Source organism: Nocardioides panaciterrulae (genome assembly GCF_013409645.1).
Classification (GTDB): Bacteria; Actinomycetota; Actinomycetes; order Propionibacteriales; family Nocardioidaceae; genus Nocardioides; species Nocardioides panaciterrulae.
The window spans coordinates 2,173,193-2,227,500 of sequence record NZ_JACCBG010000001.1 but is presented as its reverse complement, the minus strand read 5'-3'; the positions used below and the strand labels follow the sequence as shown (position 1 = coordinate 2,227,500).

At 71.7% G+C, this 54,308-nt stretch carries 50 protein-coding genes, 1 tRNA gene, 2 rRNA genes and 2 pseudogenes (2 of these 55 running past the window's edge); 44 read left to right on the top strand and 11 right to left on the bottom strand.

The window, feature by feature from the left end; translation table 11 throughout:
- From BJZ21_RS10470 to BJZ21_RS10460, 3 genes are all read left to right on the top strand, one after another.
- Positions 1-2,511 (top strand): 23S ribosomal RNA (locus tag BJZ21_RS10470); it begins 618 nt to the left of the window's first position.
- Between the two features lie 176 nt (positions 2,512-2,687).
- Positions 2,688-2,804, top strand: a 5S ribosomal RNA gene (gene rrf, locus BJZ21_RS10465).
- 165 nt (positions 2,805-2,969) lie between these two features.
- A complete protein-coding gene (locus tag BJZ21_RS10460) occupies positions 2,970-3,341 on the top strand; it encodes a single-stranded DNA-binding protein (protein WP_179663692.1) in 372 nt (123 codons plus the stop codon).
- On the opposite strand, the gene BJZ21_RS10455 is transcribed toward BJZ21_RS10460, so the two are convergent.
- Complete coding sequence (locus tag BJZ21_RS10455) at positions 3,301-4,440, bottom strand: DUF1015 family protein (protein WP_179663690.1); 1,140 nt, start codon at positions 4,438-4,440, stop codon at positions 3,301-3,303. The genes BJZ21_RS10460 and BJZ21_RS10455 overlap by 41 nt on opposite strands.
- Before the next feature lie 24 nt (positions 4,441-4,464).
- Here BJZ21_RS10455 and BJZ21_RS10450 point away from each other — a divergent pair, with 24 nt between their 5' ends.
- From BJZ21_RS10450 to pyrG, 8 genes are all read left to right on the top strand, one after another.
- Positions 4,465-5,487, top strand: coding sequence for an HAD-IIA family hydrolase (locus tag BJZ21_RS10450; RefSeq protein ID WP_343052089.1), 1,023 nt, complete (start codon positions 4,465-4,467; stop codon positions 5,485-5,487).
- Positions 5,488-5,517: 30 nt separating this feature from the next.
- A complete protein-coding gene (locus BJZ21_RS10445; RefSeq protein ID WP_179663688.1) occupies positions 5,518-5,748 on the top strand; it encodes a hypothetical protein in 231 nt (76 codons plus the stop codon).
- 5 nt (positions 5,749-5,753) lie between these two features.
- Entirely contained in the window at positions 5,754-6,593 is an 840-nt protein-coding gene (locus tag BJZ21_RS10440) for a TlyA family rRNA (cytidine-2'-O)-methyltransferase (RefSeq protein WP_179663686.1), read from the top strand.
- A complete protein-coding gene (locus tag BJZ21_RS10435) occupies positions 6,590-7,582 on the top strand; it encodes an NAD kinase (protein WP_179663684.1) in 993 nt (330 codons plus the stop codon). The genes BJZ21_RS10440 and BJZ21_RS10435 overlap by 4 nt, the downstream gene beginning before the upstream one ends.
- A complete protein-coding gene (gene recN / locus BJZ21_RS10430; protein ID WP_179663682.1) occupies positions 7,575-9,323 on the top strand; it encodes a DNA repair protein RecN in 1,749 nt (582 codons plus the stop codon). The genes BJZ21_RS10435 and recN overlap by 8 nt, the downstream gene beginning before the upstream one ends.
- A gap of 94 nt (positions 9,324-9,417) precedes the next feature.
- Entirely contained in the window at positions 9,418-10,629 is a 1,212-nt protein-coding gene (gene steA / locus BJZ21_RS10425) for a putative cytokinetic ring protein SteA (RefSeq protein ID WP_179663680.1), read from the top strand.
- Complete coding sequence (locus tag BJZ21_RS10420) at positions 10,626-11,495, top strand: copper transporter (RefSeq protein WP_179663678.1); 870 nt, start codon at positions 10,626-10,628, stop codon at positions 11,493-11,495. Before steA ends, BJZ21_RS10420 begins: the two co-directional genes overlap by 4 nt.
- A gap of 11 nt (positions 11,496-11,506) precedes the next feature.
- Entirely contained in the window at positions 11,507-13,213 is a 1,707-nt protein-coding gene (pyrG, locus tag BJZ21_RS10415; RefSeq protein WP_179663676.1) for a CTP synthase, read from the top strand.
- A 77-nt stretch (positions 13,214-13,290) separates the two neighbouring features.
- Here pyrG and pepN read toward each other — a convergent pair whose 3' ends face one another.
- Positions 13,291-15,762: an aminopeptidase N gene (gene pepN / locus BJZ21_RS10410; protein ID WP_179663674.1), complete on the bottom strand. Its 2,472-nt coding sequence runs from the start codon at positions 15,760-15,762 to the stop codon at positions 13,291-13,293.
- A gap of 60 nt (positions 15,763-15,822) precedes the next feature.
- Between pepN and BJZ21_RS10405 the strand changes: the two genes are divergently transcribed.
- The 19 genes and pseudogenes from BJZ21_RS10405 to der all read left to right on the top strand — a co-directional run bounded on the left by BJZ21_RS10405 (position 15,823) and on the right by der (position 35,930).
- On the top strand, positions 15,823-16,419 hold the full coding sequence (locus tag BJZ21_RS10405) for an NUDIX domain-containing protein (RefSeq protein WP_179663672.1): 597 nt from the start codon (positions 15,823-15,825) through the stop codon (positions 16,417-16,419).
- Positions 16,420-16,427: 8 nt separating this feature from the next.
- The gene (locus BJZ21_RS10400) at positions 16,428-17,297 is read left to right on the top strand and encodes an MBL fold metallo-hydrolase (protein WP_179663670.1); all 870 of its coding nucleotides are present in this window, start codon (positions 16,428-16,430) and stop codon (positions 17,295-17,297) included.
- A gap of 71 nt (positions 17,298-17,368) precedes the next feature.
- Positions 17,369-17,530 (top strand): annotated as a pseudogene (locus BJZ21_RS21940) (double zinc ribbon domain-containing protein); the annotation flags it as partial.
- Entirely contained in the window at positions 17,531-19,288 is a 1,758-nt protein-coding gene (locus tag BJZ21_RS10395) for an adenylate/guanylate cyclase domain-containing protein (protein ID WP_246298487.1), read from the top strand. It begins immediately after the preceding pseudogene.
- 67 nt (positions 19,289-19,355) lie between these two features.
- Positions 19,356-20,714 (top strand): ISL3 family transposase, encoded by a 1,359-nt coding sequence (locus tag BJZ21_RS10390; RefSeq protein WP_218851431.1) that lies wholly within the window; start codon positions 19,356-19,358, stop codon positions 20,712-20,714.
- An 11-nt stretch (positions 20,715-20,725) separates the two neighbouring features.
- Complete coding sequence (locus BJZ21_RS10385; RefSeq protein ID WP_179663668.1) at positions 20,726-22,516, top strand: ATP-binding protein; 1,791 nt, start codon at positions 20,726-20,728, stop codon at positions 22,514-22,516.
- Between the two features lie 67 nt (positions 22,517-22,583).
- Positions 22,584-23,708 (top strand): alanine dehydrogenase, encoded by a 1,125-nt coding sequence (ald, locus tag BJZ21_RS10380; protein ID WP_179663666.1) that lies wholly within the window; start codon positions 22,584-22,586, stop codon positions 23,706-23,708.
- A gap of 70 nt (positions 23,709-23,778) precedes the next feature.
- Complete coding sequence (gene xerD / locus BJZ21_RS10375) at positions 23,779-24,723, top strand: site-specific tyrosine recombinase XerD (RefSeq protein ID WP_179663664.1); 945 nt, start codon at positions 23,779-23,781, stop codon at positions 24,721-24,723.
- Positions 24,720-27,362, top strand: coding sequence for a DEAD/DEAH box helicase (locus tag BJZ21_RS10370; RefSeq protein WP_179663663.1), 2,643 nt, complete (start codon positions 24,720-24,722; stop codon positions 27,360-27,362). The genes xerD and BJZ21_RS10370 overlap by 4 nt, the downstream gene beginning before the upstream one ends.
- Positions 27,363-27,371: 9 nt before the next feature.
- Positions 27,372-27,779 carry a GNAT family N-acetyltransferase gene (locus BJZ21_RS10365; RefSeq protein ID WP_343052264.1) on the top strand — a complete coding sequence of 136 codons (408 nt, stop codon included), beginning with the start codon at positions 27,372-27,374 and terminating at the stop codon, positions 27,777-27,779.
- Positions 27,780-28,148: 369 nt separating this feature from the next.
- Positions 28,149-29,051, top strand: a complete 903-nt coding sequence (locus BJZ21_RS10360) for a ParA family protein (protein WP_343052088.1) — start codon at positions 28,149-28,151, stop codon at positions 29,049-29,051.
- The gene (locus tag BJZ21_RS10355; RefSeq protein ID WP_179663659.1) at positions 29,036-29,464 is read left to right on the top strand and encodes a hypothetical protein; all 429 of its coding nucleotides are present in this window, start codon (positions 29,036-29,038) and stop codon (positions 29,462-29,464) included. Before BJZ21_RS10360 ends, BJZ21_RS10355 begins: the two co-directional genes overlap by 16 nt.
- Before the next feature lie 30 nt (positions 29,465-29,494).
- Positions 29,495-30,364: a segregation and condensation protein A gene (locus BJZ21_RS10350; RefSeq protein ID WP_179663658.1), complete on the top strand. Its 870-nt coding sequence runs from the start codon at positions 29,495-29,497 to the stop codon at positions 30,362-30,364.
- Entirely contained in the window at positions 30,361-31,032 is a 672-nt protein-coding gene (scpB, locus tag BJZ21_RS10345) for an SMC-Scp complex subunit ScpB (RefSeq protein WP_179663657.1), read from the top strand. Before BJZ21_RS10350 ends, scpB begins: the two co-directional genes overlap by 4 nt.
- A 65-nt stretch (positions 31,033-31,097) precedes the next feature.
- Complete coding sequence (locus BJZ21_RS10340) at positions 31,098-31,808, top strand: pseudouridine synthase (protein WP_246299164.1); 711 nt, start codon at positions 31,098-31,100, stop codon at positions 31,806-31,808.
- 91 nt (positions 31,809-31,899) lie between these two features.
- A complete protein-coding gene (locus tag BJZ21_RS10335) occupies positions 31,900-32,979 on the top strand; it encodes a prephenate dehydrogenase (RefSeq protein ID WP_343052086.1) in 1,080 nt (359 codons plus the stop codon).
- 67 nt (positions 32,980-33,046) lie between these two features.
- Entirely contained in the window at positions 33,047-33,775 is a 729-nt protein-coding gene (cmk, locus tag BJZ21_RS10330) for a (d)CMP kinase (RefSeq protein WP_179663656.1), read from the top strand.
- Positions 33,772-34,554, top strand: a complete 783-nt coding sequence (locus BJZ21_RS10325) for a lysophospholipid acyltransferase family protein (RefSeq protein WP_343052085.1) — start codon at positions 33,772-33,774, stop codon at positions 34,552-34,554. Before cmk ends, BJZ21_RS10325 begins: the two co-directional genes overlap by 4 nt.
- A complete protein-coding gene (gene der, locus BJZ21_RS10320) occupies positions 34,551-35,930 on the top strand; it encodes a ribosome biogenesis GTPase Der (protein ID WP_179663655.1) in 1,380 nt (459 codons plus the stop codon). Before BJZ21_RS10325 ends, der begins: the two co-directional genes overlap by 4 nt.
- Positions 35,931-35,942: 12 nt before the next feature.
- Here the strand turns inward: der and BJZ21_RS10315 are convergent, their stop codons facing one another.
- Entirely contained in the window at positions 35,943-36,725 is a 783-nt protein-coding gene (locus BJZ21_RS10315) for a fused MFS/spermidine synthase (RefSeq protein ID WP_179663653.1), read from the bottom strand.
- A 146-nt stretch (positions 36,726-36,871) separates the two neighbouring features.
- Between BJZ21_RS10315 and BJZ21_RS10310 the strand changes: the two genes are divergently transcribed.
- Positions 36,872-37,120, top strand: a complete 249-nt coding sequence (locus tag BJZ21_RS10310) for an SCO4226 family nickel-binding protein (RefSeq protein WP_179663652.1) — start codon at positions 36,872-36,874, stop codon at positions 37,118-37,120.
- A gap of 10 nt (positions 37,121-37,130) precedes the next feature.
- Here BJZ21_RS10310 and BJZ21_RS10305 read toward each other — a convergent pair whose 3' ends face one another.
- Positions 37,131-37,571 carry a hypothetical protein gene (locus BJZ21_RS10305; RefSeq protein WP_179663651.1) on the bottom strand — a complete coding sequence of 147 codons (441 nt, stop codon included), beginning with the start codon at positions 37,569-37,571 and terminating at the stop codon, positions 37,131-37,133.
- Positions 37,572-37,777: 206 nt separating this feature from the next.
- Between BJZ21_RS10305 and BJZ21_RS10300 the strand changes: the two genes are divergently transcribed.
- Positions 37,778-38,614, top strand: a complete 837-nt coding sequence (locus BJZ21_RS10300) for a patatin-like phospholipase family protein (protein WP_179663650.1) — start codon at positions 37,778-37,780, stop codon at positions 38,612-38,614.
- A 79-nt stretch (positions 38,615-38,693) separates the two neighbouring features.
- On the opposite strand, the gene BJZ21_RS10295 is transcribed toward BJZ21_RS10300, so the two are convergent.
- The gene (locus BJZ21_RS10295; protein WP_179663648.1) at positions 38,694-40,589 is read right to left on the bottom strand and encodes a bifunctional metallophosphatase/5'-nucleotidase; all 1,896 of its coding nucleotides are present in this window, start codon (positions 40,587-40,589) and stop codon (positions 38,694-38,696) included.
- A gap of 163 nt (positions 40,590-40,752) precedes the next feature.
- Between BJZ21_RS10295 and BJZ21_RS10290 the strand changes: the two genes are divergently transcribed.
- Positions 40,753-40,971: a hypothetical protein gene (locus BJZ21_RS10290; RefSeq protein ID WP_179663647.1), complete on the top strand. Its 219-nt coding sequence runs from the start codon at positions 40,753-40,755 to the stop codon at positions 40,969-40,971.
- A gap of 15 nt (positions 40,972-40,986) precedes the next feature.
- Here the strand turns inward: BJZ21_RS10290 and BJZ21_RS10285 are convergent, their stop codons facing one another.
- Positions 40,987-41,274 carry a hypothetical protein gene (locus BJZ21_RS10285; protein ID WP_179663646.1) on the bottom strand — a complete coding sequence of 96 codons (288 nt, stop codon included), beginning with the start codon at positions 41,272-41,274 and terminating at the stop codon, positions 40,987-40,989.
- A gap of 101 nt (positions 41,275-41,375) precedes the next feature.
- Here BJZ21_RS10285 and BJZ21_RS10280 point away from each other — a divergent pair, with 101 nt between their 5' ends.
- Entirely contained in the window at positions 41,376-41,942 is a 567-nt protein-coding gene (locus BJZ21_RS10280) for a TerD family protein (RefSeq protein ID WP_179663645.1), read from the top strand.
- A 36-nt stretch (positions 41,943-41,978) separates the two neighbouring features.
- On the opposite strand, the gene BJZ21_RS10275 is transcribed toward BJZ21_RS10280, so the two are convergent.
- Positions 41,979-42,578 (bottom strand): dihydrofolate reductase family protein, encoded by a 600-nt coding sequence (locus BJZ21_RS10275; RefSeq protein WP_179663644.1) that lies wholly within the window; start codon positions 42,576-42,578, stop codon positions 41,979-41,981.
- 192 nt (positions 42,579-42,770) lie between these two features.
- On the opposite strand from BJZ21_RS10275, the gene BJZ21_RS10270 reads away from it, so the two are divergent.
- The gene (locus BJZ21_RS10270; RefSeq protein ID WP_179663643.1) at positions 42,771-43,223 is read left to right on the top strand and encodes a hypothetical protein; all 453 of its coding nucleotides are present in this window, start codon (positions 42,771-42,773) and stop codon (positions 43,221-43,223) included.
- 54 nt (positions 43,224-43,277) lie between these two features.
- Here the strand turns inward: BJZ21_RS10270 and BJZ21_RS10265 are convergent, their stop codons facing one another.
- A complete protein-coding gene (locus BJZ21_RS10265; protein WP_179663642.1) occupies positions 43,278-44,180 on the bottom strand; it encodes a MerR family transcriptional regulator in 903 nt (300 codons plus the stop codon).
- Between the two features lie 124 nt (positions 44,181-44,304).
- On the opposite strand from BJZ21_RS10265, the gene BJZ21_RS10260 reads away from it, so the two are divergent.
- The 4 genes and pseudogenes from BJZ21_RS10260 to BJZ21_RS10245 all read left to right on the top strand — a co-directional run bounded on the left by BJZ21_RS10260 (position 44,305) and on the right by BJZ21_RS10245 (position 46,937).
- A complete protein-coding gene (locus BJZ21_RS10260) occupies positions 44,305-44,841 on the top strand; it encodes an RNA polymerase sigma factor (protein WP_179663641.1) in 537 nt (178 codons plus the stop codon).
- Between the two features lie 13 nt (positions 44,842-44,854).
- Positions 44,855-45,619: pseudogene (gene heR, locus BJZ21_RS10255) on the top strand (heliorhodopsin HeR).
- A gap of 49 nt (positions 45,620-45,668) precedes the next feature.
- Complete coding sequence (locus tag BJZ21_RS10250; protein WP_179663640.1) at positions 45,669-46,211, top strand: SOUL family heme-binding protein; 543 nt, start codon at positions 45,669-45,671, stop codon at positions 46,209-46,211.
- A 396-nt stretch (positions 46,212-46,607) separates the two neighbouring features.
- Entirely contained in the window at positions 46,608-46,937 is a 330-nt protein-coding gene (locus BJZ21_RS10245; protein WP_218851426.1) for a diacylglycerol kinase, read from the top strand.
- Positions 46,938-47,013: 76 nt separating this feature from the next.
- Here BJZ21_RS10245 and BJZ21_RS21740 read toward each other — a convergent pair whose 3' ends face one another.
- Positions 47,014-47,328, bottom strand: coding sequence for a MarR family transcriptional regulator (locus tag BJZ21_RS21740; RefSeq protein ID WP_218851425.1), 315 nt, complete (start codon positions 47,326-47,328; stop codon positions 47,014-47,016).
- A gap of 273 nt (positions 47,329-47,601) precedes the next feature.
- Between BJZ21_RS21740 and BJZ21_RS10235 the strand changes: the two genes are divergently transcribed.
- From BJZ21_RS10235 to BJZ21_RS10220, 4 genes are all read left to right on the top strand, one after another.
- Positions 47,602-48,543 (top strand): TerC/Alx family metal homeostasis membrane protein, encoded by a 942-nt coding sequence (locus tag BJZ21_RS10235; RefSeq protein ID WP_179663638.1) that lies wholly within the window; start codon positions 47,602-47,604, stop codon positions 48,541-48,543.
- A gap of 85 nt (positions 48,544-48,628) precedes the next feature.
- Positions 48,629-49,789: a baeRF3 domain-containing protein gene (locus BJZ21_RS10230; protein WP_179663637.1), complete on the top strand. Its 1,161-nt coding sequence runs from the start codon at positions 48,629-48,631 to the stop codon at positions 49,787-49,789.
- Positions 49,790-49,945: 156 nt separating this feature from the next.
- Positions 49,946-51,445: an arylsulfatase gene (locus BJZ21_RS10225; protein WP_179663636.1), complete on the top strand. Its 1,500-nt coding sequence runs from the start codon at positions 49,946-49,948 to the stop codon at positions 51,443-51,445.
- The gene (locus tag BJZ21_RS10220; RefSeq protein ID WP_179663635.1) at positions 51,442-52,395 is read left to right on the top strand and encodes a formylglycine-generating enzyme family protein; all 954 of its coding nucleotides are present in this window, start codon (positions 51,442-51,444) and stop codon (positions 52,393-52,395) included. Before BJZ21_RS10225 ends, BJZ21_RS10220 begins: the two co-directional genes overlap by 4 nt.
- Positions 52,396-52,678: 283 nt before the next feature.
- On the opposite strand, the gene BJZ21_RS10215 is transcribed toward BJZ21_RS10220, so the two are convergent.
- A tRNA-Pro gene (locus BJZ21_RS10215) sits at positions 52,679-52,752 on the bottom strand.
- 120 nt (positions 52,753-52,872) lie between these two features.
- On the opposite strand from BJZ21_RS10215, the gene BJZ21_RS10210 reads away from it, so the two are divergent.
- Entirely contained in the window at positions 52,873-54,279 is a 1,407-nt protein-coding gene (locus BJZ21_RS10210; RefSeq protein WP_179663634.1) for an MBL fold metallo-hydrolase, read from the top strand.
- Here BJZ21_RS10210 and BJZ21_RS10205 read toward each other — a convergent pair.
- Positions 54,248-54,308 carry the 3' end of a pyridoxamine 5'-phosphate oxidase family protein gene (locus BJZ21_RS10205; RefSeq protein ID WP_179663633.1) on the bottom strand. It continues 344 nt past the right edge of the window, so 61 of the gene's 405 nt are visible here — the last part of the coding sequence; its start codon lies beyond the right edge, outside the window — the gene reads right to left on this strand; it ends in the stop codon at positions 54,248-54,250. The two genes, BJZ21_RS10210 and BJZ21_RS10205, sit on opposite strands and share 32 nt — an antisense overlap.

Here is a 54,308-nt window from a genome sequence, read left to right as displayed (position 1 = left end):
CGGAGCGATCTCCTTGTGGGGTTGTGACGGCGTGCCTTTTGAAGAATGAGCCTGCGAGTTTGCGTTGTGTTGCGAGGTTAACCCGTGTGGGGAAGCCGTAGCGAAAGCGAGTCCGAATAGGGCGTTTGAGTAGCACGATCAAGACCCGAAGCGAAGTGATCTATCCATGGGCAGGTTGAAGCGTCGGTAAGACGACGTGGAGGACCGAACCCACTTAGGTTGAAAACTGAGGGGATGACCTGTGGATAGGGGTGAAAGGCCAATCAAACTTCGTGATAGCTGGTTCTCCCCGAAATGCATTTAGGTGCAGCGTTGCGTGTTTCTTGCCGGAGGTAGAGCACTGGATAGCCGATGGGCCCTACCAGGTTACTGACGTTAGCCAAACTCCGAATGCCGGTAAGTGAGAGCGCAGCAGTGAGACTGCGGGGGATAAGCTCCGTAGTCGAGAGGGAAACAGCCCAGACCATCAGCTAAGGCCCCTAAGCGGTGACTAAGTGGAAAAGGATGTGGAGTCGCAGTGACAACCAGGAGGTTGGCTTGGAAGCAGCCACCCTTGAAAGAGTGCGTAATAGCTCACTGGTCAAGTGATTCCGCGCCGACAATGTAGCGGGGCTCAAGTCATCCGCCGAAGCTATGGCATTCACGCGTTAGCCTAGCCGCCTTTGAGGTTGGTTCAGGTGTGTGGATGGGTAGGGGAGCGTCGTGCCGGCAGTGAAGCCTCGGGGTGACCCAGGGGTGGAGACGGCACGAGTGAGAATGCAGGCATGAGTAGCGAATCAAGTGTGAGAAACACTTGCGCCGAATGATCAAGGGTTCCAGGGTCAAGCTAATCTGCCCTGGGTAAGTCGGGACCTAAGGCGAGGCCGACAGGCGTAGTCGATGGACAACGGGTTGATATTCCCGTACCGGCAAAGTAGCGCCCATGACGAACCTGGTGATGCTAACCATCCGAAACTCATCGGACCGGACCCTTCGGGGCGAGGCTGGTGAGCGTAGCGTGGGACCCGAACTGGTAGTAGTCAAGCGATGGGGTGACGCAGGAAGGTAGTCCAACCGTACCGATGGTTGTGTACGGCTAAGCATGTAGGGCGGGATCCAGGTAAATCCGGTTCCCTGACTTTGATGTCGAGCTTGAGATGTGATGGGGACCCCGTTGGGGGGAAGTGGATGATCCTATGCTGTCGAGAAAAACCTCTAGCGAGCTACGCGCCGCCCGTACCCCAAACCGACTCAGGTGATCAGGTAGAGAATACCAAGGCGATCGAGCGAACCATGGTTAAGGAACTCGGCAAAATGCCCCCGTAACTTCGGGAGAAGGGGGGCCGGATCCGTGAACGCCCTAGCGGTGGGAGCGGTGATGGCCGCAGAGACCAGGCCCAAGCGACTGTTTACTAAAAACACAGGTCCGTGCGAAGTTGTAAGACGATGTATACGGACTGACTCCTGCCCGGTGCTGGAAGGTTAAGGGGACGGGTCAGCAGGTAACTGCGAAGCTCAGAACTTAAGCCCCAGTAAACGGCGGTGGTAACTATAACCATCCTAAGGTAGCGAAATTCCTTGTCGGGTAAGTTCCGACCTGCACGAATGGAGTAACGACTTGGGCGCTGTCTCAACCGTGGACTCGGCGAAATTGCACTACGAGTAAAGATGCTCGTTACGCGCGGCAGGACGGAAAGACCCCGGGACCTTTACTATAGTTTGGTATTGGTGTTTGGTTCGGCTTGTGTAGGATAGGTGGGAGACTGTGAAACCTCGACGCCAGTCGGGGTGGAGTCAACGTTGAAATACCACTCTGGTCGTACTAGATGTCTAACCTAGGTCCGTAATCCGGATCAGGGACAGTGCCTGATGGGTAGTTTAACTGGGGCGGTTGCCTCCTAAAATGTAACGGAGGCGCTCAAAGGTTCCCTCAGCCTGGTTGGCAATCAGGTGTTGAGTGTAAGTGCACAAGGGAGCTTGACTGTGAGACAGACATGTCGAGCAGGGACGAAAGTCGGAACTAGTGATCCGGCGTCGGCATGTGGAAGCGACGTCGCTCAACGGATAAAAGGTACCCCGGGGATAACAGGCTGATCTTCCCCAAGAGTCCATATCGACGGGATGGTTTGGCACCTCGATGTCGGCTCGTCGCATCCTGGGGCTGGAGTAGGTCCCAAGGGTTGGGCTGTTCGCCCATTAAAGCGGCACGCGAGCTGGGTTTAGAACGTCGTGAGACAGTTCGGTCCCTATCCGCCGCGCGCGCAGGAAACTTGAGAAAGGCTGTCCCTAGTACGAGAGGACCGGGATGGACGAACCTCTGGTGTGCCAGTTGTCCCGCCAGGGGCACGGCTGGTTAGCTACGTTCGGAAGTGATAACCGCTGAATGCATCTAAGCGGGAAGCACGTTTCAAGATGAGGTTTCCCACCCACTCGATGGGGTAAGGCCCCCAGCAGAACACTGGGTTGATAGGCCGGAGGTGTACAGCAGTAATGCCCAGCCGACCGGTACTAATAGGCCGAGGGCTTGTCCCACAACCACATCACCACAACACCACGAGACACCGCATGCGGTGTGTGCTACGCGTCCACTACGCAGTTCCCAACCAACAAGCCGTTGGTCATGAGAACTCAATATATGAGTCGAACACTCCAGCTTGGAGACACCCCCTGACACCGTGTGTGTGGGATGTGTGTGTCTCCGCCAGAGTTACGGCGGCCATAGCGAAAGGGAAACACCCGGTCCCATCCCGAACCCGGAAGTTAAGCCTTTCAGCGCCGATGGTACTGCAGTCGCGAGGCTGTGGGAGAGTAGGACGCCGCCGGACAAACATTCCAGGAGGGCCACCCCGCAACAGGGGTGGCCCTCCTGCACATTTGCGGCCCGGATCTCGTCCACAACGACCCGTCCCGCCGCCTTCTCCCCAGCGTGGGCCTGATGGGCCGCGTGCCGCCCGGACCGGCGGCAGGCTGGTGCCGGGAGGTGAGGGGCGATGAGCGCACCGAAGGGGAACCGGCGGGCGGCTGTCGGGACGGAGCCCTGCAACGAGGTCCGATTGGCGGGGCGGGTGTCGCGGGCGCCGGAGGAACGGGTCCTGCCCAGTGGTGACGTGGTGTGGACGTTCCGCCTCGTCGTGCCCCGCGCCGGCGGCCGCGGTGGTTCGCGGCAGAGCGTCGACGTCCTCGACTGCGCGGTCTGGGCCGGCCGGGTGCGCCGGTCGGTGGCCACCTGGTGCGAGGGCGACCAGGTCGAGGTGTCCGGCGCGCTGCGGCGGCGCTTCTTCCGGGCGGGGGGCGCGACCGCCTCGCGGTGCGAGGTCGAGGTCAGCGGCGGGCGACTGGTTCGTCGCGCAGGGACCGGATGAGCACCCCGAGGTGCGGCTTGGGCTGGAACGACGTGGCCTTCTCGGGCAGCAGCCGGCCGGCCGCGACGATCCTGAGCACGAGGTCGAAGTCCGGGGCCGGCAACAGCAGCGCCACGCCCGAGCCGGCGCGCACCTGGGCCAGGGCGTCCTCCACCGAGTGGTGCCGGCCGACCTCGTCCGGCCGAACGGGCAGCGCCGGGACCAGCTGTTCGTGCACGACCTCGACGGCGGCCCGGTTGCGGGGGACCTCGAGGTGCACCGAGGCCCAGGCGACACCGTCGGTGGCGGCCAGCGTGTCGGGGCCCAGGCGGGCCACCGCCTGTGCCTCGGTCGTGCGGTCGAAGGTCGCGCCCGAGCGCGCGGCCGCGGACTCCAGCTGGTCCAGGGTGGTGCCGGCGAGCACCCGGTGGATGGGGCCGAGGAAGAGCGGCGTGTCGTCCTGGTCCACGAGCATCGCGAGACCGAGGTCGCCGGGGCCGCCGGGCGCCTCCTCCTGCAGCCGCAGGTAGGCCGCATAGCGGTGGTGACCGTCGGCGATCAGCGCGCGGGAGCCCGCCAACGCGTCGTCCAGGGCCGCCAGCTGGTCGGTCCCGCGCACCGCCCAGACGCGGTGCCGCTGGCCGCCACGGTCGGTGAAGGCGTGGTCGGGCTCGGTCTCGAGCAGCTCCTCGACGATGCCCCGCACCGCGGCATGGCCGCGGTGCACGAGCAGGATCGGCGCCGGATTGACCTGCATCTCGAGCATCCGGTCCGCGAGGTCGGCCACCTGGAGCGGGTGGATGCCCTCGTGGGGGAACACCGCACGCTCACCACGCGTGACCGCCCGGTGGGAGAGGTCCAGCGCGCCCACCAGGCCCCGGACCGTGATGCCGCCGGCGGTGTACTCGTGCAGGTAGATCGCGGGCTCGGAGTCGTGGCGCACCTGTCCGGTCCGCTCCCAGCGGCGCAGCCGGTCGGCGACGTCGCGGTAGGGCCGGACGAAGGCGCGGGCGGACGACGGGTCGCCGATCCGGGCGGGGGAGAGCATCAGCGCCCGGAACGGCAGCAGGCGGAGCGGCCCGGCCAGGTACGGCGGGGTGACCACGCTGCTCTCGTCCATCGGAGCATCGTAGGGTGCTGACAGGTGCCCACCCCCGAGGAGGTCTGCATGCTCGGCGCGTCCGAGTCCCCCCTGCACGATGCCTACGACCTGGCGATGCTCGACCTCGACGGGGTCGTCTACATCGACGGTGAGGCGGTGCCGGGTGCGCCCGACCACCTGGCGTCGGCGGCCAAGGCCGGGCTGCGACTCGCCTACATCACCAACAACGCCTCGCGTCCCGCCGCGGTGGTGGCCGCGCACCTCGCCGACCTGGGCGTCCCGGCCGGCGAGCAGGACGTGGTGACCTCCTCGCAGGCGGCCGCCCGGGTGCTGCGCGACCGGTTCGGGGCGGGCGCGCGCATCGCCCTCCTCGGTGCCGCCGGTCTCGAGACCGCCCTGCGGGAGCAGGACCTGGAGCCGGTGCGGGTCGAGGCCGACGCCGAGGCCATCGTCACCGGCTACGACCCCGACGCCGTCTGGCGCGACGTCATGCGGGCGGCGGTGCGGATCCGCGACGGGCTGCCCTGGGTCGCCAGCAACACCGACATGACCTTTCCCACGGCGTACGGCGCGGCCCCGGGGCACGGTGTCCTGGTCGCGATGCTGCGTCGCTTCAGCGGCGTCGAACCCGACGTCGCCGGCAAGCCCGCGCGGCCGCTGCTCGACGAGACCGTCCGCCGGGTCGGTGGCACCCACCCGCTGATGGTCGGTGACCGGCTGGACACCGACATCGCCGGAGCCCGCAACGCCGGCGTGGACTCGCTGCTGGTGCTGACCGGGGTGACCGGGTTGCCGGAGCTGGTCGCCGCCAGGCCCGAGGAGCGGCCGACCTACCTCAGCCCCGACCTCGGAGGGCTCAACGAGCCGCAGCCGGCGCCCGAGCAGGACGGCGACGCCTGGCGGCTCGGCGGGTGGGCGGCGAGGGTGGCCGAGGGTCGGCTGGCGGTCTCCGGGGACGGCTCGGTGCCGGACTGGTGGCGGGTGGTCGCCGTCGCGGCGTGGGACCACCGCGACCGCACCGGCGAGCCGCCCCGGGTCGACGGGCTGCGCGCGCCCGCACCGTGAGCGGGAGGTCGCGGGGGATAGGCTCGAACCATGACTGAGGAGCTGCCGGCCGACGAGGCGGCCCAGAGCGCGGCCGCCGGCCCGGTCGAGGCCGAGCGGGTCCGCACGGGGGTGCCGCGGGTCGACGAGGTGATCGCGGCGGTCGAGGAGCTCGAGGAGCGTCCGATCGAGGAGCACGTCGGGGTCTTCGAGACCGCCCACGAGCAGCTGCGCCGCGCCCTCGACGCCGAGGCCGCCGCCGGCCAGCAGCCCACGCGCTGACCGACGTGCCGCCACGCCGTCTCCGCCTGGACGCCGAGCTGGTCCGCCGCGGGCTGGCCAGGTCGCGCGAGCACGCCAGTGAGCTGATCGCCGCCCGCCGGGTCAAGGTCCAGGGCGCGCTCGCCACCAAGCCGGCCACCGGCGTCACCACCGACGTCGCCCTCGTGGTGGCCGACGATCCCGACCGCCCCGACTACGTCTCCCGCGGTGGCCACAAGCTCGCCGGGGCGCTGGCCGCGTTCGAGCCCGCGGGCCTGGTCGTCCAGGGCCGGCGCTGCCTGGACGCCGGCGCGTCCACGGGCGGCTTCACCGACGTGCTGCTGCGCCACGGCGCCGGCCAGGTGGTCGCGGTGGACGTCGGTTACGGCCAGCTGGCCTGGAAGCTGCAGCAGGACGAGCGGGTGGTCGTCCACGACCGCACCAACGTGCGCGAGCTCACGACCGAGACCATCGGGGGACCGGTCGACCTCGTGGTCGGTGACCTGTCGTTCATCTCCCTCGGCTTGGTGCTGGACGCGTTGATCGGCGTGACCGCCCCCGACGGTGACCTCGCGCTCATGGTCAAGCCCCAGTTCGAGGTCGGCAAGGAGCGGCTCGGCAAGGGGGGCGTCGTGCGCGACCCGGTCCTGCGAGCCGAGGCGGTGACCGCCGTCGCCGAGGCGGCGGCGCAGCGCGGCTGGGGCGCGCAGGCGGTCACGACCAGTCCGCTGCCCGGCCCCTCCGGCAACGTCGAGTTCTTCCTGTGGCTGCGCCACGCGCCGCCGGCCATCGACGCCGACCACGTCCACGCGGTTGTCCGGGCCGCCGCCCCACCGGGGGCGGCGGGTGAGAAGGTGGAGCCGTGAACGAGCCCAGCACCCCGCCCGCCTCGCCGCCCACGCGCGGCGAGAGCACGCCGCGTCGCGTCCTGCTGCTCGCCCACACCGGCCGTGACGAGGCGCGCGAGGTGGCCCGGTCGTTCTGCAAGGCGCTGACCGGTCACGGCATCGCGGTGCGGCTGCTCGCCGGCGAGGCGCAGGATCTCCAGGTCACGCCCGACCAGTTCGACCCGCCGCTGGAGCTGGCCGAGGAGGACCCGAGCGCGTCCGTGGACTGCGAGCTGGTCCTGGTCATCGGCGGGGACGGGACCATCCTGCGCGCCGCCGAGCTGACCCACGTCACCGGCACCCCGGTCCTGGGGGTGAACCTCGGCCACGTCGGCTTCCTCGCCGAGGCCGAGCACGACGACGTCGAGTCCACCATCGACGCGATCGTCCACCGGCGCTACTCCGCGGAGGAGCGGATGACGCTCGACGTGCGGGTCTACCGTGACGGCGAGGTGGTGACCAGCACGTTCGCGCTGAACGAGGCCAGCGTCGAGAAGGCCGCCCGGGAGCGGATGCTCGAGGTGGTCGTGGAGATCGACGGCCGCCCGCTGTCGCGCTGGGGCTGCGACGGTGTCGTCTGTGCCACCCCCACCGGCTCCACGGCCTACAACTTCAGCGCCGGCGGGCCGGTGGTGTGGCCGGGCGTCGAGGCGCTGCTGATGGTGCCGATCAGCGCCCACGCGCTGTTCGCCCGGCCGATGGTGGTCGCTCCGACCTCCGTGCTCGCCGTGGAGCTGCTGGCGCGCACCGACGGGGCCGGCGTGCTGTGGTGCGACGGGCGGCGCGCGGTCGACCTGCCGCCCGGCGCCCGGATCGAGGTGCGGCGCGGCCACAGCCCGGTGCGACTGGTCCGCCTGCACGAGGCGCCCTTCACCGACCGCCTGGTCGCGAAGTTCGGGCTGCCCGTCGAGGGGTGGCGGGGCTCGAGCGAGCGCCGACGCCGGCTCGACGAGGGGCACGATGCTTGAGGAGATCCGGATCGGGTCGCTGGGCGTGATCGAGTCCTCGACCCTCGAGCTCGGTCCCGGGCTGACCGTGATCACCGGTGAGACCGGCGCCGGCAAGACCATGATCGTGACCGCGCTGGGCCTGCTGCTCGGCGGCCGCGCGGACAGTGGGGCCGTCCGCTCGGGGGCCAGGACCGCCCGCATCGAGGGCGTGGTCCGCGCCGGGAACCTCGCGTCGTTCGCCGCCGCGGTGGAGGACGCGGGTGGCGAGGTCGAGGACGGCCGGGTCGTCCTCGCGCGCAACGTCTCCGCCGAGGGCCGCTCGCGCGCCTTCGTCGGCGGTGCGGCCGTGCCGGTGTCGGTGCTGGCCGACGTGGCCGAGCCGCTGGTGGCGGTGCACGGGCAGTCCGACCAGCACCGGCTGCTGCGCCCGCGCGCCCAGCGTGAGGCGCTGGACCGGTTCGGCGGCGACCGGGTCGCCGCGCTGCTGGCGACGTGGCAGGACCTGCACGGGCGGCTGCTGCGGACCGAGCGCGAGCTCGACGAGGTCGTCGCCAGTGCCCGGGACCGGGTCCGGGAGGCCGACCTGCTGCGCTTCGGGCTCGGCGAGATCGAGGCCGTCGCCCCGGAGCCGGGCGAGGACACCACCCTGGCGGCCGAGGAGTCGCGCCTCGGGTTCGCCGACACGTTGCGCACCGCGGCCGAGCAGGCCCGGGAGGCCCTCTCCAGCGAGCAGGACCAGCCCGACGCGCTGGCCACCACCGCCGCCGCTCGCTCGCTCCTCGACGGCGTGCGCACGCACGACCCCGAGGCCGGCGAGCTCGCCGACCGGCTCACCGAGATCACCTACCTGCTCTCCGACCTGGCCGCCGACGTGGCGTCCTACGCCAGCCGGGTCGAGACCGACCCCGCCCGGCTCGCCGCGGTCTCGGAGCGGCGCGCCGCGCTCGGTGCTCTCACCCGCAAGTACGGCGAGACCATCGACGAGGTGCTCGCCTGGGCGCAGACCTCCTCCCAACGGCTCCTGGAGCTCGACGGCACCGACGAGCGGATCGAGCAGCTGCGCGCCGACCAGCGCGCGCTGCGGGCGCAGCTCGCCGAGACCGGCACCGCCCTGTCCGCCGCGCGCGCCGCCGCGGCCGTCCGGCTCGCGGGCGAGGTCACCGAGGAGCTGACGCTGCTCGCCATGCCCCACGCCCGGCTCGAGGTCGAGGTGCGCCAGGTCGATCAGGACCCCGGCGTCGACGGCCCCCAGCCGCTGCAGGTGGGCGACCGGTGGCTGCGCTTCGGGTCCTCCGGCCTCGACGAGGTCGAGCTGTTGCTCGCGGCCAACACCGGCAGTGAGCCGCGCCCGCTGAACAAGGGCGCCTCCGGCGGCGAGCTCTCGCGGGTGATGCTGGCGCTCGAGGTCGCGCTGGCCGGCACCAGTCCCGTGCCCACCTTCGTCTTCGACGAGGTCGACGCCGGGGTCGGCGGGGCCGCGGCGGTCGAGGTGGGGCGGCGCCTGGCCCGGTTGGCCCAGGACGCGCAGGTCCTGGTGGTGACCCACCTGCCCCAGGTCGCGGCGTACGCCGACCGGCACGTCGTCGTGGCCAAGTCCTCCGACGGCACCGTCACGAGCTCGGGGCTGAGCGTCCTCGGCGCCGAGGAGCGCGAGCGCGAGCTGTCCCGGATGCTGGCCGGCCTGACCGACTCCGACACCGCGCTCGCGCACGCCCGGGAGCTGCTCGAGGTCGCCCGGTCGACCCGCGCGCCCGGCTGACCCCGCCCTGGCCCGGGCGACGCGCTCGGGGCGACGCGCCCGGCGTACGGCATTGCCGGGGGCCGGTCTGGACCTTTGGCACCATGGATCGGTCATGAAGCTTCCCACTCGCCAACGCGGCGGCACCGTCCTCCCCGGGCTGGTCGGCACGGCCCGCGTGGAACGCCGCACCCGTGCGCTGCTGCCCCGGCTCCGGCCGGGCGACATCGCCGTCGTGGATCACACCGACATGGACCGGGGCACCGCCCAGTCCCTCCTCGACGCCGGCGTGGCCGCGGTCGTCAACGCGGCCCCGATGATCTCCGGGCGCTACCCCGCGCTCGGACCGGTGCTGCTCGCCGACGGCGGAGTGCTGCTCGTGGACGGCATCGGTCCCGAGGGCTTCGCGGCGCTGCGCGACGGCGCCCGGGTGCGCCTGCACGACGGCGTCGTCCACGTGGGCGAGCAGGCCGTGACCAGCGGCCGGGCGCTCGAGGCGGCCGACGTGCGCGCGGAGATGGACCAGGCGCGCAGCGGCCTCGCCAGCCAGCTGGAGACCCTGACCCACAACAGCACGGAGTTCCTCCGCCGCGAGGAGGACCTGCTGCTGCACGACCGTGGGCTGCCGCGGACCGCGACGCGGCTCGCCGGCCGGCCGGTCGTGATCGTCGCCGACGGTCCCGAGGCCGCCGCCGAGCTCCGGCTCGTCCGCGCGTTCCTGCGCGAACAGCAGCCCGTGCTCATCGGGGTCGAGCGGGGCGCCGAGCTGCTCCGGGCCGCCGGGCACCGGCCGCACGTCGTCGTGCTCGACGCCCGCACCGACGAGGGCGCCCGGCCCGCGGTGAAGACCCTCAAGGCCGCCCGCGACGTCGTGGTCCGGGTGGACCGGGGCGGCGAACGCACCGTCACCGAGCACCTGGACCGGATCGGGATCCGCCCGCTGCTGTTCGAGACCGGGGCGATGCCCGAGGACGCCGCGGTGCTGCTCGCCGACGCCGCCGAGGCCTCGGTCATCATCGGCGTCGGGCTCCGCGCCACGCTCGAGGAGTTCCTGGACCGGCAGCGACCCGGCCTGGCGAGCACCTACCTCACCCGGCTCAAGGCCGGCCCGCGGCTGGTCGACGCCCACGCCGTGCCGCACCTGTACTCCGGACGGGTCCGCCCCCGCCACCTCTACCTCGTGATGCTCGCCGGGCTCGTGGCGCTGGCCGCGGCCCTCGCCGTGACCCCGGTCGGCGGCGAGTGGGTCGACTCGTTGCGCACCGCCCTGACCGACCTCGTCCACACGCTCCTCGTGACCCTCCCCGTCCAAGGACCCCTGCCGTGATCTCCTACCGCCACCACGTCGTCTCGCTCGTCGCCGTCTTCCTCGCCCTCGCGATCGGGGTCGCCCTGGGCGGTGGCCCGCTCAGCGAGCTCGGGCGCGATGCCCGGGCCACCTCCGCCACCACGCGCTCCGAGCAGCAGCAGACCCGCAGGACCGTCGGCTTCGGCGAGGAGTTCGCGACCGCGGCGGCGCCGACGCTCTACGCCGGCCGGCTCAAGGACCACCCGGTGTCGATCCTGACCCTGCCCGGCGCCGACGGCGGCGAGGTGAGCGCGCTGGCGGCGCAGGTCCAGCAGGCCGGGGGCACGGTCACCGGCACCTGGAAGGCGCAGCGCAGCCTGGTCGCCGCGGGGGAGAAGTCCCTCGTCGACACGCTGGGCAGCCAGCTGATGACCCAGCTCGACGACGGCGTGGTCCCCGCCGACTCCTCCACCTACGACCGGATCGGCCGGCTCCTGGGCCTCTCGCTGGCCGGCACCCGCGTCTCCGCCGACGAGGTGTCCTCGCTGCGGCAGAGCCTGTCCGGTGCCGACCTGGTCACCGCGCCGGAGAGCGCCTCACGGGCCCCGCTCGTGCTGGTCGTGCTCGGCCGCGACGGCGTGGACCCGGCGATCCTGTCCGGGCTGCTCACCGGCCTCGCGGCGACCGCCACCGGGGTCGTCGTCGCCGGCGACACCGCGTCGGGCGCGTCCGGCGACCTCCACGCCCTGCGCAGCGAGCCGGTGGCCGACAAGCTCACCACCGTCGACGGCGCCGAGTCGGCTGTGGGCCAGGTCACCGCCGTACTGGCCCTCGCCCGGTCCCTGAAGGTCCAGAGTGGTTCCTTCGGTGCGTCGGGATCGGACGGAGCCGTCCCTCTCGGGTAGGATGGAATCCCGTGAAGAACGGGACGCCGACCAAGCATGTTTTCGTCACCGGAGGCGTTGCCTCCTCGCTCGGGAAGGGCCTCACGGCCTCGAGCCTGGGCAGTCTGCTCCGCTCACGCGGACTCCGGGTGACCATGCAGAAGCTCGACCCCTATCTCAACGTCGACCCAGGGACGATGAACCCGTTCCAGCACGGTGAGGTCTTCGTCACCGACGATGGGGCAGAGACCGACCTCGACATCGGGCACTACGAGCGGTTCCTCGACACCGACCTCTCGCAGCGCGCCAACGTCACCACCGGTCAGGTCTACTCGACGGTGATCGCGAAGGAGCGGCGCGGCGACTACCTGGGGGACACCGTCCAGGTGATCCCGCACATCACCAACGAGATCAAGGAGCGGGTCCAGGCCATGGGCGAGCCGCTCGACGGCCAGCACGTGGACGTGGTGATCACCGAGGTCGGCGGCACCGTGGGCGACATCGAGTCGCTGCCGTTCCTCGAGGCCGCGCGCCAGCTGCGCCACGACATCGGCCGCGACAACTGCTTCTTCCTGCACGTCTCGCTGGTGCCGTTCATCGGCCCGTCGGGTGAGCTGAAGACCAAGCCGACCCAGCACTCCGTCGCGGCGCTCCGCTCGATCGGCATCCAGCCCGACGCGATCGTCTGCCGCGCCGACCGCGAGCTGCCGGCGTCGATCAAGAAGAAGATCTCGCTGATGTGCGACGTGGACGAGGAGGCCGTGGTCACCGCCGCCGACGCCCCCTCGATCTACGACATCCCCAAGGTCCTGCACCGCGAGGGCCTGGACGCCTACGTCGTACGACGCCTCGACCTGCCGTTCCGCGACGTCGACTGGACCGTGTGGGACGACCTGCTGCGCCGGGTCCACCACCCCAGCGAGGAGGTGACCGTGGCGCTGGTCGGGAAGTACATCGACCTGCCCGACGCCTACCTCTCGGTCGCCGAGGCGCTCCGGGCCGGCGGCTTCGCCCACGAGGCCAAGGTGCAGCTGCGCTGGATCCCCTCCGACGAGTGCCGGGACCCCGCGGGTGCCGCGCGGCACCTCCACGACGTCGACGCGATGTGCGTCCCGGGCGGCTTCGGCATCCGCGGCATCGAGGGCAAGCTCGGTGCGCTGACCTACGCGCGCACCCACGGCATCCCCACCCTGGGCCTGTGCCTGGGCCTGCAGTGCATGGTCATCGAGTACGCCCGCAGCATGGCCGGCCTCGAGAAGGCCGCCTCCACCGAGTTCGACCCGGACTGCCCGGAGCCGGTCATCGCCACCATGGAGGAGCAGAAGAGCTTCGTCGAGGGCGCCGGCGACCTGGGCGGCACGATGCGCCTGGGGCTCTACCCGGCGGTGCTCAAGGAGGGCTCGGTCGTGCGCGGAGCCTATGGAGCCGCCCGGGTCGAGGAGCGGCACCGGCACCGCTACGAAGTCAACAACGCCTACCGCGACCAGCTCGAGGCGGCCGGCCTGGTGTTCTCCGGCACCTCACCGGACAACAACCTGGTCGAGTACGTCGAGCTGCCGCGCGAGGTGCACCCCTACTACGTCTCGACGCAGGCGCACCCCGAGCTCCGCTCGCGGCCGACCCGCCCGCACCCGCTGTTCGCGGGCCTGGTGGGGGCGGCCATCGAGCGGCAGCGCGAGCTGCGCTTCCCGATCGACGAGTCGGGCCTGCGCCGCAAGGACGAGCCCGAGGACGACTGACCCCCCGCCGAGTCGGCGCTCGTTGACGCCCGAAGGTGTCAACGAGCGCCGACTCGGCGTTCTGAAGGGGTGTCGGCTCAGCCGCGGGCGCGGAGCACCCGGGCCAGGGTGTCGGCCCCGGTGAGCAGGGCCGAGCGCAGGCTCGGGTTCTGGTCGGGCTCGGCGGCCATCGCCCGGGCCCGCTCCAGCCAGGCCTCGTCGGCCGTCGTGGGCATGGTGCTGCGCACCAGGGACCCGGCCGCGAGCATGCCGCCACCGCCGGCGAGCGTGCCCACCTCGTCGAGGTAGCGGTGGGTCCACGGCAGCAGCAGGTCGTGCTGGGTGGGCCGCCAGAAGCACTGGGCCAGGCCGAAGAGGGGCTGGCCGGCCGGGATCGACCGCTTCTCCCAGATCTCCGCCCACACCTCGGCCTTCGCCGACTCCTCGGGGCGGGCCGCGGTCACGCCGAGGGCGCGCACGCGGGCGTCCGGGTCGGCGTCGCGCGCGAGCAACGCCTCGACCGCGGCGGCGTCGTACTCCCCGAGCGCGGCGCGGCGCACCAGCATCCGCCAGGCCAGGTCGGTGTTGTCCTCCGCGGCCCGGGACAGCAGCTCGAAGTGGGCGGGCTCGGTGGCCGAGGCGGCCAGCGTGCGCAGGGCCGGCGTGCGGTGCTCGGGGTCCTCGGCCAGCCCGGCGGCGACCGTCGCCAGGCGCGCGAGCTGGCTGGGTACGGCGGGAAGCGGGCTCCACTGCTCGGCGGCACGCAGGGCCAGCGCCAAGAACGGCTCGACCACGCCGGGGCTGCGCTCGGTGCCGAGCACGCCCAGCACGCAGGTGAGCAGCTCGTCGGTCGAGAGCTCGCCCTTGAGCAACATGTCCCACGCGGTGGTCACGGCCAGCGCCCGCGACACCGGCTCGGGCAGGCTGCCGGCCGCCTCGAGCATGGTCCGCAAGGAGTCCTCGTCGGTGCGCACCGCGGCGAAGGTCAGGTCCTGGTCGTTGACCAGGTAGAGGTCGGCGCCCTCCGGGAGCCCCTCCACCGGGGTGCGGACGCCGGCGGTCTCGACCTGTACCGAGCCGGCCGGCTCGAGGCCCTGGCCGTCGGGGGAGCGGCGGTAGGCGCCGATCCGGAGGTGGTGCGGCCGGGGGTCCTGGCCGTCGGGGCCGAAGGCCTGCAGGTCGGTGCCGCGCAGCACCAGCGTGTCGGTGCCGGACCGGTCGAACCAGGCCGTGGTCCAGTCGGTGAGGTCGCGGCCCGCGGCCGCGCCGACGGCCGTCATCAGGTCGGCGAGGCGGGTGTTGCCCCACGCGTGCTCCCGGAAGTAGGAGCGCAGGCCCTCGACGAACGCGTCCTCCCCGACGTAGGCGACCAGCTGCTTGAGCACGCTCTCGCCCTTGACGTAGGTGATCGCGTCGAAGTTCGCCATCGCCTGCTCCACGTCCGGGACGTCGCCGCGGATCGGGTGGGAGGCCGGTCCCATGTCCATCTGGTAGCCGGTCAGCTTCAGCCCGGCCAGGAAGGTCGCCCAGCCGTCGGTGTACTCGGTGGCGTTGACCGCGGCGAACGTCGAGGCCCACGAGGCGAAGGCCTCGTTGAGCCACAGGTCGTCCCACCACCGCATGGTCACCAGGTCGCCGAACCACATGTGCGCCATCTCGTGCAGCAGCACCGCGGCGACGCCGGCGCGCTGCCCGTAGGTGGGGGTGCTGCGGTAGAGCACGCTGTCGGTCCAGGTCACGCACCCCCAGTTCTCCATGGCGCCACCCATGTTCGGCACGAACACCTGGTCGTAGCGCTCCTGGGGGAACGGCTGCCCGAAGCGGTCGCCGAAGAACGCGAGCCCGGCCGCGGTGACGTCGAACAGCTCGCCGGCGTCCCGCTCGAGGTACTGCTTGAGGGACTGCCGGCAGTAGAGGCCGAGCGAGTAGCCGTCCCGCTCCTGGCGCAGCTCGTGGAACGGCCCGGCGTTGACCACCACGACGTAGGTCGAGAGCTTCGGGGTGTCGGGGAAGGTCCACCGTCGACCGCCGTCGGCGGCGTCCTCGACCGAGCTCGGCGCGCCGTTGCTGGTGACCGTCCACGTCTCGTGCGCGAGCACCGTGAACGCGTGCGGCGCCTTGAGGTCCGGCTGGTCGAAGCACGCCCAGGCCCGGCGCGCGTCGTCGGCCTCGAAGGAGGTCCAGACGTAGACGAGCTTGTCGGAGGGGTCGACGGTGCGCAGGATGCCCGCGCCGCTGCCGGTGTCGGACTGGGCGGCGGCGACCACCAGGGTGTTCTCGGCCTGCAGGTCGCTCAGCGGGATCCGGCCGCCCTCGATGCTGTCGAGGTCCAGCTCGCGGCCGTTGAGCGTGGCCGACCTGACGTCGGCCGCGCAGTCGACGAACGTGGCGGCGCCGGGCTGGCGGCAGCGGAACCTGACGGTGGAGGTCGACTGCAGCACCTCGCCCTCGAACAGGCCGCGCATGTCGACCTCGATGTCATAGCGCTCGACCTCGACCAGGGCCGCGCGGGCCTCGGCCTCCTCCCTGGTCAGGCTGCGGATCCGGGGGGCGTTGTGGCCCTGCGTCATGCTGTCTCCTCCGTCGGGTTCGGGCGGTGGTCGCCCGCCCTGCACGGTAGCGTCACGGCCATGTCGACGCCGCCATTGACCGATGAGCCGGAGGAGTGGCCGGTCACCTCGAGCACCGACCTCCACCGCGACGACTGGGTGATGGCGCTGCGCGCCGACCACGTGCAGCGTCCCGGGCACACCGACAAGGAGCCGTTCCGGCGGCTGGTGCTGGAGCACCCGGGCGCGGTGATCATCCTCGCGGTCGACGACGAGGACCGGGTGCTGTGCCTGCGGCAGTACCGCCACGCGGCGCAGCGGCGCTTCGTCGAGCTCCCCGCGGGGTTGTGCGACGTCGAGGGCGAGGACCCGCTGGAGGTGGCCCGCCGGGAGCTGGTCGAGGAGGCCGCCCTCGAGGCGGGGGAGTGGACCCGGCTGACCTCGGCGTACTCCTCGCCGGGCATCTCGGATGAGCAGATGCACTTCTTCCTCGCCCGGGACCTGCGGGCGGCCGACCGCGGTGACTTCGTGCTGGAGCACGAGGAGGCCGACATGGAGACCTTCTGGGTGCCGTTCGAGGAGCTGCGGGCCGCCGTGCTCGACGGCCGGATCGGGGACGCGCCGGTGATCCTCGCGGTCCTCATGGCCCACGCCCGGGGCCTGGTGACCCCCGGATGAGCGCCCGGATGAGCCCCGACGCGGCGGCCGCCGACCGGCTCAGGGTCACGTTCTGCGGGGTGCGCGGCTCCACGCCGGCGCCGGGTCCGGACTTCGTGCGGTACGGCGGGCACACCTCCTGCGTGGCGATCTCGCGCGGCGACCGGGCCCCGGAGCTGCTGCTCGACGCCGGCACCGGCCTGACCGCGGTCACCCCGCTGCTCGAGGGCCGGCCGTTCACCGGGTCGATCCTGCTGGGGCACCTGCACTGGGACCACACCCACGGCCTGCCGTTCTTCGTCGGGGGCCGGGAGGCCTCGCGCATCGACCTCTACCTGCCCGAGCAGGGCACCGACGCGGAGGGGGTGCTCGAGCGCTGCTTCTCCCCGCCGCACTTCCCGATCGTGCCGGCCGAGCTCGGGGCCGGCTGGTCCTTCCACGGCCTCGAGGAGGGCGAGCACCGCCTCGAGGGCCTCGAGGTGCTCGCCCGCGAGATCCCGCACAAGGGTGGGCGCACCTTCGGCTACCGGGTGAGCCACGACGGCGCCTCGGTGGCCTACCTGTCCGACCACAGTCCGAGCTCGCTCGGGCCCGGCCCGCACGGCCAGGGCGAGCACCACGACGCGATCCTCGAGCTGGCCGCGGGGGCCGACCTGCTGGTCACCGACGCCCAGCACCTCGCCTCCCAGTTCCCCGAGCTGGCCTACCTCGGTCACGCCACGGTCGAGTACGACGTCGCGGTCGCGCGCGAGGCCGGGGTCCGCACCCTGGTGCTGTTCCACCACGACCCGCGGCGCACCGACGACGAGGTGGACGCGATCGAGCGGCACGCCCGCGAGCTGGCCGGCGAGGACCTGGCGGTCGTCGCGGCGTACGAGGGGCTCGTGCTGGACGCCTGACGGGTCCGGCGCTCCCTGCCCGAAACCGGGTTGGCGGGGCCGGCGCCGCTGTACGTTGCTGGGCAGGCCGCGTGTCGGGCGCGGCCACCGCCGGAGGACCACCCTTGCCGCTGCAGTGCGCCACCTGCCAGACCACGAGTCCCGTCACGGCCAAGTTCTGCCCCGAGTGCGGATCGGGCCTCACCCGGGCGTGCCCCTCCTGCGGTCATCCGGCGCCGGGCGGCAGGTTCTGCATGGAGTGCGGCGCCGGACTGGACGGCCCCGCCGGCATCCCCTCGGCCACGCTCAGGGCCGGGCTCTCGGCCACGACGGGCCCGGGCCCGGCGAACGGCCCGGCGAACGGCCCGGCGAACGGCCCGGCGAACGGTCCGGTCTCCGAGCGGCGGACGACCACGGTGCTGTTCGGCGACCTGGTCGGGTTCACGACCCTGGCCGAGGCCCGCGATCCCGAGGACGTCCGCGAGCTGCTGAGCACCTACTTCGCGACGGCACGGACCGTCGTCGGCCGGTACGGCGGCACCATCGAGAAGTTCATCGGCGACGCCGTGATGGCGGTGTGGGGCGTCCCGCTCTCGCACGAGGACGACGCCGAGCGGGCGGTCCGGGCCGGGCTCGACCTGGTCGCCGAGGTCACCGCCCTCGGCGCGAGCGTCGGTGCCCCCGACCTCGCGCTGCGCGTGGGCCTGGTCACCGGGCCGGTCGCGGTCACGCTCGGCGCCCTGCACGAGGGCATGGTGGCCGGCGACGCCGTCAACACCGCGGCCAGGGTGCAGGCGGCCGCGACGCCCGGCACGGTGTGGGTCGACCAGGAGACCCGCTGGCTGACCGAGGCCACCGTCGCCTTCTCCGACATGGGGGAGCACCTGCTCAAGGGCAAGAGCGAACCGGTCCGGCTGCACCGCGCGGACATGGTCGTGGCCTCGGCCGGGGGCGCCCAGCGTGTCGACGGCCTGCAGGCGCCGATGGCGGGCCGGGACGCCGAGCTCCGGCAGGCCAAGGAGCTCTTCCACGCCACCCAGGCCGACGGCCGGGCGCGCCTGGTCGTGGTGAGCGGCATCGCCGGCATCGGGAAGAGCCGGTTGGGCTGGGAGTTCGACAAGTACACCGACGGCATCGACGACGAGCTGTTCTGGCATCGCGGCCGCTGCCCGTCGTACGGCGACGGCGGGGCCTTCTGGGCGTTCGCCGAGATGGTCCGGTCCCGCCTGCATTTGGCCGAGGGCGACGACGCGTCCACCGTGGAGGACAAGGTCCGGCACGGGGTCGCGTCCGTCGCGCGGAACGCGGAGGAGGCCGCGTGGCTCACGCCTCGCCTCCTCGCCCTGGTCTCCGGCGGCGGCACCGGCTCCTTCGACCGCACCGACCTGTTCAGTGCGTGGACGACGTTCCTGGAGCGGGTGGCCGGCGACAAGCCGGTCGCGCTGCTGTTCGAGGACGCCCAGCACGCCGACGACGGCCTGCTCGACCTCATCGAGCACCTGCTGCGAACCACCCGCGCCCGGCTGTTCATGATGGTGTTCACCCGCTCGGAGCTGCTCGACCGGCGTCCGGGGCTGGTCCGGGCACGCGGGGCGACGCTGGTCGAGCTCGCACCGTTGGGCGACGACGCCATGGCGGCGGTGGTCGACGCACTCGTCGCGGACCTCCCCGGCCGGGCGCGGGCGGCGCTGGTGGGCCGCGCCGAGGGGGTGCCCCTGTACGCGCTGGAGCTGGTGCGATCCCTCATCGACCAGGACGCGGTGGTCGCGCGCGACGGTCGCCATGTCTTCGTCGACCAGGCCCACGCGGTGGTCGACCTCGACCGTTTGGCGACCCCCACCTCGCTGCAGACGTTGATCGCCGCCCGCCTGGACACCCTCTCGCCGCTGGAGCGGCGCACGGTGCAGGACGCGGCCGTGTTGGGCTCCTCCTTCGGGTACGACAGCATCAGGGCGTTGGCGGCTCTTCTTACCTGCGGTGGGGGCAGTGAGCGACACGACCTGAGCGCCTGACCCAGACAGGGGTCGAGGCCTTCCAGGATCGGTAGCGACCAAGCTGACCGACCGAAAGGCCTCGACGATGCTCGAGCCTACGGCGTGCGACCGCGCGCGCCCACGTTCTCAACGCTCCTGCTACTGCGACCGGTGTGACCTCCTCGTCGGCCTCGATGGGTTCCACGTCATCGGCGTCGGCGAACACGCCGGCGCGGTCCGTGTCGTTGTCGAGACACCGCCTGAGCCGACGGGCTGTCGTAGGTGTGGGGTGATCGCACACAGCCACGGTCGACGCGACGTGCGCCTGATCGACGTGCCCTGCTTCGGGCGCCCGGTCCGGCTGGTCTGGCGCAAACGAACGTGGCGCTGCGGCGAGGAGAAGTGCACGGCCAGGTCGTTCACCGAACAGCGCGAGGATCTGGCGGGCCCGCGGGCGTTGCTGACGGTGCGTGCGTGCTGGTGGGCGATCAACCAGCTCCGCCGCGAGCACGCCTCGGTCGCCGGCCTCGCGCGGCAGCTCGGCACGACCTGGCGCACGCTATGGCGCTCGATCGAGCCGCTGCTCGAGGCCATGGCCGTCGACCCGGCACGCTTCGAGAACGTCACCAGCCTGGGCGTGGACGAACACATCTGGCACCACGTCTCGACCAGACCGATCAAGGACGGCGGCCGCGGCCCGAAAGAGCTCACCGGGATGGTCGACCTGAGTCGTGACCAGGAAGGACGCGTGCGTGCGCGGCTGCTCGACCTGGTCCCGGGCCGATCCGGCAAGGCCTACGCCGACTGGCTCGAAGAACGCGGCAACGCCTTCCGCGACGGCGTGAAGGTCGCCGCCCTGGACCCTTTCCAGGGCTACAAGACCGCGATCGACGACAAGCTCGAGGACGCCGTCGCGGTGGTTGATGCGTTCCATGTCGTGAAGCTCGGCACCGCCGCGGTCGATGAGTGCCGGCGCCGGGTCCAGCAAGAGACCCTGGGTCGCCGCGGCCGCAAGGGCGACCCGCTCTACGGCATCCAGAAACTGCTGCGCGCGGGCGCGGAGAAGCTCACCGACAAGCAGTGGGCCAGATTCGAGAAAGCCATCGCAGCCAGACCCGATGAGCACCTGCAGGTCTGGATCGCCTGGTCGTGCGCCCAACAACTCCGCACCGCCTACCGCCACCCCGATCCGGCCGAGGGCCGCAAGATCGCGACCAAGATCCTCGACTCGTTCCCGACCTGCCCGGTCCCCGAGATGGCCCGACTCGGTCGCACACTGAAGCGCTGGAAAGAGGCGTTCCTGGCCTACTTCGAGACCGGCCGATCCAACAACGGCGGCACAGAGGCCATCAACGGCCTGATCGAGCTCCATCGACGCGTGGCCAGAGGATTCCGCAACCGCGAGAACTACCGCCTACGCATGCTGCTCATCGGCGGCGGGCTCAGCCACCCCCACCTGAAGTAAGAAGAGCCGCGTTGGCGGACACCTCCAGCTACGAGCTCGACGGGGCGCTGGCGGCGCTGGTCGGCAAGGGTGTGCTGGAGGTCCAGGGGGAGCCGCTGGCCGCCGAGCCGGGCGCGTACCGCTTCGTGCAGGCCATGGTCCGCGACGTCGCCTACGGCACCCTGGCCCGCGCGGACCGGCGGGCCAGGCACCTGGCCGCCGCGGATCACCTCGAGCACGAGGTCGGCGAGGGCGGGGGCGCCCCGGCCGGGATCGTGGCCCGGCACCTGCTCGACGCCCTGGCGGCCGGCCGTCCCGGCGACCCCGACCGGGGACGGCTGGTGGACCGGGCGCGGGGGCTGCTGGTCATGGCCGCCGCCCGGTCCGAGACGCTCGGGTCGGCCGACGAGGCGCTGCGCTCGACCCTGGCCGCCCTGGATCTCGAGCCGGTCGGTCTCGAGGCCACCCAGCTGCGCGAGCGTGCCGCCCGGGTCGCGATGCTGGCGGGCAAGCACAGCCTGGGGGAGGGGCTCGCGGCCCAGGCCGTCGCCGGCTACCGCGAGCGCGACGACGTCGAGGACCTGGTGCGGGCACTCGCCCTCCACGCCCGGCTCGCGCTCCGGCTGGGGCGGGCCCGCGAGGCCGGCGAGCTGGCCGGGCAGGGCCACGCCATGCTGCGCGAGCGGGAGGTGGACCCCGAGCGGGCGCTCCCGCTGGCCTGTGAGCTGCTGAGGACGATGGCCTCCGCGGCCCGCATCTCGGGCGACCGCGCCTCCCAGCAGCGCTACACCCTGGAGGCACTGAGCCTGGCCGAGGAGCTGCAGGACCCTGCGGTGCTGCACCGGGCGCTGACCAGTCTCTCGACGATGCTGTTGGACTCCGGCAGCCGCAGCGGCCACCAGGCGGTGACCGAGCGGTGCCTGGTGAAGGCCCGGGAGGCGCACCTGCTCGAGCCGCTGAGCGACTCCCTCATCAACCTGACCTCCGAGACCTATGCGCAGGACCTCGCGGGCGCCTCCGAACGGGCCGAGGAGTCGGTCTCGGTCGCACGACAGCTCGGCAACAGCGACGCGACCGAGGTCGCGCTGACCAACGCCTGCTTCACCTGGTGGCTCAACGGCGACTGGGACCGGTTGCTGGCGGAGACGGGGGAGTGGTTCGAGGACCGCGAGGTGACGGCCTCCTCGGGGTCGCTGTGGTTGAGCCGGGCCCAGGTCCAGCTGGCGCGGGGCGAGCCCGTCGACGTGCCCGACATCCCGCCCTCGGAGGACCCCTACGACCAGCAGACCGCCGCGGTGTCGCTGGCCCTGCGTGCGGCCTGGCGGGGCGAGGTCGCCGACGCCGCCGCGGCCCTCGAGCGCGAGCAGCGGTCACTGCAGGCCGTCGAGCTGGAGGACTTCGAGATGATCTGGGCGCCGGGGGTGGAGCTGCAGCTGCACGCGGGCAACGTGGACGCGGCCTCGCGGCTGCTGCAGCTCGCCGAGCCGGTGGCCGGCCGCCGTGGCCGGCCACTGACCCGTGCCCTGCTGCCGCGCCTGCGGGGGCTGGTGGCGGCGGCCCGCGGCGAGGACCCCGAGGCGGATCTCCGGGAGGCCGTCGCGGCCCTCGAGGCGTACGGCGCCCGGTACCTCCTGGCGCGCACCCGGCTCGACCTGGGCCGGTGGCTGGTGGCACGTGACCGCACCGGCGAGGCGGACCCGCTCCTGGCGGAGGCGCGTGCCGTCTTCGTCGACCTCCGCGCCCTCCCGTCGGTGGCCGAGGTCGACGCCCTGGAGCGGCCGCGAGCCGCGGGGAGGCCTGCCCCCACCCCTTCGGCCCGCTGACCCGGAGGCGATAGTCTCGCCACGTCGCCACAAGGGTGTGGCGGGCATCACGCGAGGAGTGACAACTGTGAAGGTCGGCGTCCCCAAGGAAGTCAAGAACCACGAGTACCGGGTGGCGATCACGCCGATCGGCGTGCACGAGCTGGTCTCCCACGGCCACGAGGTCCACATCGAGCAGGGCGCGGGCGTCGGCTCCTCGATCAGTGACGAGGAGTACGCCGGGGCCGGGGCCACGATCGTCCGCACGGCCGAGGCGGCCTGGGGCACCGACGGCGGCATCGACATGGTGCTCAAGGTCAAGGAGCCGGTGGCCGAGGAGTACTCGCGGATGCGGGAGGGCCTGACGCTGTTCACCTACCTGCACCTGGCCGCGGACAAGCCGCTGACCGAGGAGCTGCTGAAGCGCGAGGTCACCGGCATCGCCTACGAGACCGTGCAGCTGCCCTCGGGCGGGCTGCCGCTGCTCTACCCGATGTCCGAGGTCGCGGGCTGCCTGGCCCCGCAGGTGGGCGCCTACTCGCTGATGAAGGCCCAGGGCGGACGCGGGGTGCTGATGGGCGGTGTCGGCGGCGTCGCCAACGCCAAGGTCGTGATCATCGGCGCCGGTGTGTCGGGGCAGAACGCCGCGAACATCGCGCTGGGCATGGGCGCCGACGTGACCCTGCTCGACACCGACCTGGACAAGCTGCGGATGTCGTTCTGGCGCTACAGCAACCGGGTGCACGGGCTGGCCTCCTCCAAGCTCGCGATCGAGCAGCAGGTGCGCGAGGCCGACATGGTCATCGGCGCGGTGCTGATCCCCGGCGCCAAGGCACCCAAGCTGGTCACCAACGAGCTGGTGGCCCAGATGAAGCCCGGCTCGGTGCTGGTCGACATCGCGGTCGACCAGGGCGGCTGCTTCGAGGACACCCACGCGACCACGCACACGGACCCGACGTACCAGGTGCACGACTCGATCTTCTACTGCGTGGCGAACATGCCGGGCGCGGTGCCGAACACCTCGACCTACGCGCTGACCAACGCGACCCTGCCGTACGCCGTGGCGCTGGCCAACAAGGGCTGGGAGCAGGCCAGCCGCGACGACCGCAGCCTCGCGCTCGGCCTGAACACCCACGCCGGCCGGCTCACCAACGCGCCCGTCGGCGAGGCCGTCGGGATCGACGCGGTCACGCTGGAGAGCGTGCTGGGCTGAGTTGGCCCCGACAAGCTCGACCACCGAGAGCGCGGCCCCGGCCACCGGGAGCCCCACCGCCGAGGCGGACGTGCCCGCACCGGCTGCCGCGAGCAGCCTGGTGCGGGCGGTCCGCACCTACCTCGACCACCTCTCGGTCGAGCGCGGCCTGGCGCCGAACACGCTCACGTCCTACCGCCGGGACCTGCGGCGCTACCAGCAGCACCTCGCCGGCCGCGGGATCGCGGACCTCGCCGGGATCTCCGAGCCGATCGTGAGCGAGTTCCTGGCCCGGTTGCGGGAGGGGGACGCCGAGCACCCACCGCTGAGCGCGACCTCGGCGGCCCGCACGGTCGTGGCGGTGCGGGGCTTCCACAGGTTCGCGGTCCGTGACGGCCTCGCCACGGTCGACCCGGCGGGGGCGGTGAAGCCGCCGTCGCCGGCGAAGCGGCTTCCGAAGGCGTTGCCGCTCTCCGAGGTGGAGGCGATCCTGGAGGCCGCCGGCGCGGCCGGCACGACACTGGCGATGCGCGACCGGGCGCTGCTCGAGGTGCTCTACGGCACCGGCGCCCGGATCTCCGAGGCGGTCGGCCTCGACGTCGACGACCTCGACCCGGTCGAGGGCACGGTGCTGCTGCGCGGCAAGGGCGGCAAGCAGCGGCTGGTCCCGGTCGGCTCCTACGCCCGCGAGGCCGTCGAGGGCTACCTGGTCCGCGGCCGCCCGGACCTCGTCTCGGCGGCGACGCCCGCGGGGGCGTTGTTCCTCAACGCCCGTGGCGGCCGCCTCTCGCGCCAGTCGGCGTGGGCGGTGCTGGTCAAGGCCGCCGAGCGGGCCGGCGTGACCCGGGACGTCTCGCCGCACACCATGCGCCACTCCTTCGCCACCCACCTGCTCGACGGCGGCGCCGACGTGCGCGTCGTGCAGGAGCTGCTCGGCCACGCCTCGGTGACGACCACGCAGGTCTACACCCTGGTCACCGTCGACAACCTCCGCGAGGTCTTCGCCACCGCCCACCCCCGGGCCCGGGACCGATGACCGCGACCACCGAGACGCCGGCGGACTGGGTGCCGCGGACCGCCGACCCGGACCGGGTCTACGACGCGGTCGCGCGGTGGGTCGCCGGCCAGGGCCTGGAGCTCTACCCGCACCAGGACGAGGCGATCATCGAGCTGCTCGGCGGCGCCAACGTGGTGCTGGCCACTCCGACGGGCTCCGGGAAGTCCCTGGTGGCGTTGGCGGCGCACGCCGCGGCCCTGGCGGCGGACCGGGTCAGCTTCTACACCGCGCCGATCAAGGCGCTGGTCAGCGAGAAGTTCTTCGCCCTGTGCGAGGTCTTCGGCGCCGACAACGTCGGGATGCTCACCGGGGACGCCTCGGTGAACACCGACGCCCCGATCATCTGCTGCACCGCCGAGGTGCTCGCCAACATCGCGCTGCGCGAGGGGGCCACGGCCGACGTCGGCCTGGTGGTGATGGACGAGTTCCACTTCTACGCCGAGCCGGACCGCGGCTGGGCCTGGCAGGTCCCGCTGCTGGAGCTGCCGCAGGCGCAGTTCCTGCTGATGTCCGCCACCCTCGGCGACGTCACCGGGCTCGCCGAGGACCTGACCCGGCGCAACGGCCGGGAGACCGCGGTGGTCGCGGACGCCGTACGCCCGGTGCCGCTGTCGTTCTCGTGGGCGATGACCCCGCTCGCCGAGACGCTCGAGGAGATCGTCGCGACCAAGCAGGCGCCGGCGTACGTCGTGCACTTCACCCAGGCGGCCGCCGTCGAGCACGCCACCTCGCTGCTCTCGCCCAACAGCGGCGGGCCGCGGCTCAGCCGGGAGGAGCGGGACGCGATCGCCGAGCGGATCGGCGCGTTCCGGTTCGGTGCGGGCTTCGGCAAGACGCTGTCCAAGCTGCTCCGCAGCGGGATCGGGGTGCACCACGCCGGGATGCTCCCGCGCTACCGCCGCCTGGTCGAGCAGCTGGCCCAGGCGGGACTGCTGACGGTCATCTGCGGCACCGACACCCTCGGCGTGGGGATCAACGTGCCGATCCGCACGGTGCTGTTCACCGGGCTGGCGAAGTTCGACGGGAGCCGCCAGCGGATCCTGCGGACGCGCGAGTTCCTGCAGATCGCCGGCCGGGCCGGGCGGGCCGGCTTCGACACCGCCGGCTACGTGGTCGTGCAGGCCCCCGAGCACGTCATCGAGAACGAGAAGGCCAAGGCCAAGGCCGCGGCGCGGCAGGCCGCGGGCCGCAAGAACGCGAAGGCCCAGCTGAGGAAGCCGCCGGAGGGCACGGTGGTGTGGACCGAGCAGACCTTCGACAAGCTGGTGGCCGGCGTGCCCGAGCAGCTGGTCAGCCGGATGAAGGTCGACAACGCGATGATCGTCAACGTCGTCGCCCGCGAGGAGGACGCCTTCGCGGTGCTGCGCCGGCTGCTGACCGACAACCACGAGGACCGTCGGCGGCAGCTGCGGCTGGCGCGGCGCGCCCTGCGCCTGGCGCGGAGCCTGGTGCGCTCGGGCGTGCTGACCCGGCTGGAGCAGCGCGACGAGTTCGGCCGGCGCTACGTGCTGACCGTCGACCTGCCGGAGGACTTCGCGCTCAACCAGCCGCTGGCGCTCTTCGCGCTTGCCGCGCTCGACGTCCTCGAGCCTCCCCAGGACCCCGGCGGGTCCGAGGCCTACACGCTCGACGTCGTCTCGGTGATCGAGGCGGTGCTCGAGGCGCCCCGGCAGATCCTCTTCGCCCAGCAGCACGCCGCGCGCGGCGAGGCGATCGCCGAGATGAAGGCCGACGGCCTGGAGTACGACGAGCGGATGGCCCTGCTCGACGAGATCACCTGGCCGCAGCCGCTGGCCGAGCTGCTCACGGCGACCTACGAGGTGTACCGGCAGACCCACCCCTGGCTGCCGGAGGACGCGCTGGGCCCCAAGTCGATCGTCCGGGAGATGTACGAGGGCGGGATGTCGTTCACCGACTTCGTCTCGCGCTACCAGCTCGCGCGCTCCGAGGGCCTGGTGCTGCGCTACCTCACCGACGCCTACCGCACGCTGCGCCAGACCGTGCCCGAGCAGCACCGCACGCCGGAGCTGGAGGACCTGGTGGAGTGGCTGGGGGAGACGGTGCGGCAGACCGACTCCTCGCTGCTCGACGAGTGGGAGGCGCTCGCCGATCCCGACCACGTCCGTCCGGACGCGGTGACGGGCTACATCGGGCACCACGCCCCGCCGCCACCTCCACGCCCGATCTCCAAGCAGGCGCGGGCCTTCCGCGTGATGGTGCGCAACGCGATGTTCCGCCGCGTGGAGCTGGTCGCGCGCGACGACCTGGACGGGCTGATGGCGCTGGAGCGGGCGGCCGCCGACCGCACCGACCCGCCCCGCGAGGTGGTGATGACCCGCTCGGCGTGGGACCGGGCGATCGAGGAGTACTACGCCGAGCACGACACCCTCGGCACCGGCGCGGACGCCCGCGGTCCGGAGCTGCTGCACGTCGAGGAGGCCACCGGGGCGCCCGTGGGCGTGGACGAGGACGCCGTGGCGCGGCTGTGGCGGGTCCGGCAGACGCTGGAGGACCCCGAGGGCCACCGCGACTGGGTGATCGACGCGGTGGCCGACCTCGACGCCTCCGACGAGGCGGGGGAGCTGGTGCTGGCGGCGGTCGCGATGCACCGCCTCTGACCCCCGCCTCTGACCACCGTCCCTGACCCCCGTCCCTGGCCCCCGTCTCGGGACCGGTCTCGTAGGCTGCACCGCATGTCCGACGTCAAGATCGTCCACAACACCGCCGACCACCGCTACGAGGGGTGGTGCGACGACGAGCTCGCCGGGTTCGCGGAGTACCGGCTCACCGACGGCGTCGTGGTGTTCACCCACACCGAGGTCGACGACCGCTTCGAGGGCCGGGGCGTCGGGTCGGCGCTCGCCCGGTTCGCGCTCGAGGACGTGCGCGACGACGGCGGCCGCAAGGTGCGGCCGGTGTGCCCGTTCATCAAGACCTGGATCGACAAGCACCCGGAGTTCGCCACCCTGGTCGAGGACGCGCACGCCGCCACCGACACCGCTGCCGACACCACCGCCGACACCACTGCGGACTGACCCGGGCCCTCCACAGGATTGTGCACAGGAGCGGCCGCGCCTGTGCACTCCCCGCCCGGCGACTGCACACGTCATCAACAGATTCGCCCCGGGCGCGGTGCACTTCGGGGGACCGGGTTGTTGCCGCTCCGGGCCCGGATCTAGAGTCGCCCGCGAGTCGGACACAAAGTCGTCGTGTCGACAAAGCAGGATGTAGGGGACACCATCACCCGGTCGGTCGACCGGGTACTCGACAGGAGCGGCCAGATGAGCGACGGCGAGACCTTCTCCTCCACCCGCGGCAGCAGCGCCTCGGAGATCCCGCCGCTGGTTCGCACCCCGACTCCCGCCCGACCCGCCCACCTGTCGTCCCCCCGAGATGAGCATCGCGTGTCCGACCCCCTGCCCTTCGAGCGCCCCGCGGCGCCGGCCGCCACCACGACCGCCGAGCCGGTGCTCGGCCCCACGGGTCGTCCGATGCCGGAGCTGCCGGAGCCACGCCCGGTGACCCAGCGCGGGCACGCGCGGGTCGTCGCGATGTGCAACCAGAAGGGCGGCGTCGGCAAGACCACCACCACGATCAACCTCGGTGCGGCGCTGGCGGAGTACGGCCGCAAGGTGCTGCTGGTCGACTTCGACCCGCAGGGATCGCTCTCCGTCGGCCTGGGGCTGAACCCGCACGAGATGGACCTGACGGTCTACAACCTGCTGATGGAGCGCGACGTGGACGTCGCGGACGTCATCGTCCCCACCGGCGTCCCGGGCATGGACCTGCTGCCCTCCAACATCGACCTCTCCGCCGCCGAGGTCCAGCTGGTGCACGAGGTCGCCCGCGAGCAGACGCTCCAGCGCGTGCTCGCGCCCGCGATCGAGAACTACGACGTGGTCCTGATCGACTGCCAGCCCTCGCTCGGCCTGCTCACCGTCAACGCGCTGACCGCGTCCGACGGCGTGATCGTGCCCCTGGAGTGCGAGTACTTCGCGCTGCGCGGCGTGGCGCTGCTGAAGACCACCATCGACAAGGTGCGCGAGCGGCTCAACCCGAAGCTCGAGATCGACGGCGTCCTCGGCACCATGTACGACGGCCGGACGCTGCACGGCCGCGAGGTGATGGAGCGGTTGGTCCAGGCCTGGGGCGACAAGGTGTTCCACACGGTGATCCGCCGTACCGTCAAGTTCTCCGACTCGACCGTGGCCGGCGAGCCGATCACGTCCTACGCCTCCAGCTCCACCGGCGCCGAGGCCTACCGCCAGCTGGCCAGGGAGGTGCTGGCCCGTTGCCTCGACGGGTGAGCCTGCCGGCGGCCGACGACCTGTTCCGCCCGACCGTCTCCGAGCGGCGGGCCGAGGAGGAGGCGGCAGACGCTGCCGCGAAGCCGGTGCACGCGGTGCCGGACCGCCCGCAGCGCCGGCGACCGGCTTCGCGTGGGGCCGGGGACGCTGGCGAGGCCGGGGAAGCTGGGGAGTCCGGGCAGGGCAGCGAGCGCAAGCCGAGCGGCCGGGTCCGCCACGACGAGAAGATGACGGTCTACGTCACCTCCGACGAGCTGCTCGACCTCGAGCACGCCCGGCTGTCCCTGCGCCGCACCCACGGCCTGGCGGTGGACCGCGGCCGGCTGGTGCGTGAGGCCGTCGCCATGGTCCTGGCCGACTACGAGGCACACGGCGAGGACAGCGCGCTGGTGCGGCGGCTGACCCCGGAATGAGCCCCGGAATGAGCCCGGAATGAGCCGCCGATGACGACGGCCCCGGACGTGGCCGCGGCAGCCGGCGCCGCGGAGGACGGCACGCCCGGGTTCGAGGTCCGTCTCGACAACTTCGAGGGCCCCTTCGACCTGCTGCTGAACCTGATCAGCAAGCACCGGCTCGACATCACCGAGGTCGCGCTGTCCCGGGTGACCGACGAGTTCATCGCGCACGTCAAGGCCGGTGGCCCGGTGTGGGACCTCGAGCAGACCACGTCGTTCCTGCTGGTCGCCGCCACGCTGCTGGACCTCAAGGCCGCCCGGCTGCTGCCCCAGGGCGACGTGGAGGACGAGGAGGACCTCGCGCTGCTGGAGGCGCGGGACCTGCTGTTCGCGCGGCTGATGCAGTACAAGGCGTTCAAGCAGGTGGCCGCGGTGCTCGACGGGCGGCTGGCCGTCGAGGCGCGCCGGCACCCGCGCGCGGTCGGCCTCGAGGAGAGGTTCGCGACCCTGCTGCCCGAGGTGCTCATCGGGATCGGCCTGGAGCAGTTCGCGACGCTGGCCGCCCGGGCGTTGGCGCCCAAGCCGGTGCTGGAGGTCTCGCTGCAGCACATCCACGCGCCGGCGGTCAGCGTGCGCGAGCAGGCCGCCCTGGTGGTCGAGCGGTTGCGGCGATCGGGCACGATGACGTTCCGGGCGTTGTGCCGGGACTCACCCGACACGCTGACCACCGTGGCCCGGTTCCTCTCGCTGCTCGAGCTGTTCCGCGAGGGGGCGGTGGGCTTCGACCAGGTCACCCCGCTGGGGGAGCTCACCGTGCGCTGGACCGGCAGCGAGGACGACGACTTCGAGATCGACGAGTTCGAGGGGGCTCCCGCCGAGACGGCCGGGGAGCAGCCCCCGCAGGAGGAGACCACGTGAGCGAGACCGGGCAGGTGACCGAGGCGGCCCTGGAGGTGCCGCTCGTCCCCCTGCGGCCCGCCCTCGAGGCGGTGCTGATGGTGGCCGACCAGCCGCTGGACGCCGTCTCGCTGGCCAGCGCGGTCGGCTACCCGAGGGGCGAGGTGGACGTCGCGCTGGAGGGGCTGGCCGCGGAGTACACCGAGCAGGGCCGCGGCTTCGAGCTGCGCAACGTCGCGGGCGGCTGGCGGTTCTACACGCGGGAGGAGTACGCGCCGGTGGTCGAGGGCTTCGTCCTGGAGGGCCAGCAGGCCCGGCTGACGCAGGCCGCGCTGGAGACGCTCGCGGTCGTCGCCTACAAGCAGCCGGTCTCCCGGGCCCGGGTCTCGGCCGTCCGGGGCGTGAACGTCGACGGCGTGATGCGCACGCTGCTGACCCGCGGGCTGGTCGAGGAGGCCGGCCAGGACGGCGAGACCGGCGCCAACCTCTACCGGACCACCGGCTACTTCCTGGAGCGGATCGGCGTCGGGTCGCTCGACGACCTGCCCGAGCTCGCGCCGTACCTCCCCGACATGGCCGACCTCGAGGACGAGCTGGAGGCGGTGGCCGGCACCGCGGCCGCCCCGCCCGACCCGACGCCCGAGCCCGGCCCCGGCACCGAACCCGACGGAGGAACCGAACCGACGTGAGCGAGCACCACCCCGACCTCCCCATCGGCGAGGACGGCCTGATCCGGCTGCAGAAGCTGCTCGCGATGTCGGGCGTCGCCTCGCGGCGCAAGTGCGAGGAGCTGATGCTCGAGGGCCGGGTCGAGGTCGACGGCGAGGTCGTCACCCGGCTCGGCACCAAGGTCGACCCGCGCACCGCGGTGATCCGGGTCGCGGGCAAGCGGCTGCCTCCGGTGTCGCCGAACGTCTACCTGGTGTTGAACAAGCCCCGGGGCGTCGTCTCCACGATGTCCGACCCCGAGGGCCGGCGTACCCTCTCCGACCTCGTGGCCGACCGTCCCGAGCGCCTCTTCCACGTCGGCCGGCTCGACACCGACACCTCCGGGCTGCTGCTGCTCACCAACGACGGCGACTTCGCCCACCGGATGGCGCACCCGTCCTACGAGGTCGACAAGACCTACGTCGCCGAGGTCGAGGGCGAGGTCCGCAAGGCCACCGTCGGCAGGCTGCTGGAGGGCGTCACCCTCGAGGACGGCCCGGTCACGGTCTCGCAGGCCCGGCTGGTCGGCACCACGCCGGGCCGCGGGGGCCGTCCCGAGCGCTCGATCGTGGAGCTGGTCATCCACGAGGGCCGCAACCGGATCGTCAGGCGCCTGTTGGACCACGTCGGGCACCCTGTACGCCGGCTCACGCGCACCGCCATCGGCCCGGTCCAGCTCCAGGGGCTCGGGGTGGGCGAGCTGCGTGAGCTCACCCGCGAGGAGCTCGGCACGCTGCTGGACAGCGCCCAGATGTAGTCCGCCCGCCGAGCGCGCCGACCGCTGCGTCGCGCGCCTCGTTAGCCTTGGCCCGTCCAGGGTCGAGGAGACGGAGCCGAGAGGTGTGCTCGTGACGGCGGTGGCGGGGCCAGCGGGGCCGGTGCTGGTGGTGGGGTCGGGCCTGCTCGGCACCTCGATCGGCCTGGCGCTGCGACGCCACGACGTGACGGTCTGGCTGGCCGACGTGGCGAGCGAGCACGTGCGCACCGCCAGCGGCCTCGGTGCCGGTGTCCCGGTGCCGGCCGACGCGAGCCCAGCGCTGGTGGTGGTGGCGGTTCCGCCCGACCTGCTCGGCCCGGAGGTGGCGCGCGCCCTCGAGGAGCACCCGGAGGCCGTGGTCACCGACGTCGGCAGCGTCAAGACCGCGCCCCTGGCCGAGCTGCGGGAGAAACGGGTCGCCGGCCTGGCCCGCTACGTCGGGTCGCACCCGATGGCCGGTTCGGAGCGGTCCGGGCCGCTGGCGGGCTCGGCCTCACTGTTCGACGGGCGGCCCTGGGCCATCGCGCCGCATCCCGGGGCCGACCCCGCGGCCGTCGCCGCGGTGACGGCGCTCGCCGAGCTGTGCGGCGCCACGCCGGTCCGGATGACCCCCGAGGAGCACGACCTGGCCGTCGCGCGGACCTCGCACCTGCCACACCTGATGTCGGTCCTGGCCGCCGGCCGGCTGGCCGGGGCGCCGGCCGAGCACCTGGCGCTGTCGGGGCAGGGGGTCCGCGACGTCACCCGCATCGCCGCCGGTGACCCGGGACTGTGGCAGCAGATCGTGTCCGGCAACGCCGCGGCGGTCCTGCGCCTGCTCGGCGAGGTGCGGGGGGACCTGGACGCGCTCATCTCCGCCATCGAGCGGGACGAGCGCGACGGCGTGGTCGACCTGCTCGACCGTGGCGTGCGCGGCACCCTCGCGATCCCCGGCAAGCACGGCGGGCCGCCCCGGCCGACCGAGTCGGTCTTCGTGGCGGTGCCCGACCACCCCGGCGAGCTGGCCCGGCTGTTCGCGGACGCCGGCGAGATCGGCGTCAACATCGAGGACGTGCACATCGACCACGACCCCGGTCGGCCGGTCGGCCTGGTCGAGCTCGTGGTCGAGGAGTCCCGCGCGGAGCTGCTGGCGGACTCTCTCGAGTCCCGCAACTGGGTGACCCACAGGTAGGCTGCGGCCCGAACGACGTACGGCGACCCCGGCGTCGCACCGTCCCCGTTCGAGGAGAGCCACTCCCGTGTCCAGCAGCGCGCCCACCCCCGGCCGACCCGTCGGCGACCCGACGTCCCACCAGGGGCCGGGCCTGGTCGTCGCGATCGACGGCACCTCCGGCTCCGGCAAGTCGAGCACGTCGCGGGGCGTCGCGACCCGGCTCGGCCTGCGCTACCTCGACACCGGTGCGATGTTCCGCGCGATGACCTGGTGGATGCTGCAGCACGGCGTCGACGTGCACGACCCCGCCGCGGTCGCCGCGCGGGTCGAGGAGCCGTCGATCGCGTCCGGCACCGACCCGCAGGCGCCGACCATCGCGGTGGACGACGCCGACGTGGCCGGCCCCATCCGCAGCGACGCGGTGAACGCCGCGGTCTCGCCGGTCAGCGCGGTGCCCGCCGTCCGGTCCCGGCTGCTGCGCCTGCAGCGCGAGGTGATCGCCGCAGCCGGCGACGGGATCGTGGTCGAGGGGCGCGACATCGGCTCGGTGGTGGCCCCCGACGCCCCCGTCAAGGTCTACCTGAGCGCCGACCCCGCCGCCCGGGCCGCCCGGCGGGCCGCGGAGGTGGGGGCCGCCGACGTCGCCGCCACCCGCGAATCGCTGCTGGCCCGCGACCGGATCGACTCGGGTCGCGCGACCGCGCCGCTGGTGATGGCGGACGGCGCGGTCCACATCGACACCACGCCGTACAGCCTCGACGAGGTGATCGGCCTGGTGGTCGACCTCGTGGAGGCGGTGGAGGCGCGCGCGTGAGCGTCGCCACGATCGGCCCGGCCCACGGCTCGCACACCGACCTGCCGCGCAGCGACCGGACCCGCCATCCCGCGCGGTGGCTGCTGCACTCGCCGCTGCGGCGGTGGGCGCGCCCGGTGGTCCGCCGTCGCTTCGGCGTCCGCGTGCACGGGACCGAGCAGGTCCCCGCGTCGGGGCCGGTGATCTTCGTCAGCAACCACGTCGGCGTCGCCGACGGCCCGCTGCTGGCGATCTTCGCGCCCCGGCCGGTGCACACCCTGACCAAGAAGGAGATGTTCGCCGGTCCCCTGGGCGGCGTGCTCCGGGCATCCGGCCAGATCCGGCTGGATCGCTTCCACACCGACCCGGCCGCCGTGAAGGCCTGCGTGCGGGTGCTCCGCGAGGGGAACGCGGTCGGCATCTTCCCCGAGGGGCGGCGGGGGAGCGGTGAGCTGGACCGGTTCCACCGCGGCGCGGCGTACTTCGCGCTGGTCTCCGGCGCGCCCGTGGTCCCGGTCGTGATGTTCGGCACCCGCGAGCCCGGCGGGCACAGCGACGCCCTGCCCGCCCGCGGTGGGGTCGTCGACCTCGTGTTCGGACCCGTCAGCACCCTGCCCGCCACGCCGTGGCCGCGGACCCGGGAACAAGTCGAGCAGGGCTCGGTGTTCCTCCGGGAGCAGATGCTGGTCCACCTGGACCGTGCCCGCACGTCGACCGGCCGTGAGCTGCCGGGTCCGCTGCCCACTGCTGAGATCGAGCCCGACCCGGCCACCGGGATCACCGAACGAGGAGCACCATGACCGACGGTCACGACCTGCCCACCCCCGACGGGACGGCGACCGCCGAGCCGGAGGCGCTCGGGCCGGTGCCCGTGCTCGCCGTCGTCGGCCGGCCCAACGTCGGGAAGTCGACGCTGGTCAACCGGATCATCGGCCGCCGGGAGGCGGTCGTCGAGGACGTCCCCGGCGTCACCCGCGACCGTGTCTCCTACGACGCGAACTGGAGCGGCCGGGCGTTCACGGTGGTCGACACCGGTGGCTGGGACCCCGACGCCCGGGGCCTGGCGGAGCGGATCGCCGGGCAGGCCGAGATCGCGGTGACCCTGGCCGACGCGGTGCTGTTCGTGGTCGACGCCACCGTCGGGATCACCGACGCCGACGAGGCGGTGGTGAAGATCCTGCGCCGCTCGGGCAAGCCCGTGGTGCTCGCGGCCAACAAGGTCGACGACCAGCGCACCGAGGCCGAGGCCTACGGCCTGTGGAACCTCGGCCTCGGCGAGCCGTTCCCGGTGTCCGCACTGCACGGGCGCGGCTCGGGCGACATGCTCGATGCCGTGCTCGCGGCCCTGCCGGAGCCGCCGCCCGAGCGCGACGCCGAGGTCCGTGGGCCGCGACGGATCGCGATCGTCGGCAAGCCCAACGTCGGCAAGTCCTCGCTGCTGAACAAGCTGGCGGGGGAGGACCGGGTCGTCGTCGACAACGTCGCCGGCACCACCGTGGACCCGGTCGACGAGCTGGTCCAGCTCGGCGGGCGCACCTGGCGGTTCATCGACACCGCCGGCATCCGCAAGCGGGTCAAGGAGGCCTCCGGCCACGAGTACTACGCGTCGCTGCGCACCTCGACCGCCATCGACCGCGCCGAGGTGGCGGTGCTGGTCATCGACGGCGGCCAGTCGATCTCCGAGCAGGACCTGCGGATCATCCAGACCGTCCGGGAGTCCGGACGGGCCCTGGTGATCGCGTTCAACAAGTGGGACCTGGTCGACGAGGAGCGCCGCTACTACCTCGAGCGCGAGATCGAGCGCGAGCTGGTCCAGGTGCAGTGGGCGCCCCGGATCAACGTCACCGCCCGCACCGGCTGGCACGTCGACCGGCTGGTGCCGGCGCTCGACAAGGCGCTCGAGGGCTGGGAGACCCGGATCACCACCGGTGCGCTGAACGGCTTCCTCGGCCGCCTGGTCGCCGAGCACCCCCACCCGGTGCGCGGCGGCAAGCAGCCGAAGATCCTGTTCGGGACCCAGCCGTCGGTCGCGCCCCCGATGTTCGTGCTGTTCACCAGCGGCAAGCTCGAGGCCTCCTACGAGCGGTACGTCGAGCGTCGGCTGCGCGAGGAGTTCGGCTTCGTCGGCACGCCGATCGTGCTGCAGCAGCGGCCGCGGGAGAAGCGCCGCCGCTGAGCGCCGGCCCGGCTAACGGTCCCCGGGCAGCGGCGACGGGGCGCAGTCGTCCTCGGTGAACGGCCGGCCGCCCCCGAAGGAGCTGTCCAGCTCGCCGCCGGCGAGCACCCGGTAGGGCAGCCCGGAGGTCGCGGTGCGGCTGCGCAGCGCCGCCGCCGGGACGCCCCGGCGGCCGGCCACCAGGAGCAGGTTGCCGAAGCGGCGGCCGCGCAGGGTGGCAGGTTCGGCGCTCAGCACCAGGTCGGGGAGGACGGTGCGGACCGCGGCCACCACCCGGCGGGTCCAGGTGAAGGGGGCCCGGTCGGTCAGGTTCATCAGCAGCCAGCCGGCGGGGGCCAGGGCCCGGGCCGCGGACGCGGCGTACTCGACGGTGACGAGCTCGGCGGGCACCCGCGCGGCGGCGAACGCGTCGACCACCACGAGGTCGTGGCTCTCCGCCCGCAGCGCGGCGGTCCCGGCCCGGCCGTCGACCGCGCGGACCTTGATGCCGCTGCGGCGGGGGAGCGGCAGCTCCTCGCGCACGTGCTCGGTCAGTCGGAGGTCGGGCTCCAGCACGACCTGGGCGGAGCGCGGACGGGTGGCGGCGACGTAGCGCGGCAGCGTGAGCCCGGCTCCGCCGACGTGGACGATGCGCACCGGTTCGCCCTCCGGCTGCCACGCGTCGAGGACGTCGCCCATCCGGCGCACGTAGTCGAAGTCGAGCCGGGTCGGGTCCCCGAGGTCGACCAGGGACTGGTCCGCCCCGTCGACCCGGACCACGAACGCGCCGGGCCGGTCGGCAGGCAGGATCTCCACGGCCCCAGGGTGTCACGGCCGGCGGTCGGGGCCGGCCCGCGACCGGGCCACAAGGCCCTGTCGCGCCCGCGCTCGACCAGAGCACAGTGGCCAGAGCACAGCGGCCGTATGACAGTGGCCGGGAACACCGTCCGAAAGGAAACGACATGCCTGAGTTCATGGACGTCCACACCGGGATGGCCGGGGTGACCCCCGAGGGGCTGATGGAGGCCCACAACGCGGACCTCGCGATCCAGGGCGACGAACACGTCAACTTCAAGCACGCCTGGGCGGACCCGGAGTCCGGCATGGTGTTCTGCCTGTCCGAGGCGCCGAGTGCCGAGGCCGTCCAGCGCATCCACGAGCGGGCGGGGCACCGCGCCGACAACGTCTACGAGGTGCCCGTCCAGGCGTGAGCCGGCACGCTCACTTGGTCCAGGTGAGCGTGACGAAGGTGCGCTTCCCCTTCCCCTCGTGTCCGGAGACGGTGCCGGTGGCGCCGTCGTACGCTCCGGTCGCCGCGACGATGCGTCCCCGGAACTTCGGTCCGCCGTCGACGAGGTGCACCTTGGCCACCACGATCCCGCCGCGGAACGCGAAGGCGGCCTGGATCCTGGCCGTCTTCTGCTTCGGGAAGAAGTGGCCGGTGATGGTGTCGTAGCCGACGGTCCGGCCCGAGGCCGCGTCGGTCACTCGGTCGGTGCCGACGAAGTGAGTCCTGCCGAGGTTGTGGCTCGCGGTCTCGTACAGGACGAGGTGCGCGGTGTGGGTGACCGGTTGCGCCGTCGCGGAGTCCTGCAGGACCGCGGCTCCGGCGACGGTCGGAGCGGTCAGGGCGAGCAGCGCGGCTGCCGTTCGGATCTTCATGTCCGTCCTCGATTCGGTCGATCTCACCGGTGACGGAGACGCCACCGGACCTGGTGGCGGGGTGCGGCCGTGCCCCTGCTTCCGCTGTACGCCCGTGCGGGGCCGCTCGTCATCTCCTGATCTGGGTAAGGCTCGGATCGGTAACGAATGGCCCCGACCTGGGCAGAGCAGGATTGAAGTCCGTCCGGACCGGGGAGAGTCCGGACATGTCCACCCGTCGCAACATCTTCATCCTGTCTGGAGGCGGTTCTCGCGGCGCCGGCCAGGTGGGGATGCTCCGGGGCCTGTGGGACGCCGGGATCGTCCCCGACATGCTGATCGGCGGCTCGGTGGGCGCCATCAACGCCTGCTTCATGGCCGCCCACCCCGGGGAGCGCGGGATCGCGGACCTCGAGGACGTCTGGTGCGGCATGAGCGAGGAGGCGCTGTGCGGGCGCCGGCACAGCGTCGTGGTCAACGTCTTCCGCCGCCGGCCCTACCTCTTCTCCGCGGACCGGCTGCGGCGCCTGGTCTCGGAGTGGGTCCCGACCTACCACCTGGAGAACCTGCCCACCCCGGTCCGGGTGGCCACGACCGACATCACCACCGGCCGCGCGGTGCACCACGACCACGGCTACATCCCCGACCTGATCGCCGCGTCGGCGGCGTTGCCGGGCATCTTCCCGCCCGTGCTGCTGCGCGGCGAGGACGGTCTCTCCACCCACGTGGACGCCGGCGTCGCGGAGAACGTCCCGCTCTCCGGTGCGGTCGAGGTGGCGCGTCCCGGCGACCGGGTCTGGGTGCTCGACGTGACGCGTCGGCCCACGACGATGCGCAACCTGCGCAACCCACTCGACGTGCTGATCGCGTCGCTGGCCGCGTCGGTGCGGAACCGGGACGAGCCGTCGCTACCCGAGGGGGTCGAGGTCGTGCGGTGCAAGCTGGACGAGACCTTCGACTGCGGCCCGGTCTTCGACTTCGGCCACACCGCCGACCTGTTCCGGCTCGGTGCGCAGGCGGCCGCGGAGGCGCTGGCGTCCTCCGCCGAGGTGGTCGCCGCCTGACCCGACGGCCGCCGTCTCCAGCACGTACGACGGGCCCCGCTCCGATCCGGAGCGGGGCCCGTCGCCTTGCGGGGGTGGATCAGTCCTGCGAGGAGATCCGGTCCGTCACCGGGACCGGCGTCGGGTTGTTCGCCTCGAGGTAGGTGCGCAGCGAGTCGATGTCGAGCCCACCGATCAGCTTGTCCTGGCTGTCCTTGAAGGTGGCGAAGCTGTCGCCACCGTCGGAGAGGAAGCTGTTGGCCACCACCCGGTAGGTCGCTGCGTCGTCCAGCGCCACCATCGGCGTGCCCGGGTCGCCGTCGGCGTCGACCATCACGTCACCCACGAGCGCGTCGGTGGTGGGCAGCGCCGCCTCCGACCGATCCCAGGTGTAGCTCAGGCCGGAGACCTGGAGGATCTTCTGGCCGCTGCCCTCGTTGGTGCCGTTCCACTGCTCGTTGAGCAGCTCCTTGATCTGGGCGCCGGTCAGGTCCATCGAGACCACGTTGTTGTTGAACGGCTGGACCGTGAACGCCGCCCCGTAGGTGACGTCGCCGTTGGCGTCGGGGACGAGGTCGGCGCGGATGCCGCCGGGGTTCATCAGCGCGATCACCGGCTTGGTGCCGTCGGCCTGGACCACGGTCGTGTCGGCCTTCTGCGAGTCGGCGATCAGGTTGCCCAGCGGCGAGTCACCGCCGTCCGCGTCCGGCGACCTCGAGACGGTGGCGCCGCCCTCGATGTGGCCGATGACCGCGTTCTTGATCGGCTCGACCAGCGTGTTGTAGCCGGCGATCAGCTTGGCGATGCTCGGGGACCACGAGTGGTCCGGGTCGGCCCGGACGATCATGTTCTGGGCGTACTCGGCCGGCCGCACGATGTCTCGCGTCCGCGGGTCGATGAGCAGGTGCAGCTTGGTGATCATCTTGCCGTACGACGAGGCGCTGGTGAGCAGCCGCGGCTGGCCCTCCGGGTCCTGGACGACGCAGTTGTAGGCCTGGTGGGTGTGGCCGGAGACCACGGCGTCGATCGCGGGGCTGAGCTGCTGCGCGATCGCGAGCGCCGGGCCGTCGGGGTCGATGCAGCCGTCGTACGCCGAGGTGTCCTTGCGCTGGAACAGGCCCTCGTGCAGGAGCACCACGATCGACTCCACGCCCCGGGCGCGCAGCTCGGGCACCAGCGCGTTCGCGGTCTCCACCTCGTCGGTGAACTGCAGGCCCTGGATGCCGGCCTGGCTCACGATCGCGGGCGTGCCCTCCAGGGTCATGCCGATGAAGCCGACCTTGACGCCGTGCACCTTCATCATGTGGGTGGCCGGGAAGACGGTGTCCCGCTTGTGGCCCGACGGGTCCGCCCACTTGACGTTGGCGCCGAGGTAGGGGAAGTCGGCGCCCGCGAACTGCTTGCCGCCGGGGCAGGAGTCGGCGCCGTTGGCGCCGTCGCCGTCGTCGAGGCAGCCGCCGTTCGCCATCCGGCGCAACTCCTGCCAGCCCTCGTCGAACTCGTGGTTGCCCACCGCGCTGACCTGGAGACCGATCTTGTTCATGGTCTCGATCGTGGGCTCGTCGTGGAACGCCGCGGACAGCAGCGGCGAGGCGCCGATCAGGTCGCCGGCAGCCACCGTCAGCGGCTTGGCGCCGTTGGCGCGGGAGATCTTGCGCTGTTCGCGGATCAGGTGGGCGAGGTTCGTCGCGCCGCCCGCGGCAACGCCGTTGATCGAGCCGGTGGGGCCCTCCAGGTTGCCGTGGAAGTCGTTGAGCGCCAGGAGGTCGAGCTTGATGTAGCCGTTCTTCCGCGACTTCGCCGCGTGCTTGTAGGCGCCCCGGGCCGCGAGGCCCGAGCTGAGGGTGGACTGCTGGCCCGCGGCGTGACCGGCGGTGCCGGCTCGCGGGGCCTTGCCGACCTCCGCGCTCGACCCGGGGCCGGTGGCGACCCCGAGGGCCAGCGTCGTGAGCGCGACGACCGAGAACGCGCTGAGGCGACGACCATGACGGTTCATGGATGCTCCTTCCAAGTGGTAAGCCCCGGCACCGTAACCTGCGCCACACCCGTCACGGCACTATCCGTACGACAAATTTTCGATGACCGGCGGGGACCCGCGGGGCATCGGGGCGGGTCGGCCTGGGTAAGGGCCTACTCGACCCGCGAGAAGAGGAGACCCGATGGCCACCGACGAGGACGACGTGCGCACCCAGCTGTTCGACGCGCTGCTGAGCAAGGTCGAGAACGATCCCTACCCGTCCGCCACGATGATGGACCTGATCGAGGAGATGGCCGACGACGAGCAGCGGGCGGCGTACTGCCGGGTGCTGCTGGACAAGGTGCAGGGCGACACCTTCCCGAGCCTGGACCTGATCCGCCGCGTCTCCGAGATGGCCTGAGCGCCCGCCCGCGGGTCATGCCGGGTCCAGGAGCCCGGCGGGCAGCCACTCCTCGACGACCACCCACGCGTGGGCGTCGTCCTCGACCGGGTGCACGACGCGACCGTGCCAGCCGTCGGGGCGCTGTCGCCATTCGAGCAGCAGGCCCGGGAGCCGGCCCCGGCTGTCGGTGACCCAGCAGGGCCGGACCGGGGGAGCCGCCGCGGGCGCCGGCGGCGGCGCTCCCGGAGCGGGCGCGCGGCCGGCGGCGACCCGCTCGGCCATCGGGCCGTAGCTCCCGCGCTTGTTCATCCCGCCGGCCATTCCCTCATTGTGCCACCGGATCGAACATTTGTTCGACTTGGTCTCAAGGCTCCGCGGTAGGGTCGACACGTCGTGGCGGGGGCGTGACGGAGGAGGCGAGCGTGGACCAGCTGACCAGTGGCCAGGAGATCGATCTGGTCGACCCGGAGGGCCGCCCGCTGACCCGGCTGAGGCTGGGGCTGGGGTGGGACAAGGCCCGGACCGCCGGCTTCATCGGCACCGGCGCGCCCGACGTCGACCTCGACGCCTCGGTGGTCGAGTTCGCGGGAGAGCAGCTCTTCGACCTCGCCTTCTACAACAACCTGCGGACCCGCGACGGAGCCGTGGTGCACCTGGGCGACAACCTGAGCGGCAGCGGCGAGGGCGACGACGAGGCCCTCGAGCTGGACCTGGCCCGTGTCTACCCGCGCGTCGACTCCCTCATGCTGATGGTGAGCAGCTACCAGGGGCACACCCTGGAGTGGATCGCCAACGCCTGGTGCCGCCTGGTCGACGAGCAGGGGACCGAGCTGGCCCGGTTCACCCTGACCGGGGGAGTCCCCGACACCGGGCTGGTGATGGCCAGGCTGCGCCGCGACGGCGAGCACTGGCGGCTCCGCGCCATCGGTCGGGGCATCCCGGCCAAGGTCCCCACCGAGTCGGTCGAGGCGCTGCGACCGTACCTGTGACCGGGGCGGTGCCGTCGGTTCACGACGCGCTCGGCGCTACTTGCTGACCGTGTAGCGCACGTGGGTGGCGTACGGCGAGCTGTAGACCCCGGCCACCTCCAGGTCCACGTCGTGGTCGAACCCCTCGAAGAGCCGCTTGCCGGCGCCGAGGATCACCGGCGCCGTCGAGATCGCCAGCTCGTCGATCCGTCCCGCCGCGAGTGCCTGCCGGATGACGTCGGCGCCGCCACCGATGGCGACGTCGCCGGACCCGGCCGCCGCTGACGCCTCGGCGAGGGCGGTGTCGAGGTCACCGACGAACCGGAAGCCGCTCTCGGCCGGCGGCTGGTCCTCGAGGCGGTGGGTGAGCACGCAGAGGGTGCCGGGGAACGGGTTGGTGCCTCCCCACGCCCCGGCCGCGTCGTACATGCCCCGGCCGATCACGCCGGCCCGCACCGTCGAGACGAGCTCGTCGTAGAACTCCTTGTCGGGGCCGTGCATCGCGAAGTCGTGGCCGCCCTCGTAGGTCCACTTGCCGCCCATCACCCAGTGGTGCAGCCGCTCGCCGCCACGTCCCAGCCCGCGCCCCGGGCCGTCGTCCGGCCCGGTGACGTAGCCGTCGACGGACGTGGTGATGGATGCGATGACCCTGCCCATGGCTCCTCCTGGTCCCGTGTGTCACGAGGACAGACCCGACGTGGGCATCCGATTCATCGCACCCGCACGTGCCGCCCGCGTTCAAGGCCGTCGCCGAGTCCGCGCGCCCCGGTAGGGTGCGGGACGCATGGGTCCGGTCGGTGACGGATCCGACCGACCGCATGTGAAGCCGATGACCAGGGGGAGTCGACCGTGACCGAGGACTTCGAGGGGCTGTCCGAGCCGGTGCCCGCGTTCGCCGCGCACTTCACGGACCCGTTGTACGACGACGCGGGCGACGACCTGGCCCCGTTCGGGAGCGACGAGGGCTCGGATCTGCTGGCCACCTGGACCGGCCGACGCGATGAGCTGGGACCGACCAGCACCCTGGCCACCGTGCTGGAGTGCGACCCGTCCGAGGTCGCCGCCTGCGCCGGCCCCATGACCGGCGTGGACGGGATCGAGACGGCGGGGTTCATCACGAGCGCCGCCTTCGTCCTGCTCCGGCTGGTCGGTCACCTCGGCGAGGACGACCGCCGGCTCGCACTCGAGGCCCTGGACTTCCAGATCCGGATGCTCCCCGAGATCAACTCCACCTTCGCCGAGACCCCGGCCGTGCTGCGCACGCAGCGCGACGACCTCGCGTCGTGGCGCAATCCCGAGTGACCCTGGCCGAGCCCGAGAGCGACGGAAGCCCTCCCGGGTGACAGACCGCATGGACTAGTCATCGGTTCGGTGCACGTGCTGGTCGAGCTCCCAGGCTGCTGACCCGATGCTCGATGCCAGCGTCTGGACTCCACCAGCAAGGTTCGCCGCGGATGCTCCACCGGCGCACACGACCGGAACAGGGGCCTGGCTGAGCAGCCTCTCGGCCACCGCAACCGCGGCCGGGCGGTCCTCGGGAGTGACGACAGACAAGACCGCCGCTTTGGCTTCGCGGCTACGGACCGCCGCCTCCCAGCTGCTCACCGGCACATTCGCGCCGAGGTAGAGGACGTCCATGCCCCTCCTGCGGATCGCGGTGGCAAACGCCAGGGCGCCGAGGTCGTGCTGGCTGCCCGAGGGCAGGCCGACCACGACCGCCGGTCCTCTGGACCTGCTGCCGGCCGCGTCGAACGCGGCCGAGAGTCGTCGTTGGACCGCGTGGCTGGCCGCGTGCTCCCCAGCAATGTCGATCTCGCCGCGCGCCCAGCCCTCGCCGAGTGCCTCGAGGGTGGGGAACAGCCACGAGTCGACCACGTGCTCGAACGATCCGAGCGCGAAACCTCCATCAAGGCTCTCCTCGATTCCCGCTGTGTCCATCTGTGCTGCCGAGGACAGGAACCGTTGCATGCAGGTGACCGCGTTGGATTGGTGGAGACCGTCGGAGGTCTCACGACCGGCCACCTCGTCCCGGACGGCAGGGGCCGTTCCTCTGCGAACCGCGTCGGCAGCCTCCGCCGGCGACCAGCCGTCGTCCACAAGCCGTCGCATCGTCGAGAGGGCCGACACGGCCTCCTCGTCGTAGAGGCGGTACCCCGACTCGTTCCGCTGCGGTACGACCACGCCGTAGCGCCTCTCCCAGGCGCGCAGGGACGCCTGGGATACACCGGTGAGCCGGGAAGCCTGCTTGATCGTGTACATAGTTTGTACAGGCTAGTGTCCGCCATACCTTGTGCAAACCCTATGCGCCATGCAGAGTTGGGTTGTAGCCCAGCAGGTCCGATGGCGCAGGACAGCCAACGGTCAGGGAGAGGGACGGTCGGGAATGGCACTGACAGCGCAGGGACCCGGTCGGGCCGCTGAGGCCGAGTTCCGAAGAGCACAGATCGCTTCACGCACCGAGACCGAGAGCGCACCCGAGAGCACGCTCACCAGGCGGGAGCTTGAGGACCTGTGGGACCGGCACGGGGGGTCTGCCTACGCGCTCGCGTGCGCGCTCCTCGGGAACGAGGTGGCCGCTGCCGAGGCCGTGAGGCTCGCGATGGGCGACCTCGCCCGCTCGATTCGTGGCGTGTCGACCCAGGAGACTCGGCTGTGCCTGGTTCGCCACGTGTACTGGCACGCCGAGGAGTTCGCCGACGAGACGTCCGGCCCGGTGCTGCTGCCGCCGGTGATGGTGTGGGTGAGCCGGCTCGCGCGGCTCCAGCGCGCGAGCCTGGCGTTGTGCGTGTTCGGCAGGCTCACCCACCGGGAGGCGGCGGCCCTGCTCGATGTACCGCCTTGCGCAGTGGCCGACCTGCTGACGGCCGGCCTGCGAGAGCTGGGGCGCCTGGATCCGGGCGCAACCGGGACCTGCGGGTGACGGGGACGCCTCCATGAACGAGCCAGCTGCCGGCCACACCTCGCCTCTGCGCAGGGCCAACGTGGGCGCAGCCGTGCTCCATGCGGCCCAGGCCGGCGCGGTGCTCGCGCTCGCGACCGACTTCACTCTGCCGGTGACCGCGAGCTACATGGCCGGGCCGCCGGGTACGCCGGCGGAGGACCCCGTGGTGCTCTTCGACATCCCCACCGGGCTCGCGGTCGCGGGGTTCCTGGCGCTCTCCGCGCTGGCGCACCTCCTTGTCTGCACCGCGTGGTGGCAGCGATACGTCGCGGATCTGGGCCGTCAGCGCAACCCGGCCCGGTGGGTCGAGTACTCGCTCTCCTCGTCGCTGATGATCGTCCTGATCGCGCAACTCGTCGGCATCTCCGACGTGGCGGCGCTGGTGGCCCTGTTCGGCGTGAACGCCGCCATGATCTTGTTCGGCTGGCTGCAGGAGCGCTACGAGCACCCGGGCAGCGGCGGCTGGCTGCCGTTCGGCTTCGGGTGCGTGGCCGGCGTGGTCCCGTGGCTGGCCATCACGGTGTACCTGCTGTCGCCGGGCTCTACGTCCTCGGCATCGCCTCCCGGGTTCGTCTACGGGATCTTCGTGTCGTTGTTCGTCTTCTTCAACGTCTTCGCCCTCAACTAGTGGCTGCAGTACCGCGCCAAGGGGCCCTGGCGGGACTATCTGTTCGGTGAGAAGGTCTACATCCTGCTGAGTCTCACCGCCAAGTCCGCCCTGGCCTGGCAGATCTTCGCCGGCACCTTGGCTTCGTGACCGCCACGGTGAAGGGTGACCTGGAGAAGGAACGGGACTGGGGGCTCAGATGACCGAGCAGCAGCCGTATGTGGTGCTCGAGAAGTATCCCGACTTCGAGCTGCGTCGCTATCCCGATCACCTCGTCGCCGAGACCGAGGTCGGCGGCGCCTTCGAGCTGGCGGGAAACGTTGCGTTTCCCAGGCTCGCCCGCTACATCGGCGGTCACAACCGGTCTTCGCGCAAGATGGCCATGACCGCACCCGTCGTGCAGGAGCAGGATCCCCACAGCCGTCGGTACGTCGTGGGTTTCGTGATGCCCGCCGATGTCAGCGCCGAGGACCTCCCAGATCCAGTGGACTCCAAGGTGCACACCCGCCGGGTGCCGGCCGAGACCGCCGCCGCGGTGCGTTTCTCCGGACGCTGGTCGCGCCGCTCCTTCGAGAAGCGGACCGAGCAACTGCTCGCCGCCTTGGACTCTGCCGGTCTGGATGTGGTCGGTGCCCCTCGGTATGCGCGTTTCGACCCGCCCTGGACGCCGTGGTTCCTGCGAAGGAATGAGGTCGTGGTCCCGGTGGCACCCGGACCTGGTCGGGCTCAAGGGAAGCGTTGAGCATGACGAGATGCTTCTCCCGGGCCGGCGCCCCGCGGTTGCATGTGCCGATCCTGGGACCGCCTACCCGACCTTCGACCCTGCCGGACGCGGGTACCGACCAGAAGCATGGCGAGCACCGAGGGGACCGTTGGGTATGGGAGGTGGGTGAGGTGCGAGCTCACCGCAGAGTGATCGTGGTCGTGGGGCACCGCGATGTGACGGCCCGGCGGCCCGCTGGTGTCCGGCGGACGGCATGCGGTGGAACCCCCGTGCCAGCGTGCTGCGGCGCAACTCGGCGAGCCTGAGCTCTCGGCCGGGTCAGGTGGCACGTGCGCCCATGCGCTCAGGGGTTGAGGTCTGATGCGCAATAAGTTCACGGACACAAACAGCCCGGGATACCACCCCGTTCGTAAGGTGAAGGTGGTCTTCGCCGGTCTGAGCTTCGCGGTCCGCCACGACTTCTCGGTGGCCTACAAGGTGGTGTTGTCCCTGGTGCTCGTCGTGGGGGCGGCGGCCCTCCAGCGGTGGGTCGACTTCGTGGTGATCGTCCTGGCCACCGGGGTGGTGTTGACGGCGGAGTTGTTCAACAGTGCCGTGGAGGGCGTGTGTGACTTCATGGAGACAGGTCCTGACGAGCGAATCGGCGCGATCAAGGATGTTGCGGCTGCGGCCGTCGGGGTCAGCATCCTGGTCTGGTTGGTGGTCGTGGCTTATGAGGGTGTTCAGCTGCTCGACCCCCATTGACTACTGGGGAAGAGGCCGACCCGGCCGAGTGCGCGAGAGGCAGAGCGATCCTGAGCACGGTCCGAGACTGGAGCCATTACTTCTTCGAGGACCGCCGCGAACGAGCAGGGGTTGTCGGCACCAGCAGATCCAGTAACTCACCCAGGGTGACGCGAGAAACCTCTTGGTGCCGGAGATGGGCCCCTCGGACGACGGTGTAGCGGTTTCGCCTGCCCACCTTCGTCTTCTCGACGTATCCCTGCTCCACCAGGTCGTGGACGAGCTGCTGCACGGCCCGCTCGGTGATCCCGACCGCTTCTGCCACATCGCGCGTGCGGGTGTCCGGATCCCGGGCAAGCGAGACCAACACGTGCCCGTGGTTGGACAGGAAGGTCCATTGGCCGCCATTCACATGAAGGATGCTACGTGAGTTCGGCTTCGTAGGAAGCAGGATGATGACCGTGTCGATCTTGTGGTCGCCAGATGACCCGCTCTCCACCCGCCCCGGACGGGTCGGAGGTTGACATACGAACCATTGTTCGTGAATACTGGATCGCGAAGAGGGGAGTACCCCGGATTCGGCGTCACCGTCAGTTCGGCCGGCAGTGTCCGGTCCGGTGCGTCGGCCGCGTAGGCGGTGGGGGAGACCTCCGACGGCTCGCGGGAGCGGGCACCGGAGGTAGTCGTGGATGTTCCCCTGTGGGCCTGGGCGGCGGTCCTCGCAGTCATTCTCGTCATGCTGGTGGTGGACCTGCTGGCCCATCGCACCGCGCACGTCGTCTCCGTCAGGGAGGCGGCCGCCTGGACGGCGGTCTGGGTCTCCCTTGGCCTCGCCTTCGGTGGTGTGGTGTGGTGGGCCTACGGCTCCCAGGCGGGTGGTGAGTACTTCGCTGGCTATCTCATCGAGAAGTCGCTGGCGGTCGACAACGTCTTCGTCTTCGCGCTGATCTTCAGCTACTTCGCGGTGCCCCGGGAGTACCAGCACCGGGTCCTGTTCTACGGGGTGCTCGGCGCACTGGTGTTCCGGGCGGTCTTCATCGCGGGTGGCGCTGTCGTCATCGAGCAGTTCGCCTGGGTGCTCTACCTCTTCGGCGCCTTCCTGGTGTTCACGGGCTGGAAGATGTTCACCCACCGCAACCAGGAGATGGACCCCTCCCGCAACCCCGTCCTGCGGCTGGTCCGCCGCCGAGTGCCCAGCACCGAGGAGTACCACGGTCAGAAGTTCTGGGTGAGGAAGGCGGGACACTGGGTCGCGACCCCGCTGTTCACCGTGTTGGTGCTCGTCGAGACCACCGACATCATCTTCGCAGTCGACTCCATCCCCGCCATCTTCGCGGTCACCCAGGAGCCCTTCCTGGTGTTCACCAGCAACGCGTTCGCCATCCTCGGACTCCGGGCGATGTACTTCCTGCTCGCCGATCTCATCCACCGGTTCGTCTATCTCAAGGCCGGTCTCGCCGCGATCCTCGTCCTGGTCGGCGTGAAGATGCTGCTCCTGGATGTGTGGAAGGTGCCGATCTGGCTGTCCCTGGCGGGGATCGCCACCATCCTCGCCGTAGCCATCGGGCTGAGCCTGCGGGCAACCCGAGACCGGTCAGGCGGTGGTCGACGTCGAGAAGCGGCTTGACCGGGCTATTGCCGGGGCGGCCCCAGGGCCACGCCGCTTCGACCCGCCCTCCGATCTCAACCTACTCACCGGAAGGAACCACCACATGAACAGCTTCGACGCCCCCGCCACCGCGCGCCGGCTCCACCAGGTCAGGCCCCGCGACGTTGCGGACCTGACTGTCACCGCCGCGTACCCCTGCATCTCGGTCCTGATGCCGACCGACCCAGGGCCACGGATGACGTCTCCAGACGCGGAACGGCTGCACGGCCTCGTCGAGGACGTGGACCGGCAGCTGCGCGAGCACGGGGTCCCTGCGCGCGCCCGCCTGATGCGCAAGCTCGCCAGCCGGGTGCAGCAAGTCGCCGGCCAGCCCACCGACCGGGCGGTGGCGATCTATGTGAGCCTGGCGGTGAGCCGGACCTTCTGGCTGTCGATGCCGGTCACGGCCCGCGCCGTGGTGGAGCACACCTTCGCCACCCGTCCCCTGGTCACCACCCTGCATCGGACGCCGCCACATGTCCTGCTGCTCCTGCACCCGACCTGCGCCCACCTGTACCAAGGGGCCGACGGAGGGCTCCGGCTCGTCTGGTCTCGAGACTCGTTCCAGGGGCCCAGCCCCGTCAGGGTGCCTCAACAGGGCCACGGGGATGTCGAGGAGGCCGTGGCAGACCTGGTCGATGGCTTCCTACGCGCAGTCGACCACCTGCTCGGCCGCTACCGCGCCGAGCACCCGAGCCCACTGGTCCTGGGCGGGTCCCCCCATGTGGTCGACCGGTTCAGCGCCCTCAGCCGCAACCTCAACCGGCTCGCCGGACGCATCCCGCCCGCTCGGGTCGAGACGGGGCTCGACCTGGCGCGAGCTTCATCGGAGGTCGTGGAGCACTACCTCCGGTCCCGCCGCGAGGAGGCTCTGAGCCAGCTGCGCAACGCCCTGGCTTCGCGTCCGGGTGACGTCGCCAGCGGGATGGCCGCCTGCTGGCAGGCCGTGCACCGGCGGGCCCCCGCCATGCTGCTCGTCGAACAGGACTTCATCAGCCCTGGCCGGCCCGAGGACTACGCAGTTCCGGCTCCGGGACCCCGTCCTCGATCGGTGGCGCCGGTCGTGCACGATCTGGTGGACGACCTCATGGAACTGGTCATCATGCGAGGGGGGCAGCTCGCGCTGGTGGACAACGGAGACCTGGCAGCACGCGGCCGGGTGGCGTCGCTCAGTCGGCCCTCGGATGCCGCCGGTGGACCAGGTCCGCGAATTCCCCCAGGCTGACATCGACCCCGAGCTCATGACGGGAATGGACCGACCTCATGACTCGGTCGCAGTTCCTCCGGCCCAAAGTCATCCGCGCCGGGTGAGGCCCATGAGGCCCGCCGGCACCTACCGTCGCATGGTCCAGACCCTCCGGTGGCCCGGTGAGGAGCGTCGATGGCCGAGCAACCCAACATCCTGGCGATCTGGGGCGACGACATCGGGATCAGCAACCTGAGCTGCTACAGCCAGGGGCTGATGGGCTACCGGACGCCGAACATCGACCGGATCGCCGAGGAGGGTGCGCTCTTCACCGACTACTACGGTGAGCAGAGCTGCACTGCCGGTCGGGCGGCGTTCATCTGCGGCCAGAACCCGATCCGCACCGGCCTCACCAAGGTCGGCTTCCCGGGTGCCGACATCGGGCTCCGCGCCGAGGACCCGACGATCGCTACCGCCCTGAGGGCGCACGGGTATGCGACGGGTCAGTTCGGCAAGAACCACCTCGGGGACAAGGACGAGTTCCTGCCGACCATGCACGGCTTCGACGAGTTCTTCGGCAACCTCTACCACCTCAACGCCGAGGAGGAGCCCGAGCTCGACGATTACCCCGCCCCTGCTGACTTCCCGCAGTTCAAGGAGAGGTTCGGTCCGCGCGGCGTCGTCCACTCCTGGGCGAACGGCGACGGTACGCAACGGATCGAGGACACCGGGCCGCTCACGAAGAAGCGGATGGAGACCGTGGACGACGAGTTCGTCGCCGCTGCCTCCGGCTTCATGCGCGACAAGGCGGCGGCCGATCAGCCCTTCTTCGTCTGGTTCAACTCCACGCACATGCACTTCCGCACGCACGTGAAGCCTGAGAGCAAGGGGCAGGCGGGGCGGTGGCAGTCGGAGTACCACGACGTGATGATCGACCACGACAAGCAGGTCGGTGAGCTGCTCGATCTTGTCGACGAGCTGGGGATCGCCGAGAACACCATCGTCGTCTACTCCACCGACAACGGTCCCCACACCAACTCCTGGCCCGATGCCGGGACGACTCCGTTCCGAGGTGAGAAGAACACCAACTGGGAGGGGGCCTACCGCGTGCCGGCGGTCGTCCGCTGGCCGGGACGCATTGCGGCGGGCACGGTCCTCAACGGCATCTTCGCTCACAACGACTGGTTCCCGACCTTCCTCGCGGCCGCGGGGGTGCCCGACATCGCCGAGCAACTGAGAGGCCGCGCCGAACTCGGGGCAACGACGTACAAGGTGCACCTCGACGGTCACAACCAGCTGCCCTACCTGACCGGTGTGGTGGACCAGAGCCCGCGTTCGTTCTTCTTCTACGTCTCCGATGACGGAGATCTGACCGCGGTGCGCTACGACAACTGGAAGCTGGTGTTCAAGGAGCAGCGCTGTGAAGGCACGCTGCGCATCTGGGCCGAGCCGTTCACCGAGCTTCGGGTCCCGCTGGTCTTCAACCTGCGTACCGACCCGTACGAGCGCGCGAACATCACCTCGAACACCTACTACGACTGGCTGCTCGACCACGCGTTCCTGGTGCTGCCCGCCCAGGCGTTCGTCATGCAGATGATGCAGACCCTGGCCGAGTTCCCGCCGCGGCAGAAACCGGCCAGCTTCGGCCTGGAGCAGGTCCTCGAGAAGCTGCAGCAGGGTCTGCCCAGCGCATGACCGTGACCGGGACCGCGCCGGGGCTCGTCCACCTTCCGGGAGGGACGTTCCTGATGGGCTCCGACGCCCACTACCCGGAGGAGGCGCCGACCCACCGGGTGAGGGTCGATGCGTTCTCGATCGAGGCGGTCCCGGTCACCAACGCGCGCTTCGCGGAGTTCGTCCGGGCCACCGGCCACGTCACCGTCGCCGAGCGACCGGTCGACCCCACCGACTTCCCGGGCGCGCCGGCCCAGAACCTGGTCCCGGGCTCACTGGTCTTCACGCCCACCACCGGACCGGTCGACCTGCGGCACCTCAGCCAGTGGTGGACGTGGACCCCCGGCGCCTCCTGGAGCGCGCCGGAGGGACCCGGCAGCTCGGTCAAGCGACGTCCGGACCACCCGGTGGTACACGTCGCCCACGAGGATGCCCGGGCGTTCGTCGACTGGGCCGGACTCGACCTGCCGACCGAGGCCGAGTGGGAGTACGCCGCTCGCGGCGGCCTCGAGGGCATGGCGTTCACCTGGGGAGACGAGGCACGCCCTGGCGGTCGGATCATGGCGAACACCTGGGACGGCCCGGACTTCCCGTGGCGGAGCACCAAGGAGAGCGGTTACACCCGCACCTCGCCCGTCGGCAGCTTCCCGCCGAACGGCTTCGGACTCCACGACATGGCCGGCAACGTCTGGGAGTGGACCGACGACTGGTGGACCAGCCGCCACCCCGAGGACGCGGCGTCGCCCTGCTGCGTGCCGGACAACCCGCGCGGCGGCGACGTCGAGGCGAGTTACGACGCCCGGCAGCCGCAGTTTCGGGTCGGACGCAAGGTGATCAAGGGCGGCTCCCACCTGTGCGCCGACTCCTACTGCCTGCGCTACCGACCGGCGGCGCGTCGGCCGCAGATGGTCGACACCGGCATGAGCCACGTCGGCTTCCGGTGCGTGCGCCACCAGGCGCCGGGTGCCTGAGACCACCGCAGTCACTCTCGTGTGCGCACACTGCGCACTCACTTCGCGATCAACGCGCCGGCAGTGCGGCCGAGCTGCTGGCGTGGTACCGGTGCGGTCGGAAGTTGGCGCATGACGCCGAGCTGGTGGCGATGCCGCTGCTGAGCCGTACGGGGACGTGAGCCACTATCCGTGTGACGGCCACTGGCAAATCGGGCGGACGCCGGAGCAAACCGACCGTTGAGCCGTCATGCAAAACCGCCTCTGTCCCGCGTGTTCGCAGGTCAGAGGCGGTTTTCTTCGGTCGGGCTGACAGGATTTGAACCTGCGACCCCTTGACCCCCAGTCAAGTGCGCTACCAAGCTGCGCCACAGCCCGAAGGCCTTCCGTGGAAGGCCGGGGGAACACTATCGCAGGCCGCCACGGATCCGGAATCGGGCTCGGCTGCGATGACCAAAGCCCCTGAACCACAGGCGTCGCGTCAGACGACCATGGCCCATGCCCAGCCCTTCTCTCACCTTCCTGGGTGCGACCGGCACCGTGACCGGCAGCCGGTTCCTGGTCGAGCACGACGACGCCCGGGTCCTCGTCGACTGCGGCCTCTACCAGGGGCTCGCCGACCTGCGGCACCGCAACTGGGAGCCGCTCCCGGTCGACCCGGCGACGGTCGACGCGGTGGTGGTCACCCACGCGCACCTCGACCACTGCGGCTACCTGCCGCGGCTGGTGCGTGAGGGGTTCACCGGACCGATCGTGTGCACCGAGGACACCGCCGAGCTCGCGACGATCGTGCTGCGCGACAGCGCCCGGCTCCAGGAGGAGGACGCGGGCTACGCCAACGAGGTGGGCTACTCCAAGCACCGACCCGCGCTGCCGTTATACGACAGCTCCGATGTGGAGAAGACGCTGCCCCTGATCCGACCCACGGCCTTCGACGACCCCGTCGAGGTCGCGGCCGGAATGGTGGCCACGCTGCGGCCCGCCGGCCACATCCTCGGCTCCTCGACCGTCGGTCTGGAGGCCGACGGCGGGTCGGTGCTGTTCAGTGGGGACCTCGGCCGCACCGGCCATCCGCTGCTGCGGCCGCCGGTGGACCCGCCCGCGTGCGACGTGGTGGTCGTCGAGTCGACGTACGGCGACCGCCGCCACCCACCGCGGGACCCCGACGTGCTGGCGAGCGCGGTCCGGCGGACCATCGGCCGTGGGGGCAGCGTGCTGATCCCGGCGTTCGCCGTCGACCGCACCGAGCTGGTCATCCTCGAGCTAGGCCGGCTGGTGAAGGCCGGGCAGATCCCGCGCGTCCCGGTCTTCGTCGACAGCCCGATGGCGCTCGCGGCCCTGGCCGTCTACCGGCGGGCCCTCTTCGAGGGCTCGGTGCAGCTGCGCGAGGACGTGCGGGGCGTGCACGAGCTGCTCGAGGGCGAGGACCTGCACCCCATCCACGACGCAGCCGCGTCCCGACGGCTCAACCGGCCGGGGAAGCCGTGCATCGTCGTCTCTGCTTCCGGGATGGCGACCGGGGGACGGGTGGTGCACCATCTCGCCGACCAGCTGCCGGACCCGCGCAACACGGTGGTGCTGGTCGGCTACCAGGCGGTGGGCACCCGAGGCCGCGCCCTGCAGGAAGGGGCCCGCTCCCTCAAGATGCACGGGCGCTACGTGCCGGTGCGGGCCGAGGTGGTCGACGTGCACGACTTCTCGGTGCACGCCGACGCCGACGAGACGATCCGGTGGCTCGGGCGGGCCCCGACCCCTCCCGAGAACGTGTACGTCGTGCACGGCGAGCCGGCCGCGACCCGGACGCTGGCCGACCGCATCGTCGACGAGCTCGGCTGGTGCGCGGTCGTGCCGCGCTACGGCGAGCGGGTGACGCTCAGTCCCCGAAGCGGAACGCGCGGCCGCTGAGGGACGCCGGGCGGATCTCGACCACGTTG

Coding starts and splice junctions, on each gene's coding strand:
- BJZ21_RS10460 (WP_179663692.1), top strand. CDS start 2,970: ATGAGCGCACCGAAGGGGAACCGGCGGGCGGCTGTCGGGACGGAGCCC.
- BJZ21_RS10455 (WP_179663690.1), bottom strand. CDS start 4,440: ATGGACGAGAGCAGCGTGGTCACCCCGCCGTACCTGGCCGGGCCGCTC.
- BJZ21_RS10445 (WP_179663688.1), top strand. CDS start 5,518: ATGACTGAGGAGCTGCCGGCCGACGAGGCGGCCCAGAGCGCGGCCGCC.
- recN (WP_179663682.1), top strand. CDS start 7,575: ATGCTTGAGGAGATCCGGATCGGGTCGCTGGGCGTGATCGAGTCCTCG.
- steA (WP_179663680.1), top strand. CDS start 9,418: ATGAAGCTTCCCACTCGCCAACGCGGCGGCACCGTCCTCCCCGGGCTG.
- pepN (WP_179663674.1), bottom strand. CDS start 15,762: ATGACGCAGGGCCACAACGCCCCCCGGATCCGCAGCCTGACCAGGGAG.
- BJZ21_RS10405 (WP_179663672.1), top strand. CDS start 15,823: ATGTCGACGCCGCCATTGACCGATGAGCCGGAGGAGTGGCCGGTCACC.
- BJZ21_RS10400 (WP_179663670.1), top strand. CDS start 16,428: ATGAGCCCCGACGCGGCGGCCGCCGACCGGCTCAGGGTCACGTTCTGC.
- BJZ21_RS10395 (WP_246298487.1), top strand. CDS start 17,531: ATGGAGTGCGGCGCCGGACTGGACGGCCCCGCCGGCATCCCCTCGGCC.
- BJZ21_RS10390 (WP_218851431.1), top strand. CDS start 19,356: ATGCTCGAGCCTACGGCGTGCGACCGCGCGCGCCCACGTTCTCAACGC.
- BJZ21_RS10370 (WP_179663663.1), top strand. CDS start 24,720: ATGACCGCGACCACCGAGACGCCGGCGGACTGGGTGCCGCGGACCGCC.
- BJZ21_RS10350 (WP_179663658.1), top strand. CDS start 29,495: ATGACGACGGCCCCGGACGTGGCCGCGGCAGCCGGCGCCGCGGAGGAC.
- BJZ21_RS10340 (WP_246299164.1), top strand. CDS start 31,098: ATGTCGGGCGTCGCCTCGCGGCGCAAGTGCGAGGAGCTGATGCTCGAG.
- der (WP_179663655.1), top strand. CDS start 34,551: ATGACCGACGGTCACGACCTGCCCACCCCCGACGGGACGGCGACCGCC.
- BJZ21_RS10310 (WP_179663652.1), top strand. CDS start 36,872: ATGCCTGAGTTCATGGACGTCCACACCGGGATGGCCGGGGTGACCCCC.
- BJZ21_RS10305 (WP_179663651.1), bottom strand. CDS start 37,571: ATGAAGATCCGAACGGCAGCCGCGCTGCTCGCCCTGACCGCTCCGACC.
- BJZ21_RS10300 (WP_179663650.1), top strand. CDS start 37,778: ATGTCCACCCGTCGCAACATCTTCATCCTGTCTGGAGGCGGTTCTCGC.
- BJZ21_RS10295 (WP_179663648.1), bottom strand. CDS start 40,589: ATGAACCGTCATGGTCGTCGCCTCAGCGCGTTCTCGGTCGTCGCGCTC.
- BJZ21_RS10290 (WP_179663647.1), top strand. CDS start 40,753: ATGGCCACCGACGAGGACGACGTGCGCACCCAGCTGTTCGACGCGCTG.
- BJZ21_RS10285 (WP_179663646.1), bottom strand. CDS start 41,274: ATGGCCGGCGGGATGAACAAGCGCGGGAGCTACGGCCCGATGGCCGAG.
- BJZ21_RS10275 (WP_179663644.1), bottom strand. CDS start 42,578: ATGGGCAGGGTCATCGCATCCATCACCACGTCCGTCGACGGCTACGTC.
- BJZ21_RS10265 (WP_179663642.1), bottom strand. CDS start 44,180: ATGTACACGATCAAGCAGGCTTCCCGGCTCACCGGTGTATCCCAGGCG.
- BJZ21_RS10260 (WP_179663641.1), top strand. CDS start 44,305: ATGGCACTGACAGCGCAGGGACCCGGTCGGGCCGCTGAGGCCGAGTTC.
- BJZ21_RS10250 (WP_179663640.1), top strand. CDS start 45,669: ATGACCGAGCAGCAGCCGTATGTGGTGCTCGAGAAGTATCCCGACTTC.
- BJZ21_RS10230 (WP_179663637.1), top strand. CDS start 48,629: ATGAACAGCTTCGACGCCCCCGCCACCGCGCGCCGGCTCCACCAGGTC.
- BJZ21_RS10225 (WP_179663636.1), top strand. CDS start 49,946: ATGGCCGAGCAACCCAACATCCTGGCGATCTGGGGCGACGACATCGGG.
- BJZ21_RS10220 (WP_179663635.1), top strand. CDS start 51,442: ATGACCGTGACCGGGACCGCGCCGGGGCTCGTCCACCTTCCGGGAGGG.
- BJZ21_RS10210 (WP_179663634.1), top strand. CDS start 52,873: ATGCCCAGCCCTTCTCTCACCTTCCTGGGTGCGACCGGCACCGTGACC.